The following is a 57,671-nucleotide window of genomic DNA, read 5'->3' on the forward strand; positions in this document are numbered from 1 at the left end:
CCGTCGATTCCAATCGCGAATTGCGGGCCTTTGGGCTTGCCAACATCGCCAGCGCCGCTGTGCAGGGCATGCCGGTCGGCGCCGGTTTTTCCGCCGGTGCGGCAAGCGAAGCGGTCGGGCCGCAGAGCCGGCTCGCCTCGGCCATCGCCGCAATCGGCCTTGCGATTTTCAGCCTGCTCGCTTCCGGCTGGTTTGCCTTCATCCCCCAGGCCGTGCTCGCCGCCATCATCGCAGTCGCCCTGCTGCACGCGCTTGATCCGACGCCGATCATCCGTTTGTGGCGGCTTGGCAACGATGCCTATCTGGCGCTTGCAGCCGCCGCCGGCGTGCTGGCATTCGGCGTTCTGAACGGCATGCTCGTTGCCGTCGCGCTGTCCTTCGCCGTTTTCGTCCGTCGGCTTTCGCTGCCGCATGTGATGCATCTCGGAAGGCTGGGCGACAGCCACGATTTCGTCGACATGGAACGCCATCCGGATGCGAAGGACATAGCGGGCATGATTATCCTGCGCCCGGCGCAGCCGCTGTTTTTCGGTAATGCCGAACCGATCCTTGCCGCCGTCACCAAACGCCTCGCCGCAAGGCCGGAACTGCATGTCGCGATCATCAGTCTTGAGGAAAGCTTCGAACTGGATTCCACCGCGCTCGATGCGCTGCTGGAATTCGATGCAGCGATGCAGCGCGGCGGCACCGCGATCTATTATGCCCGCGTGCACGACCATGTACGGGATCTGCTGCTCGCCGGCGGCGGGAACGATCTGGTGGCGCGCAGCAGTTTCAGCGTCGATGATGCCGTAACGACGGCCATGGGCCGGGAGAACAGCCATGCCACAACCTCTTGAACCGCACCTCAGCCCTGTTGAAATCACCGCGCTCAGACCGACACAAATGACGGTCGGCCTTCGCGAGGTGGAAAACAAGCGCAAACAATGGGCCGCGATACGCGAGGAAAAAGGGCCGGACTTTCTCGGCCATCACATGGTGCCTGTCGTCATTGGCTATAAACAGCGCCTCTATCTGGTCGACCATCATCACCTTGCTCTTGCGTTACACTACGAGGGCGTGAAACATGTGCTGACCAGCATCGTTGCCGATCTTTCTCATCTGGGCAGGCAGGAATTCTGGTCGGTGATGGATCATCGCAACCTGGTTTATCCTTTCGATGCCGAAGGTGCGCGCCGCCCTGTCGACGAACTGCCAAAGCGGATCATTGACCTTCAAGACGATCCGTTCCGCTCGCTGGCCGGCGCAGTTCGCGATGCGGGCGGTTTCGCCAAGATCGAAGCGCCCTTTACCGAATTTCTCTGGGCGGATTTTTTCCGCCGCCGGGTGAGCAGCAAAGACCTGCGGCATTCCTTCGATGAGACCATGGCAGGAGCAGTGGAACTGGCGCGCTCACGCGATGCACGACATCTTCCCGGCTGGTGCGGGAGAGCCGAATGAAACCCCTTCCCTCTCCTTTCAGATGGATTGCAGCGACCGTCATCGCACTTTTCTTGCTTGGAACAACCGGCCTTTCCGCGCAGGAGCCGCCGCCGGTAAAAGCGCCTTTCCCCACACAGACGACGGAGCAGAAGGTCGACCAGTTGCTGCAACTGCTCGGGCAGGACGACGTTCGTGCCCTGCTCGCACAGAAACTCGCGACAACTGGCGCGGGGCCGCCGCCGCAGATGGCATCACAAAGTCAGTTGAGCGATCTCGACCAATGGGCAAGCAAGCGCCGGGAGCATTTTGCCCGCATCATGGGTGACCTGCCCGTCATGTTCTCGCAAATCGCTTCCGCGTGGGAAAGGCTTGGCGATGCGATCCGTGCCTACGGTCCCTTCATTTTCTTGCTGCATGTGCTGGTCCTGTTCGGCGCAGGCCTTGCAGGCGGTATTGTCACGAACCGCATCATCGTCATGCACGCATCCCGCACAAACAGCGGGGAAATCGGCAAATATGCCTCGGCTGTCATGTCGCGAAGCCTCCTGCCGCTCTTCGGTTACGGCCTTGTCGCGACCGCCATGTTTCTAACCATCCAGTGGCCACGTCTGTTAAGCGCCGTTCTGCTGCCCTGGCTCGTGATGAGCATTCTCCTGCCGATGCTTTTTGCAGTTTCCGGCCTGTTGCGGCAGGTCGTCGGTCGCGAAACCAGCACCCGGCGCGATTTCTGGATCGTCCGCTGGACGTGGCTTGCAACGCTTGCCGGGCTTTTCTGGGCCGTGCTCAGGACGCTCGAAAATCTCGATCTCCCGCGCGATACGCTCGGGCTGCTGTCCACCGGTATGATCGGCATCCTGTTTCTGCTCGCCAGCCTCTGGATCTGGCGCCGACCCGGCGGCGATCCGGGATCTGAGCGGACACGGGCAATCGATGTGGCGCTGATCTTTGGCCTTATCATCCTCTTCGGGCTGCGGCTCGCCGGTGCAGGCGTCCTGTTCTGGATCGGGCTTTATGCGCTGGTCCTGCCCGGCCTCGCCTCGACGCTCGGCATTGCGACGAGAAAACTGGCAATCGATATTGGCGGCTACGGCGAGAGCGATCTCCGCCCGGTTCTGGCCGAGCGCGGCGTGCGTCTCGCCATCGTCGGAACCGCCATAGTGTGGCTGATCTTTCTCGTGCGCGCCCATCCGGATTCTCTGCCGGACGGCGCTTTGCTCACGTCGATCGTCGTCGGCATCCTGCACGGGGCACTCATCCTGCTGCTTGCCGATCTCATATGGATCGCCATCAAATCGATGATCGCCCGGCGGCTGGAGCTGAGCGCTCCCGTTGGTGACCCCGTGAGCGGCCACTCCGGCGGCCAGCCACAGGATGATCGGCTTTTGACCATCCTGCCGATCCTGCGCAACATGCTCGGCATCATCATCGCCGCCGTCGCCGTCATGACGGCGCTTTCGGAACTCGGCGTCAATATCGGGCCGCTGCTGGCGAGCGCCGGCATTTTCGGCATCGCCATCGGTTTCGGCTCGCAGACGCTGGTCAAGGACATCATCAGCGGCGTGTTTTACATGATCGACGACGCTTTCCGTGTCGGCGAATATATTCAGAGCGGTTCCTACCGCGGCACGGTGGAATCCTTCAGCATCCGCTCGGTCAAGCTGCGCCACCATCGCGGCCCGATCTTCACCGTGCCATTCGGATCGCTCGGCGCAGTCGAAAACATGAGCCGTGACTGGTCGATCGACAAGTTCATGGTCACTGTCGCCTTCGATACCGATATCGCCAAGGTCAAGGCCATCACCAAGGAAATTGGCAAGGCCCTGCAAGAAGATCCGGAGTTTGGGCCGTTCCTCATCGAGACCGTCAAGCTGAAAGGCGTCGAGCACTTCGGCGAATATGGCATGACGCTCGGCTTCGGCATGATGCTGCGCGCTGGCGGACAATCCTCAGTGGTGCGACGCAAGGCCTATTCGATGTTGAAGGATGCCTTTGCTGAAAACGACATTCAGTTCGCCAGCATGACAGGCGCCTATCCCGCTGCGCGGTCCGCGAAGCGCCCGGAGGAGCAGCAGGGCGGCGAAATGGAGCCGCCGCCCGAAGAGTAAAGCGCCCGCTCCCGCGTTCCGGTGCACTTATCCCATGCGTTCGGACACATATTCCCCCGGCGAAGCGGGAAACACCACGGTTCGGTTGCCGTTCAGGAAGACCCGGTGATGAATATGGGCGTGGATGGCGCGGGCCAGTACCTGGCTTTCCACGTCGCGGCCAAGCGAGACGTAATCCATGCCGCTTTGGGCATGGGTCACGCGGATCGTATCCTGCTCGATGATCGGCCCCTCATCGAGATCGGCGGTAACGTAATGGGCAGTCGCGCCGATCAGCCGCACACCGCGTTCATAAGCCTGCTTGTAGGGGTTGGCGCCCTTGAACGACGGCAGGAACGAATGATGGATGTTGATGATGCGGCCCGACATTTCCTGGCAAAGCCGGTCCGACAGAACCTGCATGTAGCGTGCCAGAACCACGAGTTCCGCCCCCGCATCATGCACGACCTGCAAGATTTCCGCCTCGGCTTCCGGCTTCGTCTGCGGCGTGACGCGGATATGGTGGAAAGGAATATCCTCGTTCACCACCTGCTTCTGGTAATCGAGATGATTGGAGACTACCGCAACGATCTTCACTGGCAGGGCACCGATCCGGGAGCGATACAGCAGATCGTTGAGGCAATGGCCAAAGCGTGACACCATGATCACCACCTTGGTTTTGCGAGAGAGATCATGGAAATCGTAATCCATGTCGAAATCGGCAGCGACAGGAGCGAAGCCGTCAAAGAGAGCGTCACGCCCCAGCCCCTGTTCCGAAACGAAGCTCAGCCGCATGAAAAAACGGCCGGTCTCCTGATCGGTGAATTGCGAACTGTCATTGATGTTGCAACCGGATCGCGCGAGATATCCGGAGACGGCGGCAACGATGCCGCTGCGTGCCGGGCACGAGACTTTCATGACATAGATGGTCAAAATCCTGCTCCCCCTTGATGGATCAGCACTCGGACAGTTTTGAAACCGTGGCGAGTTCAGGCGATTTCGGCGGCAAGTTCCCTGCAACCGGTTTCAAGCAAATGGCCAAGATGCGGTACGAAACTGTCCCAGATATCCATGCGGAAACGGTCTTCCCCATCGCGCCACAGCACCACGGTCACGCCGTCGAAGATCGTGCGGCGCGCTTCGCCCACCGGAACGGTGTCGATATCGCGGGCGCAGCCGAGTGTCAGCAGTTCAGCGGCTTGGCGTCCCTCGATCAGCAGCGTGACTTCCCGCCCGCAAATATCCACGAGGCTGTGCGGCTGGCTTGCGTAAACGCCAGCGCATGCCGCCTTCAGCCCGTCGATTTCAGCCTCGGGAGCAAGGATCGTCCATTCATCGGGGCCGAGGCGCACGGCCTGTTTTTCGCCGGCTGCGACGCGAGCGCCGATGCGGTCCGGCAAGGTCAGGCCAAGCGCTGCACCAAGCGGGGTCAGATCGCCGCGCGCCCGCAGCGACAGCCGCCCCTGCGCTGGCAGGATGCTGACCCGCGCCGCTTTGCTCTCGGCCAGCGTGCCGGAAATGGGGGAGGAAACGCGCATGTTCATTGTCATCTCCGGGTCAGATTTTCAGGCGGGTGTTTTCGGGATCGACAAACACCATCCCGGTTATTGTCGCGGCAATCGTGCGGTCCAGCATCGGAATGTAGACGGTCTCGCCCATCCGCTCGTGGCCACCCTCGACCAGAGCCAGCGCAATCGGCCGGCCGGCCGCATCCGAATGGTACGATGAGGTGACATGCCCCACCATCTTCATCGGGATTGGCTGTTTCGGATCGAAGACGATCTGCGCGCCCTCTTCCAGCTTCGACCGGTCTTCGGTCAAGAGGCCGACGAGGTGACGGCGATCCTTGGCGACAAGATCGGGGCGGGCAAGGCCGCGCTTGCCGACGAAATCCGGCTTCGCCTTGCCCACGGCCCAGCCCATCGCGGCGTCATAGGGCGTCACCGTGCCGTCGGTATCCTGACCGACGATGATGTAACCCTTTTCGGCGCGCAGCACATGCATGGTTTCCGTGCCATAAGCGGTGATGCCGAATTGCTGGCCGGCTTCCCACAATGTTTCCCAAAGCTTGCGGCCGAGAGGGGCCGGCACGTTGACCTCGAAGCCGATCTCGCCGGTGAAGGACACCCGGAACAGCCGCGCCGGTATTCCCGCCACGGTGCATTCCGCGCAAGACATATGCGGGAAAGCCTCTTCCGTCAGTTCGACGCCTTCAACGAGCGGAGCCAGCAGCTTTGCCGCATTCGGGCCGTTCAGCGCGATGGTGGACCATTGTTCGGTGGTCGACGTCAGCCAGACGTTGAGATCGGGCCATTCGGTCTGGAGGTAATCCTCCATCATGTTCAGCACCCGTGCCGCGCCGCCTGTCGTGGTGGTGACGTGGAAGCGGTCCTCGCCCATGCGGCCGATGACGCCGTCGTCGCGGATAAAGCCGTCATCGCCCAGCAGCAGGCCGTATCGGCAGCGGCCGGGGGCGAGCTTCGACCACGGATTGGTGTACATGCGGTTCATGAACTCGACCGCATCCGGCCCGACAACCTCGATCTTGCCAAGCGTCGAGGCGTCGAAAATGCCGAGGCTTTCCCGCACCGCCCGGCATTCACGGCCGACCGCTGCATCCATGTCTTCGCCGGCTTTCGGGAAATACCATGCGCGACGCCATTGGCCGACCGGCTCGTAGACAGCGCCATGCATTTCCGCCCAGCCGTCGATCTGTGTCTTGCGCGTCACTTCGAAATGCGTGCCGCGATGATAGCCCGCAAAGGCCCCGAAGGTCGTCGGCGTATAGGGCGGGCGGAAGGTGGTCAGCCCCACCTGCGGCTGGCGTTTTCCCAGCGCTTCTGCTGCGATATTCAAACCGTTGATGTTGGACATCTTGCCCTGATCGGTGGCCATGCCGTTGGTGGTGTAGCGCTTGACGTGCTCGATGGAGCGCATGCCCTCGCGCACGGCCAGCCGCAGATCCTTGGCGGTCACATCGTTCTGGTAATCGACGAAGGCCTTGGCCTTGCCGGCATCACGGTCGCTCGGCAGTTCGGTGTGCGAGACGCCGCTGCCGATACGGTCGTGCTCCACCATATAGTCGTGAGGTTCGCCCGTCTTGCCGAGCGCTGCGGCGATCTCGCGGCCCTGCTCCGCGCCATCTTTCAGCGCGACCTCGATGCCCCAAAGCCCGCGTCCGGCACCGGCAATGGCGCAATCCTCGTTGGTCATGGCCGGCAGGAAGGTGGTCAGCCCGTCATCCCAGGCAAGCTTGCCCTGGGTGTGGGAAAACAGATGCAGCGACGGCGTCCAGCCACCAGACATCAGCACCGCGTCGCAGGCGATTTCCTGTCCCGCGCCGACGGTGGTGCCATTCACCGGGTTGACGCGGACCGACTTGACGCGCAGCCGGCCGGAGGTCGCCGTCACCGTGTGCGACAACCGCACGGCAATGCCGAGCGCGCGGGCTTCGTTGACCAGTTCCTCGCGCACCGTGGCGCGGGTATCGATGATGGCCTGAACGCGGGCACCCGCAGCTTGAAGATCAAAGGCCGCATACCAGGCGCTGTCATGGCTCGTCACCACCACAGGGCTGTTGCCGACCTTGACGCCGTAACGGTTGAGATAGGTCTGGGCGGAACCCGCCAGCATCACGCCCGGACGGTCGTTGCCGTTGAAGACCAGCGGCTTTTCCAACGCGCCCTGGGCCAGCACCACGTGGCGCGCCCGGACACGCCACAGACGTTCGCGCGGCATGTCCTTCGGCAGGGCTTCGAGGTGGTCGGTCAGCTTTTCGCAGAGGCCGATCATGTTCTGGTGGTAATAGGCAATCGCCGTCGTGCGGGTCATGATCCTGACACCGCGCGCCTTCAACGCCTCAAGCTCTTCCGTCAGCCAGTTCCATGCCGGCTGGCCGTCGATCTTCGCCTGCGGTTCGGACAGAAGCGTACCACCGGCCTCGGCATTTTCATCGACCAGCACGACCTTAAGGCCATCCACCGCCGCCGCCCGCGCAGCGCCAAGACCCGCAGGGCCAGCGCCGACGATCAGCACGTCGCAATGCAGGTTGCGCGAGGCATAGGTATCGGGGTCTTCTTCCGTCGGGGATACGCCAAGACCGGCCGCCGCGCGGATGAAAGGCTCATAAACCTTGTTCCAGAAGCTCTTCGGCCACATGAAGGTCTTGTAATAGAAGCCGGCCGAAAACAGCATATAGGCCATATCGTTGACCGCGCCGATATCGAATTTCAGGCTCGGATATTTGTTCTGCGAATTGGTTTGCAGCCCGTTCCAGATTTCCTGCACCGTGGCGCGGGTATTCGGCTCGAAGCGGCCGATGCCGCGACGGGTGCCGATCAGCGCATTCGGCTCCTCGGAACCCGCCGCAACCGGGCCGCGCGGGCGGTGGTATTTGAACGAGCGGCCCATGAGATGTACGCCGTTGGCCAAAAGTGCCGAGGCGACCGTGTCACCCTTGACGCCGCGATAGGTCTTGCCATCGAAAGTGAAGCTGACCGACCGGCTGGCATCCACCCGGCCGCGGCCGGAAACGCGATAGGAATTCATTTCGACACCTCGGAAGAGACTGGTGCATCCGTCAGGGAAGCAAGATGAGGGCGCGGTTCGCCGGCGGCGTAGGTCGTGAGGAACCGGTCGCTCACCGTGTCGCGCACGGCGTTGAAGAACCGGCCGCAGCCATGCAGGTGCCGCCAGCGTTCGAAATGCGGGCCTTTGACGTTTTCACGGATGAACAGGAATTCCTCCCATTGCTCATCCGTCTGCGACGAGGGATTGGCGGCGCGGACAACATGGGCCTGTCCGGCATAGGTGAATTCGGCCTCGGGCAGCGTTTCATTGCAATAGGGGCAGCAGATCAAAAGCATCGTTGTATCCTCAGTGCGCCACGGCGGCGGCAGCGGCCTCGTCGATCAGGCGGCCGGAGCGGAAACGTTCCAGCGTGAACGGCGCGTTGATCGGGTGCGGTTCGTTTTTGGCGATGGTCCAGGCGAAGGTGTGGGCCGCCCCCGGAGTGGCCTTGAAACCGCCCGTTCCCCAACCGCAATTGACGTAAAGCCCGTCAACCGGCGTCTTGCCGAGAATGGCCGAGCGATCGGGCGTGACATCAACGATGCCGCCCCATTTGCGCAGCATCCGCATGCGGTTGAAAATCGGGAAAATCTCGACGATCGCCGCAATCGTATGCTCGATCAGCGGCAGGCCGCCGCGCTGCGAATAAGAGGTGTACTGGTCCGTACCAGAACCGATCACCAGCTCACCCTTGTCCGACTGGCTGATATAGGCATGGACCGCGTTCGACATGACGACGCAGGGGAAGATCGGCTTGATCGGCTCCGATACCAGCGCCTGCAACGGATAGCTTTCGAGCGGCAGGCGAACGCCGGCCGTATCCATGACGACGGATGTATGACCGGCGGCCGAAACCGCGACCTTTTTCGCCTTGATGAAACCCCTCGCCGTCTCGACACCGGCAACCGAGCCATCGGGATTGCGGCGAATGGCGGTGACCGGGCAGTTCTGGATGATATCGACGCCGCGGGCCGCAGCGCCGCGCGCGTAACCCCAGGCGACGGCATCATGGCGCGCCGTGCCGGCTCGTTCCTGCAGCGCACCGCCCATGACCGGATAACGCGCATTGGGGGAAATGCTGAGCGGTGGACAATATTCCTTGCACTCCTCAGTCGTGAGCCAGCGATTGTCGACACCGTTCAGACGGTTGGAATGGATATGGCGCTTGAAGCTCTGCACGTCGTGGACGTTATGGGCGAGCATCAGCACGCCGCGCCTTGAATACATGACGTTGTAGTTCAGTTCCTGGCTGAGGTTCTCCCACAGGTCGACGGAATGGTCGTAGAGACGGGCGCTTTCATCATAAAGGTAGTTGGAGCGGATGATCGTGGTGTTGCGGCCGGTATTGCCGCCGCCGAGCCAGCCCTTGTCGATGACAGCGACATTGGTGATGCCGTGCTGGCTGGCAAGATAATAGGCAGCACCCAGACCGTGCCCGCCGGCCCCGACGATGATCACGTCGTATTCAGCCTTCGGCTGGCTGTCGGGCCATTGCTCGTCCCAGTTTTTATGGCCGGTCACGGCGTTCTTCAAAAGATTGAAAGCATTAAAACGCGTCATGAGCGGGCCCAATGGTTGGAAAATCTCGTGTCGCAAAAGCTATGAGCATTTGCCGCGCCCCGGCTGGACAATCACGTCTCTTTGCGTGAATATTTGCGCCATGACCTCTCATCGCGCCAAAAAACGCCTCAGCGTCGCCTTCCTGCTTGCCGACCGGTTCACGCTGTCGGCCTTTGCGAATTTCGTCGACGTGTTGCGCCTTGCCGCCGATGAGGCCGATCGCTCAAGGCCAATTCTCTGCGAATGGTCGGTGCTGTCCGCGAGCCTTGCCAACGTGCAATCGAGTTGCGGCGTCAAGGTGCAGCCCGACACGCGGCTGATCGACGCCGCACAATACGACTATATCGTCGTTGTCGGCGGATTGATCAGCGATCACAGCGCGCTGCCGCAGGAAGCGCTGCGGTTCCTGAAAGACCGGGCGGCGGCAGGCGTTCCGATCGTGGGGCTGTGCACCGGTGTTTTCATCCTGCATGAGGCGGGTCTGCTCGATGGTTATCGCTGCTGCGTCAGCTGGTTCCACCATCAGGATTTTCTCGACCGTTTCGACACGGTGCAGATGGTCTCCGACCAGATCTTCGTCATCGACCGCGACCGGCTGACCTGTTCGGGCGGCCATGGTGCCGCACATCTGGCGGCCTTCCTCGTGGAGCGCCATGTTGGCCACTCCGCCGCCATAAAGAGCCTCAACATCATGATGATCGACAGCGCGCTGAGCGGTGAAAAACCGCAACCAGGCCAGCAGAGCGCGCGCAGGGCCACCGACCCGCTGGTCAAAAAGGCGATCCTGCGCATGCAGCAGAATATTGAAGTGCCGAGAACCGTGCTGGAACTTGCCCGCGATCTTGGCCTTGGTCGCCGCAGCCTCGAACGGCGTTTTCTTGGTGACCTGAAGGCGACGCCATCAAAGGTCTATCTAGAACTGCGGCTGGACCGCGCCTTGTCCCTGCTTCGCAAAACGGGAGACACAATCACCCAGATCGCGCTTGCCACCGGGTTTTGCGATGCCCCACATCTTTCGCGCACCTTGCGGGCCGAGCGCGGTTTCAGCCCCAGTGAATATCGCAAGACTCAGGTCGGCCACATAGCGACAGATGAGGAATTCGCCGTCGGCGTGCTCCTGCCGCAATCCTGAAAATCGGCCAAATCCTCATGCCGAAAGCTGCTCCGGCTGGCCGGTTTCGACCCGCACCGATATGGCGTCATGGCGCCAATATTCGAGATCACAATCGATGATGCGGCCATGCTGGTCCTGATTGACACGCGTGATTTTCAGACCGTAAGCCCCCTCGCTGCAACCGAGATGATGAGCCGGATATCCCCGCAACGCGACCGGATTGATTTCGAAATAGGCCGGACCATAGGTGATGGCATAACTGTCCTGATAGATCGTCGTGAGTGACCGGGTGAGGTCGTGCTGCACGATATCGGGGAAAATCTCCATCGAAAGATAATGCTCGACGAAAAGCACCAGCCGGCCGTCGATGCTGCGCTTTCTGCGGATGCGCCAGAACGGCGTTCCCGGCGCACAGCGCATGAGGGGCGCAAGCTCCTCGGGCAGCGCTGCGGCCTCCGCCTCCACCAGAAGGGTTCCGGCGGAGCGCCCCTGTTCGGCGGCCATGCGATGGAAGTGGGAGCGGTGCAGCGGGCTGTAGATCAGGCGCGGTCCGGAAACGAACCAGCCGCGCCGGCTTTCGCGAAAGATCAGCCCGTCAATCTCAAGATGGAAAAGCGCCTCGCGCAGGGTGATGCGCGTGGTGGTGTATCTTTCGATCAATTGTCTCTCGGAGAGAAGCCGGCCATCCTTCACCACCTCGCCTGCAGCAATGGCCTCACGCAATTGCTGCTCCAGCCCGCCGCGCCGGCCGGCGTCGATATCCCGGTCACTCATCGTCCTTTTGCCCAACATCGTCGCCCTTCGTTGCGCAGCCGAAAAAATAATGGGCGCATTTATGTCCGCGCCGAAAACGTCATTGGCCTGTCATAGCGAACCGATAATGAGCGTGCAACTGGTCTAGACCAAGGAGCAAGCGCCATGAAAAATTCCATCCTCTCCCTTTCCCTTCTCACCGTTTTTTCCCTTCCCCTCATCGCCCAGGCGCAGGACGTTCCTGCCCTTGAAGCGGCCGCCCGCAAAGAAGGCGCCATCTACAGCGTCGGCATGCCGGACGGCTGGGCGAACTGGAAGGACACCTGGAACCAGCTGACCGAAAAATACGGCCTGAAACATGCCGATACGGACATGAGCAGCGGCGAGGAAATCGCCAAATTCGCCAATGAAGGCGCCAATGCGACGGCTGACATCGGCGATGTCGGTCTCGAATTCGGCCCGATTGCTGTCGCCCGCGGCGTCACCCAGCCCTACAAGACCACGACCTGGGGCCAGATACCCGATTGGGCCAAGGACAAGGACGGCCATTGGGTCATCGGATACACCGGCACTATCGCCTTCCTGATCTCCGCCGATGTCAAGAACCCGCCCGCTTCCTGGGCCGATCTGCTGAAGGGCGACTACAAGGTCTCGCTCGGCAATGTCGGCTCCGGTGCGCAGGACAATGCCGCCGTACTGGCCGCCGCCATCGCCATGGGCGGCGGTGAGGAAAACCTCCAGCCGGGCGTCGACCTCTTCGCCAAGCTGGCGGAAAAAGGCCGCCTGCTGGCCAATGGCGCAAACCCAGCCACGATGGAAAAGGGCGAAATCCAGGTCGCACCGATGTGGGACTTCAATGCCCTCAACTACCGCGATGTGGTTGGCCGCGAGAAGTTCAAGGTCGTCATTCCTTCCGACGGTTCGGTGACCAGCGGTTACGCCACCATCATCAACAAATTCGCCAAGCAGCCCAATGCCGCCAAGCTGGCGCGCGAATATATCCTCAGCGATGCCGGCCAGATCAACCTGGCCAATGGTTACGCCCGTCCGATCCGTGTCGACCGCATCACCCTGCCGGCCGAGGCGAAGGAACGCCTGCTGCCTTCGGAACAATATGCCAAGGCCCGCCCGATCAATGCCGCCGTCTGGACCCAGGCCGCCGGCAAGCTGGTCAATCTCTGGCGCGCCAGCGTCGCCCCGAAGATGTAATCGGGCAACCGGCCAAAAAACCGAACGACTGTTCCGCGGGCACCAAGCCCGCGGAACATGCTAAAAAGTGCTCGGTGCAAACCGAACCACAACCAGACGAGACAAAAGCGATGCACAAGACGATCTTCATCCTGCTGGATGGCCTTAGATATGCGACGGCAAGGGATTGCCTCGGATATATGGAAGGGCTGGTAACGGTCGGAAAGGCCGGCATCCACACCGTGCGCAGCGAATTACCGTCGATTTCGCGGCCGCTTTACGAAACGTTGATGACCGGACTGCCGCCGGTGGTTCATGGTGTCACCAGCAACGGCGTTGTTCGCCGTTCCCGTTTTCCCAATGTCTTCTCGCTGGCAACTGCTGCCGGCCGCACCACCGCTGCCTCCGCCTATCACTGGTATTTCGAACTTTACAATCAGGCGCCCTTCTCCCCGGAGTTCCGCCATATCGAAAATTTCAACGGCGGCATCCATCACGGCTCGTTTTATTGGGCCGATCATTATCCGGATGACCATGTCTTTGCCGATGCGGATGTTCTGCTGCGCCGCCACAGCCCGGATTTCCTGCTGATCCACCCGATGAATATCGACAATGAAGGCCACAGGCACGGCGGCAGCTCGCGGGAATATCGCAATGCCGCCCGCAACGCCGGCGATCTCCTGGCGCGTTATCTGCCGGCTTGGGCGGCAGCGGGTTGCAGCATCATCGTCACCAGCGATCACGGCATGAGCGATGACGGCAATCACGGCGGGCCGCATGAGACCGAGGCGCTGGTGCCGTTTTATACCTTCGGCGAGGCCTTTACGCCGGCTGCTGATGCGAAGCTTGCGCAGACGGATATTGCCGGACTGCTCTGCACGCTTCTCGCCATTCCCGATCATGGCCTGCCCGTACCGCAAGGGCTGTTGTCCGCATGAGCGTGCAGAACCGCAAAATGCGGCTGCTGGCGGCGCCATTTCTGGGCGTGATCGCCATTCTCGTCATCTGGCCGCTGGTGAGCGTCGTCAAAGACAGTTTTTTTGCCGGCGGTGTGCTGTCGCTTGCCAATTACCGCACCATTCTCACCGATGCCTTTTACCTCCAGTCCTTTGCAACAACCACGATCATTTCGCTCATCAGCACGGGGACAGGTCTCCTGTTCGGCTTTCTGGTGGCAGTGGCGCTGCGGGCAAGATCGGGCGGTGCCCGCCGCACCGTCATGGCCTTCGCCAATATCGGCGCAAACTTCTCCGGTGTGCCGCTGGCCATGGCGCTCATCTTCCTCTTCGGGCTGAACGGCATGTTCACGCTTTTGCTGAAGGAACTGGGGTTGATAGACGATTTCAACGTCTATTCTTTTACCGGGCTCATCATCGCCTATTGTTATTTTCAGGTGGCGCTGGCCACGCTACTGATCACGCCGGCGCTCGCCGCCGTCGGGCAGGATATCGAAGAGGCGGCAGCGCTGATCGGCGTCGGCAAGCTGCGGTTCTGGCTCAGGGTCGGCCTTCCCACCATCGCGCGGCAACTGGTGGCGATCGCCATTCTGCTCTTCGCCAATGCCATGGGCACTTTCGCGACGACCTTCGCTCTGACAGGCACGAGCATCAATGTCGTCACCATCCGCATCAGCGAACTGGTATCGGGCGATATTTTCTCCGATCCCAATCTCGCCAATGCCATCGCCATATGCCTTCTGGTCGTGCTTCTCGTGCCCATCATAGCAAGCCAGATATTGGCGGGAGAAAAGCGCCGATGACGCAGCATGGCTTCAAAGGCACAAGCCTGTTTCTATGGCTGATGGCGCTCGTCATGATATCGCCGCTACTGGCAACGATGTTGAATGCGGTGGCGACCGACTGGTCCGGAACCCTGCTGCCGGCCGGGCTGACCGCGGATAATTTCGTCACCATCCTGTCGGACCCGCGTTTCCATGCGGCATTGCTGCGCTCCACGCTGGTTGCCGCAGCCGCCCTGACGATCGCGACCCTCATCATCGTACCTGCCGTCGTTTCCGCCCATATCTACTGGCCTTCACTTGACCGCTGGTTCGCACGGCTCGTGATCTTGCCCTATGCCGCACCCGGCATCATTCTCGTGGTCGGTTATCTCAGGATATTTTCCGCCCCGCCGCTGCAGATCGGCGGCTCACCGCTGGTACTGGTGCTGACCTATGTGCCGCTCTGCTTTTCGATGTTTTACATCGCCGTGAAGAACGGCCTGCGCAACCTCGACATCAACGAGCTTCTGGATGCCGGCCGGCTGATCGGCGCGAGCGATCTTGCCATTTTGCGGCGCGTCGTCCTGCCCAGCATCCTGCCATCCGTTGCGGTTGCCATCGTGCTGAATTTCGCGACGCTGTTCAGCGAATTCGTCTACGCCAAGATGCTGGTCGGCGGCAATTTCGAAACGCTGCAAATGTACATGTTCGCCCAGCGCAGCCTCAGCGGCCGCATCACCAGCGTCATCGTGATTCTCTATTTCCTGCTCATCCTTGCCTTTACCCTGATCGCCTTTCGGATGGTCCGGGAAACGGAGCGTGCATCATGACCCATCTCGCGATCCATAATATCAGCGCCATATACGGCAACGCCACCGTTCTCGACACCATAGAGCTTGGCATCGACAGGGGTGAGATGCATGTGCTGCTGGGGCCGTCCGGCTGCGGCAAGACGACATTGCTGCGCTCCATCGCCGGCCTCGTTTCGCCCTCGTCCGGATCGATCACGCTGGACGGCCGGCGCATCGACACCCTGCCGCCGAAGGATCGCGGCATCGGCATGGTGTTCCAGCATTATGCGCTTTTTCCCAATATGACTGTGCGGCAGAACCTCGCCTTCGGTCTGGAGCAGCGCCGGCTGGCAAAAAAGATCATCGACGACAAGGTCTCCGCCGCGCTCGAAACCGTCTCCCTCAGCGACCGCGCCGACCGGCGGCCGCATCAACTCTCCGGCGGCCAGAAACAGCGCGTGGCGCTTGCCCGCGCGCTTGTGCTCGAACCCAAGCTGCTTTTGCTGGACGAACCGCTTTCCGCACTCGATGCCCAGATCCGCAAGCGCCTGCGTGATGAGTTGAAACGCATCCAGCGCGAAAGCGGCCTCACCAGCATTCTCGTCACCCATGATCAGGACGAGGCCCTGTCGCTGGGTGACCGCATATCGGTGATGAATGCCGGCCGCATCGCCCAGACAGCGTCACCGCAGGAGCTTTATTATCGGCCCGCCGACCTGTTCGTCGCCGGTTTCATCGGTGACGCCAACATCATCACCGCCGAAGACATGTCACGCATCACCGGCAACCGCTTCGAGCGGACCTGCATCATCCCGCCACACGCCTTCACGATCGGCAACGCGCCGGACGGAACTGGCGTGGCCTTTACTGCCGAAGTGAAAGACATCAGCATCGTCGGCCCCACGGTCCGTTACCAGCTGGATGCGGCCGGCGTGGCGCTCAAGGTCGAACATGCAAGCGCCCAGGACGCGCTTTACCCGCCGCCCGGCCAGCACGTCACCCTCACCGTCGCCGAACGTCAGCTGCATTACATCTGACCAAAGCGACATTGCATGGCGACGCCCCCGCCGCCATGCGTCAATCTTGAGACGAGGTCAGTTGCCACTTTCCAGGGTGGCAAACCTCTCGAGGAGAGGACGCGGATGCGGGCCGTGGCGACACCTAGAGAAGCTGCCGCCGTAACAGAGCTTCCAGCCAGTCCGCAAAGACCTGCAATCGCCGCGACAGATGCCGGCGATGCGCATAAAGCAGCGTCATCGGCATCGGTTCAGCCCGATGGGCAGACATGATCTCGACCAGTTCACCGCTCTCGAGGTGCGGCCTGACATCATAAGCAGGTATCTGGATCAAGCCGAGACCGGCCAGACAGCAGGCGATGTAGGCCTCGGCATTGTTGACGGTGACGCGGCCGCGCATGGAAACCGAATGCAGCGCCTCGCCTTCGAGCCACTCCCAGTTTTCCACACGCCCGCTGGAGGGCGACGCGTAATTGACGGCCCAGTGGCGGGAAAGATCATGGGGAAGCTGCGGCGTGCCGTGACGCTCCAGATAGGCGGGGCTTGCGACATTGATCAGCGGCAGCTTGCCGATCAGCCTTGCGATGAGGCCGGAATCGCTGAGCGCACCGACGCGCAGCACGCAATCGATATTGTCCTCCACCAGATCGACGGCCCGGTCCGTCACGCCGAGACTGATGTCGATCTGCGGGTAAAGGTCGAGAAATTCCGGCAAAGCGGGTGCGATGACCAACCGACCGATCCGGCCCGGCACATCGATCCGCAGCCGCCCCGAGGGTTGCGCCGCGCTTTGCCGGAACAGGTTTTCCGCATCTTCGACATCGGCGATCAGCCGCTGGCACCGCTCGTAAAAAGCCGACCCATCCTCGGTTGGAGAGACCTTGCGCGTGGTGCGGTTGAGCAGGCGTGCACCAACGCGCGCCTCCAGCTCCTGCACCGCCGCCGAAACCGAGGAGCGCGGAATGCCAAGCGTATCGGCGGCCCGCGTGAAACTCGCGCAGTCTACGACGCGCGCGAAGATACGGAACAGGTCGATGCGATCCAATGGACACCCTTCACTGTGCGGATTTTCTGACAAGTCATGTCAGAATGGCGGCCTTTATCGCGCAATTCTAGACGATATCCTTGTGACATGAAAGCGTGGCAAACGTCGCTGCGCACCGGCAAAGGAGGCCAACCCCATGACCGACCATTCCATCAAAGGTAAAACAGTCATCATCGCCGGCGGCGCGAAAAACCTCGGCGGGCTGATCGCACGCGATTTCGCCAGCCAGGGCGCAGGCGCAATCGCCATCCACTATAACAGCCCCGCGACAAAGGCCGATGCCGACGCAACCGTGGCGGCCGTGAAGGCAGCCGGCGCGCAGGCCGTTGCCCTCCAGGCCGATCTCACCACGGCAGGCGCGGTCGAAAAATTGTTTGCCGATGCCGTCGCCGCCATCGGCCGGCCGGATATCGCCATCAACACGGTCGGTAAGGTCCTGAAGAAACCGATCCTCGAAACATCGGAAGCCGAATATGACGAGATGACCGCCGTCAACGCCAAGTCGGCCTTCTTTTTCCTCCAGCAGGCTGGCCGCCACGTCAATGACAATGGCAAGATCTGCACCCTCGTTACATCCCTGCTGGGCGCTTTCACGCCCTTTTACGCCAGCTATGCCGGCACCAAGGCGCCAGTGGAACACTTCACCCGTGCCGCCGCCAAGGAATTCGGCGAACGTGGCGTCTCGGTGACGGCGATCGGTCCCGGACCGATGGACACACCGTTTTTCTACGGTCAGGAGAAGCCGGATGCACAGGCCTATCACAAGAGCGCCGCGGCACTCTCCGGCTTCTCGAAGACCGGCCTTACCGATATCGAGGACATCGTTCCCTATATCCGCTTTCTCGTTACCGACGGCTGGTGGATGACGGGGCAGACCATTCTGGTCAATGGCGGTTACACCACCAAATAATCTCGATCGATCTTCTTCGATACTGTGGTGGCGAAACGCGCAGGCGTTTTCGCCACCTTTCTTTTGGCGAGTATGACCAATCTCGACAGCTGCGAGACGATAAAAAAGACGCCTGTCATATAGCCTGCATGAGTATACCGATATAAAACTCCCCCATCCTGTTGACGGAGCCATTTGGGGGTAGCGGATGAATTCAGGGCGTCGCGGTGTTCTCGCATTTTTGGGCGGTCTCGTTCTGGGGGCGCCATCCCTCGGCAAAGCAGCAAGCAAATCATCGGCCTTTGCCGAATCCCGGTCCGAATACAAACCCCGGCATGTTCTGTGTTTCCTCGGAGCGGAAAACGGTCTGGCAGCACTCCAGCAGAACGCCCGCACAGCAATCGGCACATTTGCCGCCGATTTCAGTCTCGATGAGGAATATTCGCAGGATGAACCGGACGACCGGATGGAGCGATCCTTCAATGTCTGCTGGGACCGTGTTGACCCGGACACCTATCAGGAGGCTGACGAAGAGGCTGTCGCTGGACATGGCTCGGTTCTTTATGTGCTCGGCCCGTCGATGGACGCAAAAAACGCGGTCATGACATCCGCCACGGCCTTGCAGTTCGTGCAACATATGCTTGACCACGGCGCTGTCGCCGTCAAAGGCGAAAGCGCAGGCGTTGCGCATGGAGCACGGCGCTGGAAAGAGCTTTTCGAACAGTCGCGCAGCGACGCCGCGTCAGGTGATCTGCTGGCGCTCGCCAGAACCTGCCGTCTCGCTTTCGCACGCCGACCGATCGGCGACGATGCCAACGGCATGGCAAGCGTCGGATTTCATCTGGTCGGGCTGCCTGATATTGAAGTGAGCTTTATCCGGAAAGACGAAAACCTGCCGTCAACCAATCCGGAGCAATTGAAGATCGCCGCGCTGATGGACGATATTGCCGATCAGATGGCGCGCGATGGTGTGGAAACGACCGTAACGGCTCATCATGCCGCCCTGTCCAATGACAGGCGGTATGAGGACGATAGTTACAAATTTAATCCGTTCGGCGTCGTGAGCATTCAAGACTACAAACTCTGACATTGAGGCGAGCCGCCGCTCCTGATGCTCGGGAGCTGGCGCCTAAGGTGCAAGGTCACTCTCTCCCGCCACAAGCAGCATCGGCCAGATGCAATGGCGGGCCTGATCGGGATAGAAGGGCGCAAAGGTCGGCATGGTCGATAAAAGCGTCTGGGCGACCGTTACGCCAAGCTCATGCAGGGACATGCGAAAACTGGTCAGGCGCGGTTCCAGAAACTGGCCGCGTGGACCATCACGAAAGCCGATGACGGCCAGATCGCGCCCCGGTTTGAGGCCGACTTCGGCAAGCCGCCGGTAAAGACCGACCGCCATCAACTCATAGATCAGCACGATGGCCGTCGGCCGTGGGCGCATCTGAAGCCACTCGCTGGCGGCGTGATATCCACCCTGCTCGCTCGATTTTGTGCGGATAACCAGAGACGGATCGTATGTTATGCCGTTTTCCTCGAGGGCGCGTTTATAGGCTTCCAGAAAGACATACCCGAGATTGATGTCGTTATCGGCTGCCGCCACCGCAATGGTGCGATGACCTGCCGCCACCAGCCGGTTGACGGCGCTTTTCGCCACGCCTTCGAAATCGAGATCGATCCAGGCATGGTCCGTGCTGGACGAGGTGCGGCCCAGGGCGACGAAGGGCAGACGCGTCTGTTTCAGGAAATCAACACGCTTGTCGATCCGACGGGTCGAGGAAATGATCATCGCGTCAACCATGCGGCGGGCCACCATGCGCTTCAGATATTCGTCGGGATCTTCCTCCCCCGGACAGGGAAGAACGATGAGATCGAGATTATGGCCGGAAAACACGCTTTGCAGGCCATCCGTAACGCCCATGAAGAAGTTGTCTGAATTCTCCACCGTCTGCGCGTCACTGCCGGTCATCAGGCCGATGACATTAGTGGTCCCTTGCCGCAGGCTGCGGCCCGATTGATTGGCGACATAACCAAGCTTTTCCGCCGCTTCCAGAACGCGGCGGCGCGTTTCCTCGTTCACATCGGGCTTACCGTTCAGGGCACGGGAAACGGTGCCTATCGATATCTCCAGATAATCGGCAAGCTGACGGATTCCTTTCATGCACTCCCCTCCCAAACCGGACGCGCCATCGGCACGCCCCTTAACGGTCTTGACATATCTAACATCATCGTCATAGTCTCGTAAACGTTTACGACGCTCTGCGCAAAGAGGAGTTTGCGAAAGAGTCCGGGGAGATGAGATGACATTCAACGCCGTTTTATGCGGGTGCGGAGCTATGGCCAAGGGCTGGCTGCGCGCCATTCAATCCACGCCGGAAATCGCCGGCGCGATCTGGATCGCCGGACTGGTTGATCTGAACGAGAGCACAGCCCGCGCGCTGGCAGAAGAATTCGGGCTGGCGGACGCGGTCATCGGCACCGATCTCCGTGCGGTGCTCGCGCAAACAAAAGCAGACATTCTATTTGACGTCGTCATCCCGCAGGCGCGCTTTGCGGTGGTCGCGGCAGGCCTTGAGGCCGGGTGCCATGTGCTCAGCGAAAAGCCGCTTGCGGCATCGATGGAAGAGGCTGCCACCCTTGTGGAATTGGCCAAAAAAGCGGGTAAAGTCCACGCGGTGGTGCAAAATCGGCGGTTCGTGGCTGGTATCCGGCGGCTACGACGCGCCGTGGAAGACGGCATCATTGGCGATTTGACGGCCATCCATTGTGATTTTTTCCTTGGCCCTCATTTCGGCGGCTTCCGTGAAGAGATGAAGAACGTCCTGCTTCTCGACATGGCGATCCATACCTTTGACGCAGCCCGTTTTGTCGCCAATGAAAAGCCGCTCTCCGTCTTTTGCGTGGAAAAGAACCCGGCCGGTTCCTGGTATGCTCATGGGGCAAGCGCCAATGCCATTTTCGAATTCTCCAACGATGTGGTCTTCACCTATCGCGGCTCCTGGTGCGCCGAGGGTGAAAGAACCAGCTGGGAAGCCCGATGGCGGCTGATCGGCTCGAAGGGAATGATCCTTTGGGATGGAGAAGACGGTTTTTCGGCCTCCGTGGCTGGCGACGAACAGGGCCTGTTGCGAGGATTTGCCACCGTAAACGTTTCCGACGCGGTTTCAGAACGGGATACACTCGGCCACGCCAGCGTCATTCTCTCGTTCCTCGAATCCATCCGCACCGGCCGGATGCCGGAGACAGCCTCCTTCGACAACATCAACAGCCTTGCCATGGTGATCGGCGCGATTGAAAGCGCCCGCCTCGGCCAGCGTGTTTCCATTGCAGCATAAGGACTGAAAGACGTGAGCAATCCGGCAAAATCCATCCGCATCGGCACCATGGTCAGCGCCAGCAAAGGACAGGCGGCTGAGCGCATCGGCCAGATAGCCGATCTTGGCTTTGAAAGCTTTGAGCCGTTCTTCTGGCAGACGACCAACGGTCAGGACCTTGCCGAACTCGGCAAGCGCTGCCGTGACGCCATCGGCGAACGCGACATCACCATCAGCACGCTCGGCATGTTCGGCAATCCGCTGGAAGAAACCGACATCGACCTTCAGACATTGCAGGGCTGGAAAGACTGCATCGACAATGCCCATCATTTCGGCGCCACATGCGTTGCCGGTTTCACCGGCCGGCTGCGTGGCAAGCCCCTACCTGAAAGCCTGCCAAGATATAAGGAAATCTGGAGCGAGCTTGCAAAACGCGCCGCCGACAAGGGCGTGAAGATCGCCTTTGAAAACTGCGCGATGGACGGCAACTGGCAGACCGGCGACTGGAACATTGCCCATAACCCTGATGCCTGGGAACTGATCTTCAACGAAACGCCGGATGACAATATCGGCATCGAATGGGAACCCTGCCACCAGATGGTTTACCTCATCGATCCGCTGCCGCAGATCCGCAAATGGGCGGATAAGATTTTCCACGTGCACGGCAAGGACGCCACCATCCGCTGGGATGTCATTCGCGAGCACGGCATTTTCGGCAAGGAGAAGTTCGTCTTCATGCGCACGCCGGGCTTCGGCGACAGCAACTGGACGGATATCATTTCCGAGCTGCGCCTTGCCGGCTGGTCTGGCTCGATCGACATCGAAGGCTGGCATGACCCCGTCTATCGCGATGCGCTGGAAATGACGGGCCAGGTGCACGGCCTGAACTATCTGAAACATTGCCGCGGCGGCGATTTTGTCGTCGACCCGACATAACGGAAACCTTTGGGGAGAAGATTTCCGAAAACTGCAGCGACGATAACCAAAAGGAGGAGATTATGGGTATCGCGAAATGCATGATGGCCGGCGTATTTGTGCTGGCGGGCGTATCCGCCGGCGCGATTGCCGCCCACGCGGAGGATGTGACATTGACCTTGTGGTCGCTGGATCGTGATATCCAGCCGGCACCGAACCTCATAAACGAGTTCAACAAGCTCAATAACGGCATCAAGATCGAATATCGGCAATTGCAGTTCGACGATGTGGTGAGTGAAGCGATGCGCGCCTATTCGACCGGCAATGCCCCCGACATCATCGCCATCGACAACCCCAACCACGCCATGTTCGCCGCCCGCGGCGCCTTTCTTGACGTGACGGACATGATCGCCAAGTCGGATGTCATCAAGACCGAAAACTATTTTCCCGGGCCGCTGAAATCGGTGATGTGGGACGGCAAATATTTCGGCGTGCCGAAGGCGACGAATACGATTGCGCTTTATTACAACAAGGACCTGTTCAAGGCCGCCGGGCTCGATGCGGCAAAACCGCCGCAGACCTGGGACGAGCTGGTTGAAGCGGCCCGCAAGCTGACCAACCCTTCAAAGAACGTCTATGGCATCAGCTTCAGCGCCAAGGCGAATGAGGAAGGCACCTTCCAGTTCCTGCCCTGGGCGCAGATGGCGGGCGCGACCTACAAAAACATCAATACCGAGGGTGCCGTGAAGGCGCTCGATACCTGGAAACTGATGCTGGATGAAAAGCTCGCATCACCGGATACGCTGACGCGCAGCCAGTGGGATTCCACCGCCACCTTCAATGCCGGCAATGCTGCCATGGTCATTTCCGGCCCCTGGGAAATCGACCGTATGCTGAAGGACGCCAAGTTCGACTGGGGTGTCGCGTTATTGCCGGTGCCCACACCTGACGCCCCCCGGTCTTCGGCCATGGGCGACTATAACTGGGCGATCTTCTCCAAGACTAAACATCCCGAAGAAGCCTTCAAGGCCATCGAATTCTTCGCATCGCAGGACAAGGACATGTTCAAGAACTTCGGCCAATTGCCGGCGCGCTCGGATGTTCCCGTACCGCCAACCGGCAATGCGTTGAAGGATGAGGCGCTGAAGACCTTTGTCGAGCAGCTGAAATATGCGCAGCCGCGCGGCCCCTCACCCGAATGGCCGAAAATTTCCAAGGCCATTCAGGACGCGATCCAGGGCGCCCTGTCGGGACAGATGACGCCGAAAGCCGCGCTCGATCAGGCCGCTGAAAAGATAAAGCTGGTCGAAGGCTGATTGGATGGACGGGCGAGCGGAATATCCGACGCCCATCCGCAGGGTTCCTCCCGGTGGGGTCGCCTGTCGCAAAATGCGGCGGCGGCCCCAAGCGGAGCTTGCGAGGATGTTTCATGAAAAAACTGTTTTCCAGCGTCAGTGACGGTCGCGGTTTCGACATCGTCCTTGTCGCCCTGCCTTTAAGTTTCCTGTTCGTCATGGCGGGTCTGCCGCTCATCTACAACATTGTCATGAGCTTTCAGGAAGTTGACATGTTCAGCCTGGGCACCTTCGTGCGCCCATTCGTTGGCTTCAAGAATTACGTCGATCTGTTACGGCAGCCGGAGACCCTGCCGATCCTGATGAACACCGTCACTTTCGTGGTCGCCTCGATTGCCGGACAATTCGCCATCGGCTTTGGGCTGGCGCTGTTCTTCTGGGTGAATTTTCCCGGCGCCACCTGGCTGCGCGGCCTGTTCCTCGTGTCCTGGGTCATGCCCGGCCTCGTCGTCGGCGCCATCTGGAACTGGATACTGTCTGGCGACTTCGGCGTGCTGAATTTCTTCCTGCGGGAGAGCGGTCTGATTTCAGGTAATATCTTCTGGCGTTCGGATGCGAATTTTTCGCTCTGGGCCGTCGTCATCGCCAATATCTGGCTCGGCACCTCCTTCAACATGATCCTGCTTTCCGTCGGCCTCGCCTCAATTCCCGGCGACCTTTACGAAGCGGCGGAGCTTGATGGCGCCAATGCCTGGCAGCGCTTCTACACCATCACCCTGCCGATGATGCGCTCCACCATCGGCGCGATCGTCTCGCTCGGGCTGATCTTTACACTGCAGCAATTCGATCTTTTCGCCGCCATTACCGATGGCGGGCCGAACAACAGTTCCAACGTGGCGCAATATTGGGCCTGGGACCTGTCGTTCCGACAATATGATTTCGGCAAGGGCGCGACGATCTCCGTCATCATGATCGTTTTCGTCATGCTGGCTTCCATCGTTTATGTGCGTTCCACACGACATGAGGTGCGCGGATGAGCACCACCAACCGCAACCGTCTGATGCTGGCAATCGCCATCGTGCTCGCCATCATCTATCTCTTCCCGCTTTACTGGATGTATCTGACCTCGCTTAAAAGCGGCTCGGAGATGTTCGCCAATCCACCCGGTTTCTGGCCTACAGACCCGCAATGGCAGACCTATTCCTATGTCTGGCAAAGCCGCAACATGGGCCGATATCTCTGGAATTCGGTGCTGATCGCCTCCGGCGCCGTGCTGTTGATCACCATTCTTGGTGTCGGTTGCGCCTATGTGCTGGCGCGCTATCGCAATGTCTGGGTGGATATCGGTCTGTTCCTCATCCTCATGCTGCAGGTTCTGCCAGCATCGCTGATGATCACACCGATCTTCGTCGGCTTCTCGCAATTCGGGCTTCTGGATTATCCGCGCCTGTCGGTCATCCTCGCCATTGCGGCGAAAAGCATGCCGTTCTTCGTGGTCCTCGTGCGCGCCACCTTCATGGCCGTGCCGCAGGAGCTGGAAGAGGCGGCGCTGGTGGACGGCAATTCGCGGGTCGGCGCATTTTTCAACATCGTGCTGCCGCTTGCCAGAAACGGCATCCTCGTCAGCGCAATCCTCATCTTCATGCAGGCCTTCGGCGAATTCGTCTATTCGAAATCGATGATCCAGGCAGCCGAATTGCAGCCCGCCAGCGTCGGCCTCAATTCCTTCATGGGCCCCAATACCAGCGAATGGAACAACATCATGGCCTATGCGACCATGTATGTGACGCCCATTCTCGCCCTCTTCATTCTCTTGCAGCGCCGCATCGTGTCCGGCCTGACCTCGGGAGCACTCAAATGACCCTTCAGATCGAACTTTCCGGCGTCAACAAATATTACGGCGCCTTCCATGCCCTGAAAAACATCGACCTTTCCATCAAGAAAGGCACTTTTGTCGCACTTGTCGGCCCCTCCGGCTGCGGTAAATCCACCCTTTTGCGTTCGCTCGCCGGGCTGGAGACCATATCGGCCGGCGACATGCGCATTGCCGGCACGCTCATGAATGGCGTGCCGCCGCGCAAGCGCGATGTGGCCATGGTGTTCCAGTCCTATGCGCTCTACCCGCATATGACGGTGGAGGAAAACCTCACCTATTCGCTGCGAATGCGCGGCGTCGCCAAGGCCGAGGCGCGCAAGGCGGCGGAAGAGGTTGCCACGACGACCGGACTTTCCAAGCTGATGAAGCGTTATCCTCGTGAACTTTCCGGCGGCCAGCGCCAGCGCGTGGCCATGAGCCGGGCGATCATCCGCAATCCGCAGGCCTTCCTGTTCGATGAGCCGCTTTCCAATCTCGATGCGGCGCTGCGCGTCCATATGCGCAAGGAAATCCGCGCGCTGCACGACCGCCTGCACGCAACCTCTGTCTATGTCACCCATGACCAGATCGAAGCGATGACCATGGCCGATCATGTCGTCGTCATGCGCGATGGCATCATCGAGCAACAGGGCACGCCGCTGGAACTATACGATCGCCCCGTCAACCGCTTCGTGGCCGGCTTCATCGGCTCGCCCGCCATGAATTTCATACCGGCCACCGTCAGCCAGGACGGCGCTTCACTTCTGCTGCAATTCGGCGAAGGTGAGCCGCAGCAGCCGATCAGCAATCCGGCCGCCCTGCCGCCGGGCAAACATGTGATCGTCGGCATCAGGCCGGAACATATAAAGCCCACAACGGCAAATGGAGCGGCATTGACACTGCCTGTTTCAGCCGTGGAAACCACCGGCTCAGCCACGTTCCTCACAACAGGAACATCCACAGAGCTGGTCATCGCGCTGCAGGGACGCAGCGAGGTCAAGGCCGGCGAGGTCATAGGCCTCGATATTAACCCGTCCGATATGCACCTTTTCGATGGAGAAACGGGTATCGGTCTCGGATCGGGGGCATTGAAGGTGTGAAACCGCTTCAGCGGTTCCTGAACAGATCGATGATGTTGCGGCGGGTGGTGGTCGCGGGTACCGCGGTGCCACGATCGACCTCCCGCGCAGCGATGGCCGGCGCACCCGAGCCATCAATATCCACCCAGCGACCGGCATGATCGGTCGATTGACGCTTGAGATAGCTATAGGGCGTTTCGTCCCAGCGAAGGATTGTCGGCTTCATATTGTCGAGGATGAAATCACCACGATCCGTCCTCACCGTGAGGACGGCATGGCCGTCCCCCCGCTCGTCGCGGACGACGGTGATCAGCAGGTTGGAGGCCGGCACATCAGCCGCTTGCGCTTTTCCAGCACGAGGTCGTCGCAATCGCCAGCGCCCTTATAGGGATATTCCCAATAGTCCTCGTAACCCCATACTTCCATATCGGAACGCTGGTCGATTTCGACATTGACGGCGCTGTTGACCGAAACCATGGTTTTCCAGTTGTCGGGCGTGAGATGAAGCGGGGGCATGGCCTTCACGGGCTGGCACTCGGCCGAATGCCGCTGGCAGAATTCGTAATGCCCCACCGGCTGCGAGGTGATTGCACCCGTCGCCATCGAAGGCGAAGCCTCTGCCGGTGAAAGCAGACCGGCAACGGTCAGAACAAAACATGCCTGCAGCAATTTGTTGAAATAGGTCATGTCCATCTCCTGAGAACATGACCTATCGCTGCCGGTTTGAGTTCAAATGAAACAAACCGCTCGACTTTTAACGATCCCGAAAATTGGCGCACCTGTTACCGCCGGATCGTGCGACACCTTTCACAATCGCCAACAACGGGAATGTGAGCGGCGGCAAACTTGCCATGCGTGGATGGCCTGCCTAAGAAAGGCCCACAACCACGATGAATCCCCGTTACAGAGAATGTTGCATGAGCCTGTTTGCGAAGATCACCCGCACAGCCACCCTCATCATGACGCTGGCCTGCCTTCCTTCTTACGCCGTCGCGCAGCAGATAACCGTCGTTCCTCCTGGAAATCGCTCCGCCGAGCAGCCGGAAATACCACGAGCCTCGGCGATCCGGACCAAGGCTTTCTACACGACCTACGAGGAAAAGTTCGGCAAGACGATCGATCTTCTAAACAGTGAACCCGCCCTTCTCAGCAAGATCAAGAAGGCCGCCGCGGCCTATGGCATCGATCCGATCCACATTGTCGGCGCCATCGTCGGAGAACATACCTTCAACGTCTCGGCCGTGGATCGCCTGCAGACCTACTACGTCAAGGCCATTTCCTACGCCGAACTCGATATCAAGTTCAGCTATAATGGCGTTTCCCTGAAGACCTTCCTCCAAAGGCCGGAATTCCAGTCCTGCGAGCCGCTTGCCACCACCTCCGAACAATGGAGCTGCCGCGACACCGTGTGGGACGAGGACTTCCGTGGCAAGGTCGTGGATGGTGCGAGCTATGAGGCCATCTCGTTCCAGCGTGCCTTCTTCCAGCCCTTTTATGCGGGGCAGACCTTCGGACTTGGCCAGATCAGCCCGCTGACGGCGCTGCAGGTCACCGATCTCGTGAACAGGACGAGCGGCCTGCCGAAACTCTCTGCGGACAGGCCGAAGGAAATCTACCGCGACGTCATGGATCCCGACCGCAGCATCATCTACATCGCCGCCATCCTCAGGGATTCCATCGACGCCTACCGGGAAAAGGGCTTCGACATCTCAGGCAATCCCGGCATCACCTCCACACTCTACAATGTCGGCCAGCCAAGGCGTCGCGCCGAACGCCTGCGGGCAGCCGTGGATGCGGGCGCAAAAAACCGCCTGCCGGTCGAAAACTACTATGGATGGCTGATCAACGACCGCTTGGACACCCTGAAAAGCATTCTTGACGGCAAGGCCATCGACCAGCGGACGACTTCGGACATAGGCGAAAAAACGCGATAACGCTTTTTTGTTTTCAAATAGTAGCCAATCGCCTAGATTGTACAGGGCCGGATGTTCTCGGGTAAAAACCCATAGATTTACACGCAAAGATTGCCAAACCGTACCTTCACAATGTAACCTTAAGCAAAAAGCGCTTTTCCATCCGCCGGAAATCTGCTAATTCGGCTGGCACAAGAATTCACGGATAGCGGGATAAATTCGCCCTATGCCTGACGAAGGCGACAGTACCGACAGTAGTCGACACCGAACGAGGCTGGCTCGCGTGAAGCGCAGCCAGCCTCGGATTTTCTTGTTTTCATCAACGCGACAGCTTTCAGCCTCGGATGTTCAGTCCGGGGCTTTGCGTGTTCGCATCCATTCCCATAAAGGCTCCTGAACATGGAATTCCTAGCAGATCCGAACATCTGGATCGGCCTCGTCACCCTTATCGTTCTCGAAGTCGTTCTCGGCATCGACAATCTCGTTTTCATCGCGATCCTTGCCGACAAGCTACCACCACACCAACGCCACAAGGCTCGGGTCATCGGCCTGTCGCTGGCGCTGATCATGCGCGTCCTGCTGCTGTTTTCGATCTCATGGATCGTCACGCTGACGCGGCCGCTGTTTACAATCGCGGATTTCTCCTTCTCCGGACGCGATATCATCCTCATCATCGGCGGTGCGTTTCTGCTCGCCAAGGGAACCATGGAACTGCATGAGCGGCTGGAGGGTGACCACAAGCCGAAGCAGGGCAAGGTGGTCCATGCTGTCTTCTGGCAGGTGATCGTGCAGATCGTCGTGCTCGATGCCGTGTTCTCACTCGACAGCGTCATCACCGCCGTCGGCATGGTCAACAATCTCTGGGTAATGATCACCGCCGTCTGCGTGGCCATGGCCGTGATGATGGCGGCCTCCAGGCCGCTGATGACATTCGTGTCGAAACACCCGACCGTCGTCATTCTCTGCCTTGGCTTCCTGTTGATGATCGGCTTCAGCCTCATCGTCGAAGGTTTCGGTTTCCATCTTCCGAAGGGTTATCTCTATGCGGCCATCGGCTTTTCCGTGCTCATTGAGGCGGCAAACCAGCTTGGCAGGCGCAACCGCGAAAGGCGCATCACCGCCGGTGATATGCGTGAGCGTACCTCCAACGCCATTTTGCGGCTTCTCGGCGGCCGGGTCGGTGAACAGCCGCTTGGCGAGACGGCCGATCTTATCGCCGAACAGGCCACCCTCAGCGACCTGTTCAAATCCGAAGAAAAGGACATGATCCGTGGCGTCCTGACACTTGCCGAACGCCCCGTCGTCTCGATCATGACGCCACGCACCGAGATCGACTGGCTGGATATCGACGCCGACCCGGAGACGCTGCGCCACCGTCTGCTCGAACTCGACCATTCCCGGTTGATGCTCGCGCAGGGCAAGCTGGACTCCTTCCTCGGCGTCGCAGCCACAAAGGACCTGCTGCGTGATCTTCTGCGTGATGGAAGCCTGAACCTCGAAAGCTCGCTGCGGCAGCCGCTTGTGGTGCATGAGAGCGCCACGGCCCTGCAGGTCATGGAACAGCTGCGCAAATCCCCGCTGCAGATGGCCGTCATCATCGACGAATACGGCACGCTGCAGGGAATCGCCACGCCAACGGATATTCTCGAGGCGATCGCCGGCGAATTCCCTGACGAAGGCGAAGAACTGCTGATTTCGGAAAAGGCGGAAGACGGCTCCTGGCTTATCGACGGCGCCGTCGATGTCAGAAGGGCGTCTTATCTTCTCGACATCGATCTGGTGGATGAAGCCGATCGTTATTCCACCGTCGCGGGCTACATTCTGTGGCGTCTAAATCGCCTTCCCGAGGTGGGTGAGCGTGTTTCCGGCGAAGGTTTTGCGTTCGAAATCGTTTCCTGCTCGGACAGGAACATCGAGAAGGTCCGGGCGTGGAACTATGCGGGGACCGAAGCTTAAACAAGAACGGCCGAGAGGATGCCATCTAGCAACCTCCCGGCATATAAATGGCGACGTCCTTTTGTGCCGAGGACGTCGCCATTACCGCACGAAAACAAATGGCACCGGGGTAATCTCTCCTCAATGCGCGGCGTCGATCATCGCGATCCAGCCGGCGGCACGGCGGGCGGCGTCCGCAAGCACGGGCTTCGGCGCCTTGAACCATTCGTTTTCCGGCAGTTCGCGCTTCACGCGAACGAAGCTGATGGCATCGTCAAGGGTCGGAAATTCCACCGGCAGCGTCAGGTGCAGAAAGAGCGCGACGACGGCGACGGAACGCGAACGGCCGCCGCGGCAATTGATGAGCACGCTGCCGCGTTCCCGCCGGGGATAGGACGGCTTGTCGGGCAATACCTGTTCCAGCGCCGCCCGCAGAATATAATGGGCAGCCACCATCTGGGTATCGGGATTTCCGGCACCATCGATCAGGCCGATCTTGTAATAGCGGATTTCGCCCGGCCCATAGATGCTGCCTTCATGATCGGAAACGACCTGCGGCTGCTCCACAAAGTTGAAGTCGAGATTGACGGCGCAATTGACGACGGTGGTGATGCCGTTCTGACGCAGGAGGTTGAGGTCGCTGGCACCCTCCTTACCCGAAATGAACAGATCGACGCCATAAAGTGGGTGCTGCTCATAGATGCGGCTGAGCTTCGGCAATTCGCCGCTTTCCTGCTCGTGGGACAGGTTTTTTTCCGGTTGTGGCATGTCATGTCTCCATCGGCGCCGATACGGCCACCGTCACGTCTCTTTTCTCAGGCATTCGCGGTCGTGAGGCTTTGTCCTATAGCTGCGATACGGCTTTCGGATATGGACCGCGCCACCCGCTCTAATGTCGGGTAATTCGCCCCTTCACCCGTGGCGATATAACCAGGGCAGAGGAAATCGGCAGAACCCTCCGCCACCTTTCCAAGGGTCAGCGGCTCATAGGTTCCGCCGGCATTTTTGAGAATGAGGATGGCTGCGGCCACATCCCAGGCATTAACGCCGAAACCGGCGGCCGCATCCGTCCAGCCCGCCGCAACATGGGCGATGCTGAGCGCGGCGCTGCCAGGCCGGCGCAATGTCGAGAAGGTCTCGACAAGAGCGCCGAAATTGGCGAGCGCCGCTTCCCGCCCATCCAGCCGGAAATCACGCGAGACGGGATAACCGGTGATCAAGGTCGCCCGGGTCTCGTCTGCAACACTGCGGGAGCGCAGCTTGTCTCCGTCCAGATAGGAAGCTTCAAGATTGGCGGAAAACATCTGGTCCGCCACGGGATCATAGACCACGCCGGCAACGGCCTCGCCGTCGATGACGGCGGCAATCGATACGCACCAGAAGGCAAGGCCACGGGCGAAATTTGCCGTACCGTCGATCGGATCGACATACCATTGCACCTCGCCGCTGCCGATCTGGCCGCCCTCTTCGCCCATGATCGCCGAATTGGGTTCGCTTGCGAGAATGACGGCACGAATGGTAGCTTCAGCCCGCTTGTCATGAATGGTGACGATGTCGTGGAGATCGACCTTATAATCCACCGTCATGTCCGAGCGGAATGCCGCAAGCAGCGGATCGCGCACGGCACGCGCCGCCGCCTCGGCGATTTTCATCAGCCGCATCGAGCGGGAAAGCCCCTCCTCATATCCAGATTTTGGTTCGGTCGAAGATGAGGTCTGCATCGGCATATCCAGTCTGTTCGTTCGCAAAGAAGGAGGCGACGCGGCATCAGCCGCGCCAGCCGGGATTATTTCTTGTAGTTGACGCGCCAGACGTCCTGCCATTCCTCGCGGCGGTCGAAATCATCAAGGCCGGTGGCGGAATCGTATCCCATCAGTCTGTCGGCAACCTTCATCAGCCCCGAGGGCTCGTCAGCCGGCATTTTGATGTCGATGTTGGTCGGCAGCTTGCCGTCCTTCATCTGCGGCGCGATGCCCTCTTCCGTCAGGATGTAATGAACAAAGAGCTTCGCCATGTTCGGGCTCTTGGTCTTGGACGCGATCAGCCCGAGCTTAATGTAGGTCCAGCCGACCCATGGATCGAGGCCCGTGCAGAGGCCGAGCTTGTAACCCTTGTCGGCATTGTCGCGGAACTTGGCGGAACTTAGCAGGCCGAAAAAGGGCTGTTTCTGGCCGGGGGCACCGACAGCTTCCGCCACCGGATCGTCACCTTCGGTGGCAAGCGGGCCGTTTGCAGCCATTGCCTTGATCCATGCGGCAGACGCGCCTTTTTCCTCTATCTCTTTGCCGAAATGGGCCTTGTAGGCCGCCGCCACCTTTTCGTTGCCATGCGCTTCAAGCTGGTTGAACCAGTCCGTATAGGTGCTCTTGCTCAAGGGATCGACCATGGCGACCTTGCCTTTCCATTTCGGCTCAGTCAGTTCCCAGATGTTGCCCACCGGGCATTTGTCATGGGCTTCGGTATTATAGGTCCAGACATTGGCGTTGGTGGAAATTGCCAACGGGTTCTGAAATTGCGCCGGGATTTTCGCCGCCATGTCGCCCGGTAGATAATTTTCGACAAACCCCGCCGGCAGAAGCTGCGCGAGCGCCGATGGCGCATCGGTGATCAGCACCACGTCGCCCTGCACATTGCCGGACTGGCTTTCACGGATGATCATCTCCAGCTGGCTGTTGGCCGAGACCTTCACCCCTGTCGCCTTCAGCCCATATTTGGCGCTGAACTTGTCGGCCATTTCGACGATCTTGCCGGTGCTGTCATAGATATTGATCGGTTTTTCCTGCTTTGCCGCCGCCAGGATCGTATCCAGATCGAAGGCTTCTTCGGCCGCAGCAGCCATGGCAGACAATCCGATCATTGCCGCAGCAATGGCTGACGCCGTTGTCAAATTTGTTCTTTTCATCGTCTCCCCTCCCAAGGAAAAGTAAGGCAGGCTCACGCCCGCCTTGCCGTTATTTTTTGTAGTTCACACGCCAGAAATCCTGCCAGCCTTCGCGCTTGTCGAGGTCATCGGCAGCCGTTGTCGCATCGAAAGCCATCAGCTCGTTGAGGTGAGCTGCCACCTTCGAAGGCTCATCCGCAGGCAGGGCGATTTTCGTATTGCCGGAAATTTTGCCATCGGCGGTCTGTGGCGCGATGCCCTCTTCCGTCATCAGATAATGCAGGAAGAGCTTTGCCGCATTCGGACTTTTCGTCTGCCCGGCAATCAGGCCGAAGCCGGGATAAAGGAAGCCGGAAAAGGGTTTGACGCCGCTGCAAAGCCCGAGCTTCAGCCCCTTGGTCTCATTGTCACGGTATTTGGCCACTGAGGTGATGACGAAGAAAGGATCGGTCTGCCCCGGCGCACCGGCCGCATCCGCAACCGTGCTTGAATCAGAAAGCAGGGGCGCGTTTTCGGCAAAGGCCTTTACCCAGGCTGCCGTCGCGCTTTTTTCGCCCGTTTCAAGCTTCTTGCCGTAGAGATCTTCGTAGGCCTTGGAGACATCGGCATCGTGATGGGTTTCGATCTGGTTGAACCAGTCGGCGTAAAGCGGCTTGTCGAAGAGATCGAGCATGGCCAGCTTGCCCTTCCACTTCGGCTCCGTCATCTGCCAGATATTGGTGACCGGGCATGTGTCGTATTTCTCGGTATTATAGGTAAACACATGCGGATCGGAGACGATCACGAGCGGATCGCGCAGCTTTTGCGGAATATCGCCTTCCATATCCGGCGGTGACCAGCTGGTGGCGATACCCTCGGGCAAAAGCTCCCCCATGGCGGAGGCGACGTCGGTTGCGACGCTGACATCGCCGACGACGTTGCCGGCCCGATGCTCGCGGATCATCAGCTCGACCTGCGTTGCCTCGTTCACCTTCTTGCCGCTGGCCTGCACGCCGTATTTGGCGGTGAAGGCCTGCGCAGTGTCGACGATCTTGCCGGTCACCGCGTAAACGGTGATCGGCTTTTCCTTCTTTGCGGCGTCGATCAGCGCATCGAGATTAAAGGCGTCCTGCGCATGTGCGGCGGTGCCAAGCGCCAGCGAGAAGATCAGGGAGAGTGCGGAGGCGGCCATTCGCCCCCCGCGCTGCCCACCATATCGGTTATGCTTCATTATAGTCACTGCGTCGGTCCCCCCGTTATTTTTTGTAGTTCACGCGCCAGAAGTCCTGCCACGTTTCGCGCGCATCCCAGTCGTCAAGGCTGGTGGCCATGCTGTAAGGCAGAATGTGGTCGAGAACCGCGCCGATACCCGAAGGCTCGTCGGCAGGCAGGCTCACCTCCTTGTTCGTCGACATCTTGCCGTCGATTGCCTGCGGCGCGATGCCTTCAGCGGTCATGATGTAATGAATGAAGAGCTTCGCCGCGTTCGGGCTGTCCGTGCCCTTGGTGATCAGGCCGACGCCCGGATAAAGCCAGCCGGCCCATGGCTTCAGCTCCTTGCAAAGACCAAGCTTCATGCCCTTGTCGGCATTGTCGCGGAACTTCGCCGAGCTGATGAGGCCCATGAACGCGTCCTTCTGGCCGGGCGTACCAACGGCTTCGGCGGCGGCCGCATCGGCATCGGTCAGAAGCGGAGCGTTGGCGGCAAGCGCCTTCACCCAGGCGGCGGTCGCAGTCGTCTCTGCGGTTTCGAGGTCTTTGCCGTAGAGCGCCTTATAGGCCGCCTTCACCTCGCCATCGCCATGTTTGGCCATCTGATTGAACCAATCGACATAGGAGGCTTTGCCGAGCGGATCCTGCATTGCCACCTTGCCCTTCCACTTCGGGTCGGTCAGTTCCCAGATGTTGGAAACGGGGCATTTGTCGAAAAGCTCACTATTATAGGCCCAGACATTGGCGCTGGTGACGACGGTGAGCGGATCCTGATATTCCGGCGGAATATTGCCGGCCAGATCCGGCGGCAACCAGCTTTCGACAAAACCCATCGGAATAAGCTGCGCCATCGCTGCCGGCGCATCGCTGATGATCGAGACGTCGCCCTGAATATTGTTGGCGCGCGCCTCGCGGATGATCATTTCCAGCTGGGCTGTGGCCTTGACCTTCGCGCCCTCGGCGCCCACGCCATATTTCGCCGCGAAGTTCTTCGTCATTTCGACGATCTTGCCGGTGCTGTCATAGACGGTGATCGGCTTTTCCTTTTTGGCCGCCTCGATCAGGGCATTGAGGTCGAAAGGCTCTTCCGCCTTCGCCGCGCCGCCAAACGTCGCAGCGATAGCCGTTGCGCATAACAGCCGGCTCAAACCCGTCATTGTCCGCTTCATACTGCTTCTCCTTCAGCCGTCTTTGCCGGCGTTTTCAGTTGTAGGTGCTGTTGCGTAGAACGGCGTCCGCCTCGGTGACCCGCTGCCCCCTTGCGTCAAAAGCATGCAGGGCCTCCGGCGACACGTGGAAAAACACGCGGTCGCCGCTGTCGATACGCGGCAGGGAATGGGTGGTGAGAAACAGCGTGTGGTTTTCGCTTCTCAGCTCAAGAATCCAGCTGCCGCCGGTCGGCAGCACGCCCGTCACCGTCATTTCACCGGAGAAACTGCCCTGCGGCACATCTTCCGGCTTCATCACGTAACCCATCGCCTCCGGCCGCATGCCGACCGACGCGATGCCGCGCAGTTGCGGATAACGCGCTGCAAAATAGGCTTCGCCCTTATCGGCAACATCGGAGACGCCGGGCTGGCCAAAGGTCAGGATATTGATCGGCGGGCTGCCGACAAATTCGGCGACGAAGCGGTTGGCCGGACGATCATAGATATCGTTCGGCGTGCCCATCTGCTGCAACGTGCCCTCGTTCATGACGGCGATGGTGGTGGCAAGCGTCATGGCTTCCCACTGGTCATGCGTCACGAAGACGATGGTGGTCTTGAACTCCTTGTGCAGCCGCTTCAGCTCAGCGCGCATTTCCAGCCGCAGCCGGGCATCCAGATTGGACAGCGGCTCGTCCAAAAGCAGAACGCCGGGATTGACGGCAAGCATGCGGGCAAGCGCCACGCGCTGCTGCTGCCCACCGGAAAGCTGTGACGGGTAACGATCGCGATATTTGGCAATGTCGAGCGCCTGCATGACGCGCTCGACACGGGCTTCACGTTCGGCCTTCGGCAGCTTGCGCAAGCGCAGGCCGAAATCCGTGTTGCGCTCGATCGTCAAATGCGGCCAAAGCGCATAGCTCTGGAAGACCAGGCCCATTTCACGCTTTTCCGGCGGCACGAAGATGCCGTCATTGACAGAGTCTATCACCCGGTCGCCGACGCGGATTTCCCCGCCGGAGAGGTTTTCGAGGCCGGCGATCATGCGCAGCGTCGTGGTCTTGCCGCAGCCGGAAGGGCCGAGCAGGCACATGAATTCGCCGTCACGGATTTCGAGATCGAGATCGGAAACCGCATTTGGGGAATTCACACCGTAGTTTTTCTGCGCACCGCGCAAGTTGATGGTAGGCATCAGCTTCCAAGTCCTTCTGCAAGATTTGTGCGGGTCAGTTTCTGGGCCAGCAGCGTGCCGAAATAGGCGATGCCGGCGATGATCAGCACCACGGCGTTGGCGGCCTGTGTGTAGTGGTAATCGACCAGTCGCAGCGAATAGGTGGTCAGCACGTCCGTGCTCGGCACCGCGAGGATGACGAAAAGGCTCAAGCCCTTGATGCCCGAAATGAAGGGCAGGAGAACCCCCGTCACCAGCGATCCCTTCTGGATCGGGATGACGATCGAGATCATGCGGCGGAACCAGCCTGCGCCGGCGATCTGCGCCGCCTCTTCCGGGTCCTTTCCAAGCTGCGTCATGGCCGAAATGCCGGCGCGTGAGGCATAGGGCATCTGGTCGGCAATCAGTGCCAGGATAAGGATCGTCACCGTGCCATAGAGCGCCGGCATCGGCCCGCGCGGAACGGCAAACAGCGACAGATAGGCGGCGGCAAAGGCGATGCCCGGCACGAGATAGGGCAGGAACGTTACCTGTCGCAGATAGACCGACAGCGCGCGCACCGGCGTGCGGATGACGACATAGCCGACCAAGAGACCGAGAACGCCTGATGTCAGCGAGGCAAGGCCAACGATCATCATCGTGTTTTTGGCGGCCGCCCATAGATCGGGGCTCAAGAGAACACCGGTCTGCAAGGCCACCGTGTTGAGGTTGGTGCCGATCCAGTAATCGAGTGTGAAGTTATCGAGCGAGAATCTGGCCGGCATCTTCATGACGGTCGAGAGCGCCAGGGTCAGAAGCGGCAGGCCGACGCTGAGAATAAAGACGGCAGCGGCAAAGCCGGTTGCCGGAAGCCGCATCTTGCCGAGACGGCTTAGACGGTTCATCGAACCCTTCGACCCGATCGTCACGAAACGGCGGGCTTCGCGAACGAGGCGGGCGTCAATCATCAGCGTGACGATGCCGATGAGCATGATCGCAGCCGCAACGACACCGGCAACGCCGGTCTGGCGCGAGGCGATGCTGCGGAACAGCGAAGTCGACAGGACTTCGAATTTCACGGGAAGCCCCAGAACATAAGGCACACCGAACTCACCAAGGCACTTCGCAAAGATCAGCACCATGGAAGACAGCAGCGCCGGCCGCATCAGCGGCATGATGATCTGCAAGGCCACCTGATAACGGTGTGCGCCGAGAATGCGGGCGGAATCCTCAAGCTGCGAGTCGAAGCGGCGAAGCGCCGAGCCGAACAGCAGGATGACGAAAGGCGTGTAATGCAGCGCAAGGATGATGGTGATCGGGAAGCGCCCATAGGCCACCCAGTCCGGCGGTGTCAGGCCTATTGCCTCGAACCAGCCGGGCTGGCCGCCAACGGTGCGGTTTTTGAACAGGGTCGTCCATGCCAGCGCGAAAGTCCAGGCCGGCAGCATATAAGGCACGATCAGCGCGGTGGCGAACCAACGACGGCCGAACATATCCGTGCGGCTGATAAGCCAGGCAAGCACGGTGCCGATGACCAACGAAAGCGCAATCGCCCCGAAAGCTACCGTCAGGGTGTTGAAGAGCGGTCGCCAGAAAAGGTCTGTCGCGACAGGCGAGAAAAACGCTCTGTCGAGATAATAAAGCGTGAGGTCGCCAACATCCTTGCCAAGACGCCGTTCGTGGCCGAATTGCACGCGCACCGCATCGAAAACGATCGAAATGATCGGAATGACGATCAGATAGGTGAAAAGCAGGGCCGTCAGAACGCCGATCAGCGTCGTCGGCTCCCGGAGCGCGACCTTGAGGCGATATCGCCAGGCCTGCCATGCCGAAGGCGCGGTCGCCGGGGGACGCCCCAATGCCTCCGCCTTCGTTGATTCGCTTAAAAGAGCCATTATCTCTCCCCGTATGGCCACACCACTGCCCTGACACGCCGGCAAAAAACTGCCGTCGCACAGCCTGCAAAACAGGCGGCGCGTGCGTGACCTTCAGCAATGCATCAATGCTTCAGAAGCGGGTGTCCAAAACCCGCCAACAACGATGATCCCAGCTCCTCCCGAAAACATCGTCGGCAAAGCGAATATGGAATAAAAATTCCATATATCACTCGACCTTGGAATGCATGATCCGTCTTTAAAGGCGGTTTGTCAACGAAAAAATGCACACGTGATCACTAAGTTATTTATTTGTTTTAAAAGGTCTTTTTGTCACAAAACTGTAATTTTTTGAGCATGATGAACGGAGGAATGTTTTTCCCGGCGGGACAGCAATGGAACGAATGGGACGTTTTCCCGAAGTGTACCTCATCTCCCTGCCCTCGCGCAGCGGCGGGCGGCTGAAAAATTTCGATTGGAATAGCCGACGCCACATCGCCTGTGGTATCAGGCATAGGATTTCGCAACCGGGGGAATTGAATGGCGAGAGGGTTCGTGACAGCCGAAGAGGTGGCGAAAAAGGCCGGGGTCTCGCGCTCCGCCGTCTCGCGTACCTTCACTCCCGGCGGCAGCGTTTCGAAGGTGGTGCGGCGCAAGGTGCTGAAAGCCGCGCAGGAACTTGGCTACCGCGTCAACCGTCTGGCGCAGGGCCTCAATAATGACCGCTCCAACCTCATCGGGGTTGTCGGCGCCAATCTGAGTTCCCCCTTCATTTCAAAGCAGCTCGATCTGCTCAGCATCGGCCTTCTGCGCCGCGGGCTGCAATGCCTGCTGCTGAATGCGGCGGATGCGCGCAAGGACATCGCGCCGCTGATCGAGCTTCTCTTCGAGTTCCGCGCCCAGGCAATCGTCGTTCTTTCCGGCGAACCGCCGGCTTCGATCGTCGATGAATGCATCGCCAATGGCGTGCGCCTCATCCTCATCAACCAGCGTCTCGACCGCACCGACACCAATATGGTGCTGAGCGACGATTCCCACGGTGCCGACCTTGCCGCCATGCGGCTCGTGGCGGCCAAATGCCGCAAGGTCGCGGTGATTTCCAGCGGCAGCCAGACCCCGGCGCAGCTGCGCCGCGCCGGCGCCTTCACCCAGCGCATGAGCATCGAAGGCATCGAGGTCGTTCCCTGGTCCGGCGGACCGACGAGCTATGACAGCGGTTATCAGGCCGGCTGCGAATTGCTGGCCGACAAGGCGATCGATGGCGCTTTCTGCGTGACCGATCTGCTGGCACTCGGTTTCATGGACGCCGCACGTCTGGAAATGGGTCGCCGGGTACCGGAAGATCTCTCGATCGTCGGTTTCGACGATATTCCACAGGCTGGCTGGAAAAGCTATCAACTGACCACCGTTGCCCAATCCTTCGACGCGCTGACCGAAAAAGTCCTGACCGCGCTCGACAGCGACCTGCCGGAAACCCGGCTTCAGGTCGTGCCCGTTTCCATGGTCGAGCGCATCACCGCGCGCTAACCCACCTGCTTGATGCGGCTTTCAATCAGGAGGCCGCTTTCATCGAGGATCGGATGAGCGACGGCGGCGATATGGGCGTTGATGCGTTTGAGATCGCGCAGCATGTCCAGATGCACGGAACTGGTCTGGATGCTGTCGGCCCGGCCATCACGCAGGCGCTGCAGATGGCGCTCCGAAGACTGCTTTTCGAGACGCCGCACATCTTCCTTCACTTCCACCAGCCGGCGGGCAAGATCGGCATTGCGGGTTGCGAAAACCGATTGGGCCATGCGGATATTGTCGAGTGTGACGGCGAAAAGACGCTCCAGCTCACTCTTGCCGTCAGCGGAAAACTGGAGACCAAGATCGATCTTCTTGGCGATTTCCGGACGGATGCCTTTCTCGATGATATCGCCGATATGTTCGAGATTGATGGCATATTCGACGATATCCATCGCGCGGCGCTGGTCTTTCCGGCAAAGCCCATCCTGTCCGACCTTCGAGACATAGACCTTGATGTCATGCTGTATGCGGTCGACCCGGCCTTCCAGCCTGCTGATGTCGTTGAGTTTCGCGACGTCGCTATCGCGCATCGCCTCGCTTGCCTGCAGCAGCATGCGCTCGATCAGGTCACCGACCAGCAGCACCTCGCGGCTGGCACCGGCAAGTGCTGCAACCGGCTGATCGAGATCGTGACTGTCGAGATAGCTGCGGCTGCTTTCGCTTCCCTCTTTTTCCGGCAGCATTGCCTTCGTTACCCGCAAAAGCAGCGGCGAGAGCGGCCACGCGATGGCGGCAACAGCCAGATTGAAGAAAAGATGCGCATCAACCGCGAGATTGGCGTGCGAAAAGGGCGACATATCCAGAAGCACCGCGCCATATCCGGCAAGAGGCAGGGCCAGAAGACAGCCGATGGCCCTGACGATGAGGTTGCCGACAGTCACCCGGCGCGCCGCAATCGGCGCTTTCAGCGTTGCCAGCACCGGTGGCACCGCACCGCCGAGATTGGCGCCGAGCACCAGCACGATGACGAGGCTCGTTTCGATGCCGCCGCTTGCCGCGAGCGACAGGATGAGAACGACAATCGCAAGGCTGGAAGATGCCAGCACCGCCAGGACGGCGGAGAAAATCAGCGCCACCGGCCAGGCATTGCCAAGCAATGAAATGAAGAGACCAAGCGCCGGAGATTGTCTTATAGGATCGGTCGCGGCGGAAAGAAGATGCAGGGAAAGCAGCATCAGGCCGACACCGGCAAGGGCCGCACCCGCTCCCTGCCGCTGCGCCGATTTTCCCCGTAGCAGGATGACGCCCGCGAGGATGAGCATTGGCGACAGCCAGCCAAGCCCGAGCGCGACAATCCACGCAGTCATCGCAGTGCCAACATTGGCTCCCAGCAACACGATCTGCGCCATGGCCGGCGCGATAAGGTCTTTTTCAACGAAAGAAGCGACCATCAACGCGGTCGCAGTCGAACTCTGCAAGGCGATCGTCGCTACGAGACCGGCAATGAAGGAGCGAAACCCGCCCCGCGTGCCGGCGGCGAGACCGGTGCGAAGCCTGGCGCCAAATGCGCGCGACATGCCGTCCTTGATCTGCGCAAGGCCGAAAAGTAGCAGCGCCACCGCGCCGAACAGATTGATGCTGACAACGACCGATTCCATCGGATCACCTCGCCTGTCGTCCCCGCCGCCGGTCTGCACTCGGGGCTGCGATGCAGCAGCCCGTTGCAAAACCTTCAGATCAAACCGCTACGCGCTCATATTGTGGAGCGAACTGAAGCGTGAGATCACGCGAACTGCCTTCAGCACGCTCCAGAAACAGGCCGAGCGCACCGAAGAAGATTTCGATAAAGCTTTGAACGGAACCGTCGTGGCGATCCGCCTCGCGGCCGAAGCGTTCCGCAAGTACCCGATAGAGGGAAAGCCGCTCTGGCCGGATATGCGGCAGGGCAAGACCCGCGCCCTGACGCAGGCAATACCAATCGGCAATCAGCTCGAACATCGGTAATTCAGAAGCCAGCACGAGGCCGTCCGATATGGATGCGCCCTTCTTCCCAATCAGGCCAATAACATCCTGCACGGTTTTATCCGCAATGGCCGCCACAACCTCGGCCGGCCATTCCTTGATGAAATAACGGTGCCTAATCAGCGCCCGTTTATGGCCAAGCAGAAAATCACCGTAGTTGCCCGCCGCAAACGCCCGGTCCTCGTCCTCGCCAGCCAGCGCCGTTTCCTGCGCATAGCCTCGGCAAATACGGCTATTGATCGGCAGAGCGTCCATCTCCACCGTCTCCACAATGATTTCCTGCCGCGACGGGTGGACAACCTTGAAGGCGGGCGGGAAGGCCACCAGCGACGGCACGGCGATATTGGTGAGCGAATTCTCCCCTTCCCCGCGCCTTGTCACACCTTCCACATGCAGGTGCCCGCTGAAATGGACGGCAAGCCCGGCGTGACGCAGCGCATCCTCCACCGCCTTGCGCGGCGTGCGGCGCACGACATTGGTTTCGCCGAACAGCGCGCCCTCGGCACCGCTTGCGCCATCAAAAGGATCGAGCGCCGGATAGTGAGAAAAGCCAAGCAACGTTTTGCCGAGCGCCTCCGCCCTATGACGCACATCGGCAATCCAGTCGATAATGAAGGGTTTGCAACGCAAAAGCGCATTCCAGCCGCCGGAGGTGCTGTCGGTGAAGGCCGCTTCCTCGCCTTTTTCGAACGCACCGTCGAGTGGTTCGAAAATATTGGCGTCGATCAACAGTAACCAGAGACCCGGCTCCGGCTCGACGAGATAGGAGGCGTCCATCAGCTGGTAGACATTGTGTCCATCGGGCGAGCGCACCTCGTAAAGGCGGTCCTCCGCCAAGTCGGAGAGACCGAACGGTGTTTCCCAGTGAATGTAGTCCGGCTGACGGAAATATCCGAAGGCCGCCATGGGGCCGAGGCCCACTGGATAGCCTTCGCAATACATCCGGTCGCTGATAACAACCCGCTCCCCGGCCCGCCGTGCATCGCTCGAAACGGAAAGGCATCGGCCATTTTCCGTCAGGAATTCCTTGGTATGGTGCCGGCCGCGCGGGCCAAAAATATCGTGGTTTCCGGGCAATGCATAAAAAGCGGTGCCATGGGCATCGCGATGACGCTCCAGAATGCCCTTCAGCGTTTCGGTGGTCGCCCGCTGGCCGTCATCGGTATAATCCCCAAGCAGCACCACATGGCGAATGCCCCGTTGCCGTACCTCCTCGAGCGCGGCATACAGCGCATCCGCGCTTTCATTGAAAACCCGGGTGGATTCGCGTGTATCCGACCAGCTGCGCATGGTGATGCGCTCGCCATCGATCTCAATGCCCGGAAATCCGAAATCAGCGGCCGTGTCATGAAAATGCGCGTCAGCAATGACGGCAACGGAGGGAAGAGCACGTGTCAGCATGATTGGGTGGTCTTTCTGCCCTCAACCATGTCGATCCAGTCGGAGGCACGGCGGGCGGCGGCATAAAGCATCGGTTTCGGCGTCTCGAACCATTCGTCGGGCCGCAATTCCCGCCTGGTGCGGATCACGGAAACCGCGTCGTCAAGGGTGGGGTAAAGATGCGGCTGCTGCTTATGGAGGAAAAGCGCTACCAGCGAGACGGAGCGGCTGCGGCCGCTGCGGCAGTTGACCAGCACATTGCCGCCATCTGGAAACGGATAGGTTTCGCGTTTCGGCATCGTCTGGCGAAGCGCACCGTCAAGAATGTAATAGGCCCCCAGCATCATCGTGTCGGGGCTGCCCTCCCCGTCGATCAGGCCAAGCTTGTAATAGCGGATATCGCCATAACCCACGGCGCGCCTGTCGCCCTCTTCCGCCGCCGCCTGCACGAGATTGATATCGAGGTTGACGGCGCAATTGACGACAGTGGTAATGCCGTGCCGGCGCAGGAGCCCGAGATCGCTCGCACCATCGCTGCCGCCGATGTAAAGCGCAGCATTATGCGGACCGAGCCCTTCCGCAATCAGGCTGATTGCAGGCCGGGCATAAACGGGTCCATCCATGTCATTCCTCCACATGCACGAAGCAACCCTTCATCACGGGCTGCGCTTCGTCTAAAATCAGGCCGATGCGGCCCGCTGCCCACCGGACGGCTGCCGCTCGGCCAAAGGTATGTTCGATGCCTCACTGACACCTTTGGCAACACCGCCGGCTGCCGCCAGCACCGGCCCGCCATCCTCAAGACTACCGATTTCCAGGAAAGGGCAGACATCCCCGCCAGCTTCGCTGACGAGTAGCAGTCCCGCAAGACAATCCCATGAATTCATATGCAATTCGATATAGGCATCGGAGCGGCCATCAGCCACATAGGCAAGCGCCATGGCCCCTGAGCCGGCGCGGCGGACATTGGTGCCCATATCGAGCAGGTTCTTGACGACGTCGAGATAGACGTCATTCGCCACGCGGGTCGACCAGCCCATTTCAATCGACGCCGCATCGAAACGCTCCGTCTCCGACACCCGGATCGGCAAGCCGTTGCGCGTCGCCCCCTCCCCGCGACGGGCGAAATAAAGCTCGTCAAGCGCGGGATTATAGATCGCGCCAAGCTCGGTTCGCCCGTTTTCGACATAAGCGATGGAGATACAGAAATGCGGAATGCCACGGGCAAAATTCGCAGTCCCGTCGATGGGGTCCACGACCCAGACGCGCTCGCCAATCTTCCCGCCGCCTTCTTCTCCGAAAAAACTGTCATCGGGAAAACAAGCCGCGATGGCGCCGCGAATATGCGCTTCGGAGGCAGCATCCGTCACGGTCAGAAAGTCCTGCGGCCCCTTCATCGAAAAGCTACGTGTCGCTTCGCCCTGAAAACCTTTCAGCACCAGTTCCCCGGCAGAAAGAATAACGCTGCGGCAGAGTTCGGCGCGAGCCGTCAATGTATCCGGATAAGGCATCGAGTCCATGCGCAACAACCATTTCCCTTAGAGTGAACGCGTGTTCATATTGCACACGTGTTCAGTGTTTTCAAGCACGATTTTTGGAGGAATTGATTGTGGCGGATCGGACATGGCCAAACGCTTGTTTTGGATCACTCAAGACGTAGCAGCGCACTTTGATCAATGCAAATGATGTGTTGCGACAGACAATTGTACACATCTCGAGGTTGATATGGTTCTCCATCGATTAACCCTGTGTATTTTCAATGATGTAACTGTATTTATGTTATGAACGCCGTTCTCTACTTGATGAGCGGCCAATGAAAATACTAACTGCCAAACAAAAATTTCAAAACTTCATGTCTGTTCGATCTGACAATCCGGACTTGCTGAAAGCACAATATCGCGCCTTCACACGGCAGATGCCGATGATGTATTTCATACTGCTTTCAAGTACATGGGCGCTTGCCATTACGCACATGCAACTGGCGCCGTTTTGGCTCACCATTGGAGTTCCCACTCTTTTCACCCTTGGCTGCACCCTCAGGGTCGCATTCTGGTGGAAGACGCGCGGCATCGATCCGAAGCCGAAAATGGCCCATGCGGCACTCCAGCGCACAAACCGCCTGGCGGTCGGCATCGCCATGGCATTCACGCTCTGGTCTTTTTTGCTGGTGCCTTACGGTGACGCTTATATGCAGTCTCACGTTGCCTTCTACATGGCAATCACGGTGATTTCCTGCATCTTCTGTCTGATGTATGTGCGCTCTGCCGCCTTCATTGTCACCCTCATCGTCAACGGTGCATTCATCGTCTTCTTTCTGGCATCACGGCAACCGACATTCATCGCCATCGCCATCAATGTTCTGCTGGTCTGCGCCGGCATGATGTCCATCCTGTTGACCAACTACCGCAATTTCGAGCGTATGGTCGTCTCGCAACAGCGTACGGAAGCGCTGAGCAACGAGAACCTGCTGCTCGCCAATATGGACAGCCTGACCGAGCTGCCCAATCGCCGCGCTTTTTTTTCCCATCTGGAAGTCGAGCTGGAAAAGGCCAGCGCCGCAGGAACACGGCTGGCGTTAGGCGTCATCGATCTCGACGGCTTCAAGCCGGTCAACGACCTCTATGGACACTCCGTGGGCGACAGACTGCTGGTCAATGTCAGCAAACGCCTTACCGCCAGTCTGAAAGCCAGCAAGGCGTTCCGGCTGGGCGGCGACGAATTTGCCATCGTTGCTCCGATCATACCTGATGATGCGCAGCTCGTTGCCAATGCCAACGCAATTTCAGAGCAGTTGAGAGCGCCCTACCATATGCCGGAGGGAACGGTGCATGTTTCCGCCTCGATGGGGATAGCCGTCTTTCCAAATCTCGCCTCCACGCTGGAACAGCTTTTCGACAGGGCGGACTATGCCCTTTATCATGCCAAGAAGACCCGGCGCGGCGATGCCGTCCTGTTCGACGCGGAACATGAAAAGCAGATTAATATCGAAGCCCGCATCGAACATCTGCTCAAGCAGCGCGATATGGAAAACGAACTTTCAGTCGTGTTCCAGCCAATCGTGGATATACGCGATGGAGGAACCGACGGTTTTGAGGCGCTGGCGCGCTGGCATAGCCCGATCCTCGGGCATGTGCCACCCGCCCAATTCTTCTCCATCGCCGAGCGGGCCGGAATCGTCAGTTCACTGACGCGGCCGCTTCTCAGGATGGCCCTGGCTTCCGCCTCGAAGTGGGAGCCTTCTCTCAGGCTGTCCTTCAACCTCTCGGCCCATGATCTCAATTCCTGCGAAGGCGTGTTATCCCTGATCGGCATCATCGAAAACAGCGGCTTCGACGCATGCCGTCTTGACCTTGAAATTACCGAGACGGCCTTTGCGCATGATTTCGAACAGGTCAGGCAGTCGATCGAAATGCTGCAACGTCTCGGCTGCGGCATTTCGCTGGATGATTTTGGCACGGGTTATTCCAGCCTGACGCGGCTGCATGCCCTGCCTCTTACCAAAATCAAGATCGACCGCAGTTTCGTGACCGACCTGCACGAAAAGCCGGCGAGCTACAAGATCGTGAAATCCCTTCTCACCCTCAGCCGGGATATGGGACTGGAATGTGTGGTGGAAGGGGTCGAAACATCAGAAGAGCTTGCAGCCCTTGAAGGCCTCGGTGCGACTCTGGTGCAGGGCTATGTTTATGCGCCGCCGCTGCGAGAAGAGGATGTCGATGAATTTCTTTCTGGACGCCGCGCGGCGACCCGCAACAATGCAGGAAAGTCACGACCTGCCACCGCAAGTTGACCGGACGGGGTAGAGGCAAATAGCCGCCCTTTTTCGGTCGACCGGGGGAGGAGAACCAAGCGCCTCCCACAGAAGGGCTGCCTGTTCCTCCAGTTCTTCTGACGAGCATCCGCCCGGGACCCAACAATGCACCGATGAGAAATAACCCGTCTCCACCAGCCGCAAAATTGGATGGAACAGTTTTGCGATGCGGGAGTTTGTTTTCTGCAAACCAAGACAGGAGGAAGAACAATGGATCACACCAATCACGTACGTCTGGTTGAAACGGAACTCACGCCTTCGGTGCTCGAAGGAGCGACCGTTTATGGTGCGGATGACCATAAGGTCGGCAAGGTTGACCACGTGCACGGCGTTGGAGCCGGCAGCACCGCGATCATCGATGTCGGTGGTTTTCTCGGCATCGGCGCAAAGCCTGTCGCCGTGCCGCTCAGCGATCTCGATTTCATGCGAGATGAGGACGGCGATGTCCACGCGGTTACTTCATGGACGAAGGACCAGTTGAAGGACATGCCTGAGCATCGTCATTAATCTAGATGCGCCCGGCGGTTTGCCGGGCGTTCTCTTAACCTTCGGGCGCGCTTGCGCATCCGCTCATTATTCTCCGAGCCTGTTTGCCAAACGTCAAACAGCGAGGAAACCGCCATCCACAGGCAACACGGCCCCGGAAATCATCTTGCTGTCATCAGAGAGCAGCAGCGCGATGCTCTGCGCCACCTCTTCGGCTTCGGCAAAACGGTTAAGCGGATGGCGAACCATCATCGGCTGGCTCTTGACGGGATCGTTCCAGGCTTCCGCCGCCAGTTCGGTGAGCGTGATCGTCGGGGCAACGGCGTTAACGCGGATACCGTGCGCGCCAAGCTCCTTGGCGAGAACACGGGTTGCGCCTTCAAGCCCGGCCTTCGACGCCGCATAGCAAAGATGATCCTGAAAACCGCGATGGCCGGCGATGGACGTGATGTTGACGATGGCGCCACCGCCACCCTGCGCGACACGAGCGCGGGCAAATTCCTGGCAGGTGACGAGAGCGGCGCGCAGGTTGATGCCCAGCACGGCCTCATAGCCGGCATCGCTCATGTCTAGCACGCTTTCCAGCACGTTGATGCCGGCGCTGTTGATCAGGAAATCGCACGGACCAGCTTCGGCCATGGCAGCACGGGTGGCAGCGACGTCGGCAAGATCGACACGGATCGAACGGCCGCCAATTTCGCTTTTCAGGCTATCGAGATCGGACTGCGTGCGGCTGATCGCCACCACTTCCGCACCGCGTGCGGCCATCAGCTGCGCACAGGCGCGGCCGATGCCTTTGCCTGCGCCGGTGATGATGACGGACTTTCCGGAAAACTGCATGGAACCCTCGTTATTTTGCGGCCAATAGGGCCAGATGATCTAAGCTTTTGACGCGCTTCAGGAATGGCTGGCTGAGCGAATGGCGCGCGCCGCATTCTGGAGCGCCAGAAACGCGCCGTAACGCCGCTGATGAACCTTTTGAAAAGCAGGATCAGGCGAAGCACAGCTGGCGATCCGCGACATGGCGGGCATCGCCGCCATAAGATCCGGATAGGTTTCCGCAGCAACGGCACCCAGCATGGCCGACCCCAGAAGCACCGGCTCTTCGCATTCGGTCAGTTCGACAGGAAGCCCCGTTGCGTCGGCCAGCAATTGCCGGGCAAGCGGATGAGCGCCTGCCCCGCCGCTGACGCTGATGGTTTCCACCGGCGCGCCGTTGCGAGCCTGCGTTTCGATGATCTGGCGAAGCCCGTAACCGAGGCCGAGAAGCCCCGCGACATAAAGTGCTACGAGCGAATCCACGCCGGTCTCCATGCCATAACCGGCAATGACGGCGCGTGCATGCGGATCGGCAAAGGGAGCGCGGTTACCCAGAAACTCCGGCACCACATGAAAATCTTCGGCAATCTCAGCTGCGGCGGAAGCGGATGCGGCAAGGCCGAGGGCGCGGTCGGCAAGCCAAACCGGCAAGGCTTTGCCTTCCTTCTCGGCAAGCGCCTTCGCCTCGGCAAAGGCCGGGTGCAATTGCACCAGATAGTCGATGGCCGCACCGGCGGCAGACTGGCCGCCTTCGTTGAGCCATGCGCCGGGAACCATGGCGGAATAATAGGGACCCCATACACCCGGCACGAAGGCGGGTTCGGCAGTAGTGGTCATGGTGCAGGAGGACGTGCCAAAGACATAACCAAGGCATCGCGATGCATCACCGCCGGCAGCCACTGTGCCAACACCGCCGGCATGGGCATCGATAAGGCCTGCAGCAACGGCGGTGCCTGCAACCAGCCCCATGGCCTTTGCCGCATCTTCGGTCAGGCCCGCGCCCAACGCCGTACCGGGATGGACGACGCTTTCACCGATGCGACGGAAGCCCTGCTCGGCTAGATCACCAAGCCCGATGTGGTTGAAATACTCCGCATCCCAGCGGTTTTCATGGGCCAGATAAGTCCATTTGCAGGTGACCGTGCAGGCGGAACGATCGAGCGCGCCGGAAGCCTTCCATGTCAGAAAATCCGTCAGGTCGAAGAAATGCTCGGCGCGCGCATAGATATCCGGCCTGTTTTCGCTGAGCCACAGCAGCTTGGGCGTCTGCATTTCCGGGGAAATGCGGCCGCCGACATATTTCAGAACGGCATGTTCGCCGGTATTGATGCGCTCCGCCTGTTCGACGGCGCGGTGGTCCATCCAGACGATGATATCACGTTCGGGATGATCGGCAGCGCCGACTGGCAGGGTCTCATCATCAGGCCCGCGAACAACGAGCGAGCAGGTGGCGTCAAAACCGATGCCGGCGACCTCGGCCGGATCGATACCGGCGCGCGAAACGCTTTCGCGAACGCTATCACAAACCGCCTGCCACACCTCACCGCTCGATTGTTCGGCAATGCCGCCATCCTCGCGGTGCATGCTGATCGGGCGCTTGGCGGTAGCGAGAAGCTTGCCTGCGACATCGAAGACACCGGCCCGCGCCGAGCCTGTCCCGACATCGACGCCAACAAGGTAGGAAGCCATTTGCGATACTCCTCGGAGCGGATCATCCGGTGCTTGAACGATATGGAGCGGCTGGACCGGTTCCGATTTCCCCAACCGCCCCAGACATTTTTAAACGCGGTCGAAGTTGGTCGGGAGAACCAGCATGTCGCGGATGGTGACGGTGCGCTTGCGCGTCAGCATGTAGATAACCGCATCGGCCACTTCGCTCGCGTCGATAAGGCTACCCGATTCCTTGGCCTTGCGGAGGTTTTCCTCCGGCCAGTCCGCCAGAAGTGCGGAGACGACCGGGCCGGGAGAGACCTGCGCGACGCGCACGCCATGCGGGATCATCTGGCGGCGCATGCCCTGCACGAAGCTGGTGATCGCCCATTTCGAACCCGAATAGACCGGCTCCCAATAGGTCGGAAAATGGCCGGCGATCGAGCAGGTGACGATGATATCACCCGTCTTGCGCGCCGACATATGCGGCACGACGGCCTGAACATTCTTCATGACCGCGTTGACGTTGAGGTTCAGCATCTTGTCGATGGCTTCAGGCGTCGTTTCGGTCAGCTCACCGCCGATATAGGTGCCGGCATTGCAATAGAGAATGTCGATATGATCGACCTTCTCCAGGATTTCGGGAACCATGGCGTTGCAGCTGTCGGCATCCAAGAGGTTGGTAACCTGCGGAATGGCGCGCTCGCCGAGCTTGGCGGCCAGATCTTTCAAGGCTTTCTCGTTCCAGTCGACCATGACCACGGTTGCGCCCTGTTCCAGCAGCGCTTCTGTGGTTGCAAGCCCGATGCCGGATGCGGCACCGGTGATGACTGCGATCTTGCCTTGCAGCGATTCAGACATTTAATTCTCCTGCGTTTATGAAGATGTTTTCGGGCCGGCTCAGCGCCATTCGCGTCCGATATAGATGGCCAGCAGGATGATGCCGCCCTTGATGACATCCTGCAGATAGGGGTTGATGCCCATGAGGTTGAGGCCGTTATTGAGGATGCCCAGCAGCACCGCACCGATGAGCGTACCGAGAATAAGCCCCCTGCCCCCGGCAATCGCCGTGCCGCCGAGAACGACAGCCGCGATGGCATCAAGCTCAAAACCGACACCGGCGTTGGGCTGACCGCTCATCAGGCGGCCGGTGAGGATAAGCGCGGCAAAAGCTGCCGTGACACCTGAAATGCCATAGACGGCAAGTTTGACGCGCCGGGTCTTCACGCCCGAAAGACGGGCCGCCAACTCGTTGCCACCAAGCGCATAGACGTGGCGGCCGAAGGCGGTGCGCTGCAACAGCACCCAGGCCACGGCATAAATCACCACCATGATGATGACAGGCACAGGAACGATGCCGATGCGGCCCACGCCGAACCAGGAAATCCAGCTCGGAATGCCGCTGACCGGATAACCGCCGGAATAGATCAGACCAAGGCCACGCGCCATGCCCATGGTGGCGAGCGTGACGATGATGGCGGGCATCCTACCCCAGGCGACAAGCGCCCCGTTGAAGATACCGATGCCCAGACCGATAAAGAGGCCAGCCGGCAGGGCAACCGCGGGCGACAGGCCGGTATTCACCATCAGGCCGGCCGACAATGTGCCGACAAGCGCCATGACCGCACCGACCGACAGATCGATGCCGCCGGTGAGGATGACGAAGGTCATGCCGACAGCGAGAATGCCGACGACGGAGACCTGCCGCAGCACGTTCATGATGTTGTTGACGCTGAAGAAATTGTCGCTCGCAAGCCCCATCAGGATGGAGACGACAATCAGGCCCGCCAGAGGCAGGGCGAGCGGCGAACGCAGCATGGAGCTGAGACTGAAACCGCCCGTTTTCGCGGCAACGCCGGTGTTTGCATCAAGCGACATGTTCAACTCTCCCGGTGGTGGCGTTTGTCATTATTGTTTCTGAATTGATGTCGTCGCCTTCGACCGTGGCGACGATGCCGCCGGAACGGAAGACGCAGACCCTGTCGGACATGCCGATCACTTCCGGCAGCTCCGAGGAGATCATGATGATCGAATAGCCCTTGGCCGCGAATTCGCGCATCAGCGAGTAGATTTCCGCCTTCGCGCCGACATCGATGCCACGTGTCGGCTCGTCGAAGATCAGCACGCGCATGTCATGGTTCAGCCAGCGGGCGATAACGATCTTCTGCTGATTGCCGCCCGATAGCGTGTCGACGCGGGCATAAGGCCCCTGCGCCTTGACCTGCACCTGCGCCATGGCCTTTGTCGTGTACTCCAGTTCCTTTTTGAGATCGAGGAACCAGTGGGCCTTGCGGTATTTGCGATAATTGTTGAGCGAAATATTCTGCAGGATGGAGAAACTGGTGATCAGCCCCTCCTCCTTGCGGCTTTCCGGAAGCAAGCCGATGCCACGCATCAGCGCTTCATCAGGCCCGGAAAAACGCGTGTCCACACCGTCGACCTTGATCTTGCGGCGCGAGGCGGAATGCGCCCCCAGCATGGCGAGAACCGTTTCCGTGCGGCCCGAGCCGACAAGCCCGGCAAAGCCGAGAATTTCGCCCTTTCGCAGCGCAAAGCGCGAAACGGGGCCGCCCTTCTTCAATTGCAGCTCTTCCACTTCGATCACCTTTGCGGCGGAAGGATCGAGCTGCGGCTTTGGCGGGAAGCTGGATTCGATGCGCCTGCCGACCATCATCTCCACCAGACGGTCATTATCGACCTCCGAAGTCAGGCAGGAACCGATCAGTTCACCATCACGCAGAACAGTGATGCGGTCGCAGATCTCGAATATTTCCTCAAGATGATGCGAAATGAAGATGATCGCCACGCCCTGACGCCGCAACTCCCGCATGACCTTGAACAGGTGTTCGGTCTCGGACGGGGTGAGCGTTGCGGTCGGCTCGTCGAGAACGAGGATGCGGGCATCCAGCGACAATGCCTTGGCGATTTCGACAAATTGCTGCTGCGCGACGGACAGGCGATGCACCGGCACGTCGAGCGGAACATCTACGGCCAGACGGCTCATGATCTCAGCCGCGCGCTTGCGCATGGCGCCCTTGTTCAAAAGGCGCAGCGGCCCACGAATTTCGCGGGCAAGAAACATGTTTTCAACGGCATTGAGATAGGGGATCAGGCTGAACTCCTGAAACACGATGCCGACGCCAGCGGCAATCGCCTCGTCATAATTGGCGAAGCGGCGATCCTTGCCGTCAATGCGGATCGTTCCTTCCGAGGGCTGCAAAATGCCGCACAGGATCTTCATCAAAGTCGACTTGCCGGCACCGTTTTCGCCCAGAAGCGCATGCACCTCGCCGGCGCGCGCTTGCAGGTCGACGCCGCGCAGGACTTCGATCTTGCCAAAGCTTTTTCTTATTCCATTCAGTTCCAGCATTTCACCCTCCTCAATGGTCGGGATTTAACCCCGCCCCCATACTAGATGGGGACGGGGCCTGGGAGGAGTTCTTACCAGCTGAAATCGCCGGCGTTTTTGCTGTCGACGACCATGACGTCGATCGGGACTTCCTTCGGCACGACGCGAGCGCCCCACTTCTGGGCAAGCGCCATGGCAAGGCCGACACGCACCTGGTCACGCGGGAACTGCGCGGTGGTTTCGATGAAAGGACCACCCTCGGCAATCGCCTTCACAGCTTCCGGAGCACCGTCGACCGAGGTCAGCTTGATGTCCTTGCCGGAACCCTGAATAGCAGCGAGTGCACCCATCGCACCGCCGTCATTCACCGAGAAGATACCGGCGAGGTTCGGACGCGACTGGATCATGTTTTCAACGACGCCGAGAGCGACCGAGCGGTCCTGACGGCCGTTCTGCGTATCGACCAGCTTGATGTCGGCGAATTCGGCGAGAGCCGCCTTGCAACCTTCAACGCGCTGCAGGATCGGCACGACCGGGATACCGTCGAGGATCGCGACTTCACCCTTGCCGCCGAGTGCGTCACCGAGATGCTTGCACGACTTGTAGCCCGCGTCACGGTTCTTCGAGCCGACAAAGGTGTCGACCGGGCCGTTTGCGTTGGCGTCGACAGCAACGACAATCACGCCGGCAGCCTTGGCAGCATGCACGGCGGCTTCGATACCGGCGCTGTCCGTCGGGTTGAGGAGCAGGATGTCGATCTTCTGCTGAAGCATATCTTCAACGTCAGAAATCTGCTTTGCCACATCGTGGCCGGCATCGGTCACGACAACGTCTGCGCCGATGCTTGCTGCGGCTTCCTTCAGCGCTTCCTGCATCGACACGAAATAGGGGTTGTTAAGCTCCTGGAAGGTCATGCCGATTTTCAGCTTTTCCTGCGCCAGCGCCGGAGCGGCCATCATTGCAATTGCGGCTGTCGCCATCAGAAGCCTGGATTTCATTTTCATCTTACTATTCCTCCCGTTTGGAAAGTTGGGGCAACAAGTGCCCGTTTCCGGACAGCCCTCTGCCCGAATTGGTAAAAATCGGCGATGTGTCGCTGGTTTAATCCGCCATGACCGCTGCCTTCTGGGCTGCGAATATGGTTCGGAACCTTGACGGCGACATTCCCTTCAATTTCAGGAAATGCCGGTTGAAATTCGAAAGGTTGGAAAAGCCCACATCGTAGCAGACCTCCGCCACCTTCACATCCTGATCGGCCAGCAGCATCTGGCAGGCGAGATCGATGCGTAACTGATTGCGATACCGCACCAGCGTCGTGCCGGTATGGCGCTTGAAGGCACGGGAAAAGGCGCTCGGGCTCTGGCCCACCATGTCGGCCAGATCGATCTCCTCGACCTGTTCAGTCAGATGCTGGCGCAGATGTGACAAAGCGCGGTTGATGCCGCTATCGCCAATGCCGGTCAGATCAAGCTCGTAGCTCAGGCTCGCCAGCACCTCTGAAGAGGGTGCGTTGACCAGCAGATCGAGAATTTCCCAGAAAAGCGCCAGACGTGTCAGCCCCTGCGCTTCGATCAGCCGAAGCACCAGCGGGCGAACCCGGTCGCTCGTCTCGTCATCGAACAGAATGCCGCGGCGGCTGCGATCCAGCAGGGCGCGTACCACATCCATCTCAGACATGGAGGTGCAGGCATCTTCGATAAAGCTCTCCGGAAACTGGATCACGAGAGAGCGTGTCGGCACGATTTCGTCCGGCTCGATCTCGCTGATCCAGTTCTGGGGGAGATTGGGACCGGTCATGATGAGCTGACCGGGGCTGAAGCGACCGACGAAATCACCGATATAGAACGTGCCAGAGGTGGCGACGACCAGGTGGATTTCATATTCGGGATGATAATGCCAACGCACGGTGCGGAACGGATAGCCATGCCGCCAGGCAGCGAAAGATTCGCCCTTGCGGATGTGTACCAGTTCCAGATCGGGCTGCATCAATATTCCTCCCATCAGTCACGTCCGCCGTATTTGCGGAGCAAGGCCATTCCTCTTTATGGCTCGTCCCAGGCGTTAACGGGGAGCATATGGCCTGCCGTGCATTTACTTCCACATCATACCGGGGAAATTACCGATACTTTTTTGACTCTTTTTTGTCGGAAATTGAATAGCTGCATACAGACGCTGACAATTAAGCTGGCAGTTGCGCTGATTTTTTCGCGCAATTTTGCGTGATACGCCGATATAATATGCAAGACGGGGAGAGATTTGATGAATTTTTGGAGCGCGAACGACCGATCACCGGCAGTTCGCGCTTATACTTTTCCGCAGGGCATCTGCCGCTCAGTCATCAGCGGGCAATTGGCCTGATCATTTATTGCGGCATCAGAATTTGCAGCTTCACATCCGTATCCCGTGCTTCCACCGCACGATCAAAACCGGCGATGCTGTCTTCGAAGGGAATGGTTGCGGAAATCAGCGGCTTCAGGTCGACCTTGCCGGATGCGATGAGGGCAACCGCGCGGTCATAAACGTTAGCATAACGGAAAACCGTCTCCACCCGAAGCTCCTTGGCCTGCAGGCCAACAATATCGACCGGCACCGGATCGACCGGCATGCCGACAAGCACGATCGCACCGCCGGGCCGCGCCAGTTTCGCCATGCCGAGCACGGCGGGTGCAGCGCCTGAGCATTCAAAGACGATGTCGCAGCCCCAGCCATCCGTCGCAGCGGCCACGGCTTCGGCAAGATTACGCTCGCGGATGTTGACGGTCTCGATACCGTCATAAGCACCGATGATATCAAGCTTCGGCTGGGCGAGATCGGCAACGATGACCTTGGCGCAACCGCCGGCAAGTGCTGCCAGCGCCACCATCATGCCGATCGGGCCGGCACCGGTGACGACGGCGACATCGCCCGGCTGGATGCGCGCTCTTAGCGCCGCCTGCATGCCGATGGCGAAGGGTTCAACCATGGCTCCTTCGGCAAAGGACACATTGTCCGGCAGCTTGTAGGTGAAAGCGGCGGGGTGGATGACCTCAGGTGTCAGGCACCCATGGATCGGCGGTGTCGCCCAGAAGCGGACGGCGGGATCGACGTTATAGATGCCGAGCTTGGATGCGCGCGACGTCGGGTCGGGAATGCCCGGCTCCATGCAGACACGGTCACCGGCCTTCAGATGCGTCACCTCGGCACCGGTTTCGATGACCGTTCCCGACGCCTCATGGCCGAGCACCATGGGAGCATTGACGACGAAATGGCCGATCTTGCCGTGAGTATAATAATGGACATCCGAGCCGCAGATACCGACCGTATGGGTGCGGATGCGCACATCCTTCGGTCCGAGTTCACCCGAAATGTCAAAATCCCTGAGCGAGAGCTTGCCTTTTTCTTCCAGCACCAGTGCCTTCATCTCATCCTCCGTGGTTTGCGATACGCCTGGCAGCGAGTTCAATCAGCGTGATGGCGTGCAACTTCGGCAAAAGTAAACAGAAATCCGCCGGATCGGCCGGTTTTTCTTCACGAGGGAAAAACTGTATCGAGGCGCCCGCGATTTCTCATCACCGGCCGGGCGTCATGGCTTTTCCAGAGCGGAAAACAGGACGTGATTCGTCTGCCCCTGCCGGGGAGTTGCCTTCCCTGCAAGGCTGACGAACCGCCCCTCCCTAAAGTTTCTCACCCGGCAATTGGCTCGCCTGTTTCACCCACTCAGCAAACTGCGCCTCATCGAAAACGCCCTCGTGAATATCGAGGTAACGAACCTTCGGCTGCTTCGACGTACCGGTCGGCAGCGGCTGAAGGGATGCCCCGTTGAAGAAGCTGACTTTGATATATCTGGCGAAACAGTGAAGGCCGAGGAACCAGACGCCATCCTCCATGCCGTAGAGGGGCGAGTTCCACTTCACGGCCTTGCGCACGCCTGGCACCAGGTTGTCAATCAGCGCGTCGATCCGCGCTCCAAC

Annotated in this window: 50 protein-coding genes and 1 pseudogene (2 of these 51 cut by a window edge); 22 read left to right on the forward strand and 29 right to left on the reverse strand. The window is 59.7% G+C overall.

All coding sequences use genetic code 11. From position 1 onward, the window contains the following. The 3 genes in view from JZX89_RS13180 to JZX89_RS13190 are tightly spaced (each overlapping or abutting the next) and all read left to right on the forward strand, a layout consistent with a single transcriptional unit that may run on beyond the window. On the forward strand, positions 1–839 hold the 3' portion of the coding sequence (locus tag JZX89_RS13180) for a SulP family inorganic anion transporter (protein WP_207134298.1). The gene continues 793 nt to the left of window position 1, outside the view; the window shows 839 of its 1,632 coding nt (coding positions 794–1,632); the start codon falls outside the window, past its left edge; the stop codon is at positions 837–839. Then, positions 823–1,440 carry a ParB-like protein gene (locus JZX89_RS13185; protein WP_207134299.1) on the forward strand — a complete coding sequence of 206 codons (618 nt, stop codon included), beginning with the start codon at positions 823–825 and terminating at the stop codon, positions 1,438–1,440. Before JZX89_RS13180 ends, JZX89_RS13185 begins: the two co-directional genes overlap by 17 nt. Next, entirely contained in the window at positions 1,437–3,527 is a 2,091-nt protein-coding gene (locus JZX89_RS13190; protein WP_207134300.1) for a mechanosensitive ion channel domain-containing protein, read from the forward strand. The genes JZX89_RS13185 and JZX89_RS13190 overlap by 4 nt, the downstream gene beginning before the upstream one ends. 27 nt (positions 3,528–3,554) lie before the next feature. On the opposite strand, the gene purU is transcribed toward JZX89_RS13190, so the two are convergent. From purU to JZX89_RS13215, 5 genes are read right to left on the reverse strand one after another with little or no spacing between them, the layout of a single operon-like run. After that, the gene (purU, locus tag JZX89_RS13195) at positions 3,555–4,439 is read right to left on the reverse strand and encodes a formyltetrahydrofolate deformylase (protein WP_207134301.1); all 885 of its coding nucleotides are present in this window, start codon (positions 4,437–4,439) and stop codon (positions 3,555–3,557) included. Between the two features lie 56 nt (positions 4,440–4,495). Beyond that, on the reverse strand, positions 4,496–5,050 hold the full coding sequence (soxG, locus tag JZX89_RS13200; RefSeq protein ID WP_207134302.1) for a sarcosine oxidase subunit gamma family protein: 555 nt from the start codon (positions 5,048–5,050) through the stop codon (positions 4,496–4,498). A gap of 13 nt (positions 5,051–5,063) precedes the next feature. Beyond that, a complete protein-coding gene (locus JZX89_RS13205) occupies positions 5,064–8,054 on the reverse strand; it encodes a sarcosine oxidase subunit alpha (protein ID WP_207134303.1) in 2,991 nt (996 codons plus the stop codon). After that, positions 8,051–8,371, reverse strand: a complete 321-nt coding sequence (locus JZX89_RS13210) for a sarcosine oxidase subunit delta (RefSeq protein ID WP_207134304.1) — start codon at positions 8,369–8,371, stop codon at positions 8,051–8,053. The genes JZX89_RS13205 and JZX89_RS13210 overlap by 4 nt, the downstream gene beginning before the upstream one ends. Before the next feature lie 10 nt (positions 8,372–8,381). Then, positions 8,382–9,635 (reverse strand): sarcosine oxidase subunit beta family protein, encoded by a 1,254-nt coding sequence (locus JZX89_RS13215; RefSeq protein ID WP_149900798.1) that lies wholly within the window; start codon positions 9,633–9,635, stop codon positions 8,382–8,384. A 100-nt stretch (positions 9,636–9,735) separates the two neighbouring features. On the opposite strand from JZX89_RS13215, the gene JZX89_RS13220 reads away from it, so the two are divergent. Continuing rightward, entirely contained in the window at positions 9,736–10,767 is a 1,032-nt protein-coding gene (locus JZX89_RS13220; RefSeq protein WP_153515894.1) for a GlxA family transcriptional regulator, read from the forward strand. Between the two features lie 15 nt (positions 10,768–10,782). On the opposite strand, the gene JZX89_RS13225 is transcribed toward JZX89_RS13220, so the two are convergent. Then, positions 10,783–11,523, reverse strand: a complete 741-nt coding sequence (locus JZX89_RS13225; RefSeq protein ID WP_153515993.1) for a UTRA domain-containing protein — start codon at positions 11,521–11,523, stop codon at positions 10,783–10,785. Between the two features lie 144 nt (positions 11,524–11,667). On the opposite strand from JZX89_RS13225, the gene JZX89_RS13230 reads away from it, so the two are divergent. The 5 genes from JZX89_RS13230 to JZX89_RS13250 all read left to right on the forward strand — a co-directional run bounded on the left by JZX89_RS13230 (position 11,668) and on the right by JZX89_RS13250 (position 16,238). Next, positions 11,668–12,711, forward strand: a complete 1,044-nt coding sequence (locus JZX89_RS13230) for an ABC transporter substrate-binding protein (protein WP_207134305.1) — start codon at positions 11,668–11,670, stop codon at positions 12,709–12,711. A 110-nt stretch (positions 12,712–12,821) separates the two neighbouring features. Beyond that, a complete protein-coding gene (locus tag JZX89_RS13235; RefSeq protein WP_207134306.1) occupies positions 12,822–13,628 on the forward strand; it encodes an alkaline phosphatase family protein in 807 nt (268 codons plus the stop codon). Further along, positions 13,625–14,449 carry an ABC transporter permease gene (locus JZX89_RS13240; RefSeq protein WP_207134307.1) on the forward strand — a complete coding sequence of 275 codons (825 nt, stop codon included), beginning with the start codon at positions 13,625–13,627 and terminating at the stop codon, positions 14,447–14,449. Before JZX89_RS13235 ends, JZX89_RS13240 begins: the two co-directional genes overlap by 4 nt. Further along, positions 14,446–15,240, forward strand: a complete 795-nt coding sequence (locus JZX89_RS13245; RefSeq protein WP_207134308.1) for an ABC transporter permease — start codon at positions 14,446–14,448, stop codon at positions 15,238–15,240. Before JZX89_RS13240 ends, JZX89_RS13245 begins: the two co-directional genes overlap by 4 nt. Next, positions 15,237–16,238 (forward strand): ABC transporter ATP-binding protein, encoded by a 1,002-nt coding sequence (locus tag JZX89_RS13250; RefSeq protein WP_153515898.1) that lies wholly within the window; start codon positions 15,237–15,239, stop codon positions 16,236–16,238. The genes JZX89_RS13245 and JZX89_RS13250 overlap by 4 nt, the downstream gene beginning before the upstream one ends. Before the next feature lie 124 nt (positions 16,239–16,362). Here JZX89_RS13250 and JZX89_RS13255 read toward each other — a convergent pair whose 3' ends face one another. Then, complete coding sequence (locus tag JZX89_RS13255; protein WP_207134309.1) at positions 16,363–17,262, reverse strand: LysR family transcriptional regulator; 900 nt, start codon at positions 17,260–17,262, stop codon at positions 16,363–16,365. 136 nt (positions 17,263–17,398) lie between these two features. On the opposite strand from JZX89_RS13255, the gene JZX89_RS13260 reads away from it, so the two are divergent. After that, complete coding sequence (locus JZX89_RS13260) at positions 17,399–18,172, forward strand: SDR family oxidoreductase (RefSeq protein WP_149900790.1); 774 nt, start codon at positions 17,399–17,401, stop codon at positions 18,170–18,172. 187 nt (positions 18,173–18,359) lie between these two features. Beyond that, positions 18,360–19,238, forward strand: a complete 879-nt coding sequence (locus tag JZX89_RS13265) for a hypothetical protein (protein WP_207134310.1) — start codon at positions 18,360–18,362, stop codon at positions 19,236–19,238. A gap of 42 nt (positions 19,239–19,280) precedes the next feature. Here the strand turns inward: JZX89_RS13265 and JZX89_RS13270 are convergent, their stop codons facing one another. Continuing rightward, positions 19,281–20,309 carry a LacI family DNA-binding transcriptional regulator gene (locus JZX89_RS13270; RefSeq protein WP_207134311.1) on the reverse strand — a complete coding sequence of 343 codons (1,029 nt, stop codon included), beginning with the start codon at positions 20,307–20,309 and terminating at the stop codon, positions 19,281–19,283. 139 nt (positions 20,310–20,448) lie between these two features. Here JZX89_RS13270 and JZX89_RS13275 point away from each other — a divergent pair, with 139 nt between their 5' ends. The 6 genes from JZX89_RS13275 (at position 20,449) to JZX89_RS13300 (ending at position 26,627) form a co-directional block, all read left to right on the forward strand. Further along, entirely contained in the window at positions 20,449–21,483 is a 1,035-nt protein-coding gene (locus JZX89_RS13275) for a Gfo/Idh/MocA family protein (protein ID WP_207134312.1), read from the forward strand. Positions 21,484–21,495: 12 nt separating this feature from the next. After that, positions 21,496–22,398 (forward strand): sugar phosphate isomerase/epimerase family protein, encoded by a 903-nt coding sequence (locus JZX89_RS13280; RefSeq protein ID WP_207134313.1) that lies wholly within the window; start codon positions 21,496–21,498, stop codon positions 22,396–22,398. A 62-nt stretch (positions 22,399–22,460) separates the two neighbouring features. Then, a complete protein-coding gene (locus JZX89_RS13285) occupies positions 22,461–23,693 on the forward strand; it encodes an ABC transporter substrate-binding protein (RefSeq protein WP_149900785.1) in 1,233 nt (410 codons plus the stop codon). A 113-nt stretch (positions 23,694–23,806) separates the two neighbouring features. Further along, on the forward strand, positions 23,807–24,709 hold the full coding sequence (locus JZX89_RS13290) for a carbohydrate ABC transporter permease (protein WP_207134314.1): 903 nt from the start codon (positions 23,807–23,809) through the stop codon (positions 24,707–24,709). Further along, positions 24,706–25,533, forward strand: a complete 828-nt coding sequence (locus tag JZX89_RS13295; protein WP_174374497.1) for a carbohydrate ABC transporter permease — start codon at positions 24,706–24,708, stop codon at positions 25,531–25,533. Before JZX89_RS13290 ends, JZX89_RS13295 begins: the two co-directional genes overlap by 4 nt. Further along, positions 25,530–26,627, forward strand: coding sequence for an ABC transporter ATP-binding protein (locus JZX89_RS13300; RefSeq protein WP_207134315.1), 1,098 nt, complete (start codon positions 25,530–25,532; stop codon positions 26,625–26,627). Before JZX89_RS13295 ends, JZX89_RS13300 begins: the two co-directional genes overlap by 4 nt. Before the next feature lie 7 nt (positions 26,628–26,634). Here the strand turns inward: JZX89_RS13300 and JZX89_RS13305 are convergent. Continuing rightward, positions 26,635–27,293, reverse strand: a pseudogene (locus JZX89_RS13305) (transglutaminase-like cysteine peptidase). A 230-nt stretch (positions 27,294–27,523) separates the two neighbouring features. Here JZX89_RS13305 and JZX89_RS13310 point away from each other — a divergent pair. Beyond that, the gene (locus JZX89_RS13310) at positions 27,524–28,540 is read left to right on the forward strand and encodes a DUF1402 family protein (RefSeq protein ID WP_207134316.1); all 1,017 of its coding nucleotides are present in this window, start codon (positions 27,524–27,526) and stop codon (positions 28,538–28,540) included. Between the two features lie 378 nt (positions 28,541–28,918). Continuing rightward, the gene (locus JZX89_RS13315) at positions 28,919–30,475 is read left to right on the forward strand and encodes a TerC family protein (protein WP_207134317.1); all 1,557 of its coding nucleotides are present in this window, start codon (positions 28,919–28,921) and stop codon (positions 30,473–30,475) included. A gap of 120 nt (positions 30,476–30,595) precedes the next feature. On the opposite strand, the gene JZX89_RS13320 is transcribed toward JZX89_RS13315, so the two are convergent. The 7 genes from JZX89_RS13320 to JZX89_RS13350 all read right to left on the reverse strand — a co-directional run bounded on the left by JZX89_RS13320 (position 30,596) and on the right by JZX89_RS13350 (position 38,716). Then, positions 30,596–31,222 carry a dual specificity protein phosphatase family protein gene (locus JZX89_RS13320; RefSeq protein WP_153515910.1) on the reverse strand — a complete coding sequence of 209 codons (627 nt, stop codon included), beginning with the start codon at positions 31,220–31,222 and terminating at the stop codon, positions 30,596–30,598. Between the two features lie 47 nt (positions 31,223–31,269). Next, positions 31,270–32,181: an inositol monophosphatase family protein gene (locus tag JZX89_RS13325; RefSeq protein WP_207134318.1), complete on the reverse strand. Its 912-nt coding sequence runs from the start codon at positions 32,179–32,181 to the stop codon at positions 31,270–31,272. A 59-nt stretch (positions 32,182–32,240) separates the two neighbouring features. After that, entirely contained in the window at positions 32,241–33,311 is a 1,071-nt protein-coding gene (locus tag JZX89_RS13330; RefSeq protein WP_246746703.1) for an ABC transporter substrate-binding protein, read from the reverse strand. 94 nt (positions 33,312–33,405) lie between these two features. Next, a complete protein-coding gene (locus JZX89_RS13335; protein WP_246746695.1) occupies positions 33,406–34,506 on the reverse strand; it encodes an ABC transporter substrate-binding protein in 1,101 nt (366 codons plus the stop codon). A 64-nt stretch (positions 34,507–34,570) separates the two neighbouring features. Then, complete coding sequence (locus JZX89_RS13340; RefSeq protein WP_207134321.1) at positions 34,571–35,695, reverse strand: ABC transporter substrate-binding protein; 1,125 nt, start codon at positions 35,693–35,695, stop codon at positions 34,571–34,573. Between the two features lie 34 nt (positions 35,696–35,729). Then, positions 35,730–36,863 (reverse strand): ABC transporter ATP-binding protein, encoded by a 1,134-nt coding sequence (locus JZX89_RS13345; protein WP_207134322.1) that lies wholly within the window; start codon positions 36,861–36,863, stop codon positions 35,730–35,732. Next, positions 36,863–38,716 (reverse strand): ABC transporter permease, encoded by a 1,854-nt coding sequence (locus JZX89_RS13350; protein ID WP_149900773.1) that lies wholly within the window; start codon positions 38,714–38,716, stop codon positions 36,863–36,865. Before JZX89_RS13350 ends, JZX89_RS13345 begins: the two co-directional genes overlap by 1 nt. Positions 38,717–39,235: 519 nt before the next feature. Here JZX89_RS13350 and JZX89_RS13355 point away from each other — a divergent pair. Continuing rightward, positions 39,236–40,222: a LacI family DNA-binding transcriptional regulator gene (locus JZX89_RS13355; protein ID WP_149900772.1), complete on the forward strand. Its 987-nt coding sequence runs from the start codon at positions 39,236–39,238 to the stop codon at positions 40,220–40,222. Here JZX89_RS13355 and JZX89_RS13360 read toward each other — a convergent pair. The 4 genes from JZX89_RS13360 to JZX89_RS13375 form a co-directional block, all read right to left on the reverse strand. Beyond that, positions 40,219–41,862 carry a Na/Pi cotransporter family protein gene (locus JZX89_RS13360; RefSeq protein ID WP_207134323.1) on the reverse strand — a complete coding sequence of 548 codons (1,644 nt, stop codon included), beginning with the start codon at positions 41,860–41,862 and terminating at the stop codon, positions 40,219–40,221. The genes JZX89_RS13355 and JZX89_RS13360 overlap by 4 nt on opposite strands. Positions 41,863–41,941: 79 nt before the next feature. Continuing rightward, positions 41,942–43,627, reverse strand: a complete 1,686-nt coding sequence (locus tag JZX89_RS13365) for a metallophosphoesterase family protein (RefSeq protein WP_207134324.1) — start codon at positions 43,625–43,627, stop codon at positions 41,942–41,944. Then, positions 43,621–44,229, reverse strand: coding sequence for a dual specificity protein phosphatase family protein (locus JZX89_RS13370; RefSeq protein ID WP_207134325.1), 609 nt, complete (start codon positions 44,227–44,229; stop codon positions 43,621–43,623). The genes JZX89_RS13365 and JZX89_RS13370 overlap by 7 nt, the downstream gene beginning before the upstream one ends. Positions 44,230–44,286: 57 nt before the next feature. Further along, positions 44,287–45,126: an inositol monophosphatase family protein gene (locus JZX89_RS13375; RefSeq protein WP_207134326.1), complete on the reverse strand. Its 840-nt coding sequence runs from the start codon at positions 45,124–45,126 to the stop codon at positions 44,287–44,289. A 293-nt stretch (positions 45,127–45,419) separates the two neighbouring features. Between JZX89_RS13375 and JZX89_RS13380 the strand changes: the two genes are divergently transcribed. Then, entirely contained in the window at positions 45,420–47,396 is a 1,977-nt protein-coding gene (locus JZX89_RS13380; protein WP_207134327.1) for a putative bifunctional diguanylate cyclase/phosphodiesterase, read from the forward strand. Between the two features lie 231 nt (positions 47,397–47,627). Then, positions 47,628–47,924, forward strand: coding sequence for a PRC-barrel domain-containing protein (locus JZX89_RS13385; RefSeq protein ID WP_003522015.1), 297 nt, complete (start codon positions 47,628–47,630; stop codon positions 47,922–47,924). A 93-nt stretch (positions 47,925–48,017) separates the two neighbouring features. On the opposite strand, the gene JZX89_RS13390 is transcribed toward JZX89_RS13385, so the two are convergent. From JZX89_RS13390 to JZX89_RS13430, 9 genes are all read right to left on the reverse strand, one after another. Further along, positions 48,018–48,743 (reverse strand): SDR family oxidoreductase, encoded by a 726-nt coding sequence (locus JZX89_RS13390; RefSeq protein ID WP_149900767.1) that lies wholly within the window; start codon positions 48,741–48,743, stop codon positions 48,018–48,020. 57 nt (positions 48,744–48,800) lie between these two features. Beyond that, positions 48,801–50,411, reverse strand: coding sequence for an FGGY-family carbohydrate kinase (locus JZX89_RS13395; RefSeq protein WP_207134328.1), 1,611 nt, complete (start codon positions 50,409–50,411; stop codon positions 48,801–48,803). A gap of 90 nt (positions 50,412–50,501) precedes the next feature. After that, a complete protein-coding gene (locus tag JZX89_RS13400) occupies positions 50,502–51,233 on the reverse strand; it encodes an SDR family oxidoreductase (protein WP_149900765.1) in 732 nt (243 codons plus the stop codon). A gap of 39 nt (positions 51,234–51,272) precedes the next feature. After that, positions 51,273–52,250 carry an ABC transporter permease gene (locus JZX89_RS13405; RefSeq protein ID WP_153515922.1) on the reverse strand — a complete coding sequence of 326 codons (978 nt, stop codon included), beginning with the start codon at positions 52,248–52,250 and terminating at the stop codon, positions 51,273–51,275. Then, positions 52,240–53,742 carry a sugar ABC transporter ATP-binding protein gene (locus JZX89_RS13410; RefSeq protein ID WP_207134329.1) on the reverse strand — a complete coding sequence of 501 codons (1,503 nt, stop codon included), beginning with the start codon at positions 53,740–53,742 and terminating at the stop codon, positions 52,240–52,242. Before JZX89_RS13410 ends, JZX89_RS13405 begins: the two co-directional genes overlap by 11 nt. Positions 53,743–53,813: 71 nt before the next feature. Beyond that, entirely contained in the window at positions 53,814–54,725 is a 912-nt protein-coding gene (locus tag JZX89_RS13415) for an ABC transporter substrate-binding protein (RefSeq protein ID WP_207134330.1), read from the reverse strand. A 97-nt stretch (positions 54,726–54,822) separates the two neighbouring features. Next, the gene (locus JZX89_RS13420) at positions 54,823–55,707 is read right to left on the reverse strand and encodes a helix-turn-helix domain-containing protein (protein WP_149900761.1); all 885 of its coding nucleotides are present in this window, start codon (positions 55,705–55,707) and stop codon (positions 54,823–54,825) included. A gap of 376 nt (positions 55,708–56,083) precedes the next feature. After that, the gene (locus JZX89_RS13425; protein ID WP_207134331.1) at positions 56,084–57,121 is read right to left on the reverse strand and encodes an NAD(P)-dependent alcohol dehydrogenase; all 1,038 of its coding nucleotides are present in this window, start codon (positions 57,119–57,121) and stop codon (positions 56,084–56,086) included. Between the two features lie 253 nt (positions 57,122–57,374). Next, a protein-coding gene (locus JZX89_RS13430) for a DUF1801 domain-containing protein (protein ID WP_207134332.1) crosses the window boundary here: on the reverse strand, positions 57,375–57,671 show its 3' portion. It continues 162 nt past the right edge of the window; the window shows 297 of its 459 coding nt (coding positions 163–459); its start codon lies off the right edge, out of view; its stop codon occupies positions 57,375–57,377.

Origin of the sequence: Agrobacterium burrii, assembly GCF_017313405.1 — a bacterium.
Classification (GTDB): Bacteria; Pseudomonadota; Alphaproteobacteria; order Rhizobiales; family Rhizobiaceae; genus Agrobacterium; species Agrobacterium burrii.

Bases quoted from the DNA above. Each gene is read 5' to 3' on its own strand.
- JZX89_RS13185 (WP_207134299.1), top strand. From the start codon at position 823: ATGCCACAACCTCTTGAACCGCACCTCAGCCCTGTTGAAATCACCGCG.
- JZX89_RS13190 (WP_207134300.1), top strand. From the start codon at position 1,437: ATGAAACCCCTTCCCTCTCCTTTCAGATGGATTGCAGCGACCGTCATC.
- soxG (WP_207134302.1), bottom strand. From the start codon at position 5,050: ATGAACATGCGCGTTTCCTCCCCCATTTCCGGCACGCTGGCCGAGAGC.
- JZX89_RS13205 (WP_207134303.1), bottom strand. From the start codon at position 8,054: ATGAATTCCTATCGCGTTTCCGGCCGCGGCCGGGTGGATGCCAGCCGG.
- JZX89_RS13210 (WP_207134304.1), bottom strand. From the start codon at position 8,371: ATGCTTTTGATCTGCTGCCCCTATTGCAATGAAACGCTGCCCGAGGCC.
- JZX89_RS13215 (WP_149900798.1), bottom strand. From the start codon at position 9,635: ATGACGCGTTTTAATGCTTTCAATCTTTTGAAGAACGCCGTGACCGGC.
- JZX89_RS13220 (WP_153515894.1), top strand. From the start codon at position 9,736: ATGACCTCTCATCGCGCCAAAAAACGCCTCAGCGTCGCCTTCCTGCTT.
- JZX89_RS13225 (WP_153515993.1), bottom strand. From the start codon at position 11,523: ATGAGTGACCGGGATATCGACGCCGGCCGGCGCGGCGGGCTGGAGCAG.
- JZX89_RS13230 (WP_207134305.1), top strand. From the start codon at position 11,668: ATGAAAAATTCCATCCTCTCCCTTTCCCTTCTCACCGTTTTTTCCCTT.
- JZX89_RS13235 (WP_207134306.1), top strand. From the start codon at position 12,822: ATGCACAAGACGATCTTCATCCTGCTGGATGGCCTTAGATATGCGACG.
- JZX89_RS13240 (WP_207134307.1), top strand. From the start codon at position 13,625: ATGAGCGTGCAGAACCGCAAAATGCGGCTGCTGGCGGCGCCATTTCTG.
- JZX89_RS13245 (WP_207134308.1), top strand. From the start codon at position 14,446: ATGACGCAGCATGGCTTCAAAGGCACAAGCCTGTTTCTATGGCTGATG.
- JZX89_RS13250 (WP_153515898.1), top strand. From the start codon at position 15,237: ATGACCCATCTCGCGATCCATAATATCAGCGCCATATACGGCAACGCC.
- JZX89_RS13260 (WP_149900790.1), top strand. From the start codon at position 17,399: ATGACCGACCATTCCATCAAAGGTAAAACAGTCATCATCGCCGGCGGC.
- JZX89_RS13265 (WP_207134310.1), top strand. From the start codon at position 18,360: ATGAATTCAGGGCGTCGCGGTGTTCTCGCATTTTTGGGCGGTCTCGTT.
- JZX89_RS13270 (WP_207134311.1), bottom strand. From the start codon at position 20,309: ATGAAAGGAATCCGTCAGCTTGCCGATTATCTGGAGATATCGATAGGC.
- JZX89_RS13275 (WP_207134312.1), top strand. From the start codon at position 20,449: ATGACATTCAACGCCGTTTTATGCGGGTGCGGAGCTATGGCCAAGGGC.
- JZX89_RS13285 (WP_149900785.1), top strand. From the start codon at position 22,461: ATGGGTATCGCGAAATGCATGATGGCCGGCGTATTTGTGCTGGCGGGC.
- JZX89_RS13290 (WP_207134314.1), top strand. From the start codon at position 23,807: ATGAAAAAACTGTTTTCCAGCGTCAGTGACGGTCGCGGTTTCGACATC.
- JZX89_RS13295 (WP_174374497.1), top strand. From the start codon at position 24,706: ATGAGCACCACCAACCGCAACCGTCTGATGCTGGCAATCGCCATCGTG.
- JZX89_RS13300 (WP_207134315.1), top strand. From the start codon at position 25,530: ATGACCCTTCAGATCGAACTTTCCGGCGTCAACAAATATTACGGCGCC.
- JZX89_RS13310 (WP_207134316.1), top strand. From the start codon at position 27,524: ATGAGCCTGTTTGCGAAGATCACCCGCACAGCCACCCTCATCATGACG.
- JZX89_RS13315 (WP_207134317.1), top strand. From the start codon at position 28,919: ATGGAATTCCTAGCAGATCCGAACATCTGGATCGGCCTCGTCACCCTT.
- JZX89_RS13320 (WP_153515910.1), bottom strand. From the start codon at position 31,222: ATGCCACAACCGGAAAAAAACCTGTCCCACGAGCAGGAAAGCGGCGAA.
- JZX89_RS13325 (WP_207134318.1), bottom strand. From the start codon at position 32,181: ATGCCGATGCAGACCTCATCTTCGACCGAACCAAAATCTGGATATGAG.
- JZX89_RS13330 (WP_246746703.1), bottom strand. From the start codon at position 33,311: ATGATCGGATTGTCTGCCATGGCTGCTGCGGCCGAAGAAGCCTTCGAT.
- JZX89_RS13335 (WP_246746695.1), bottom strand. From the start codon at position 34,506: ATGGCCGCCTCCGCACTCTCCCTGATCTTCTCGCTGGCGCTTGGCACC.
- JZX89_RS13340 (WP_207134321.1), bottom strand. From the start codon at position 35,695: ATGAAGCGGACAATGACGGGTTTGAGCCGGCTGTTATGCGCAACGGCT.
- JZX89_RS13345 (WP_207134322.1), bottom strand. From the start codon at position 36,863: ATGCCTACCATCAACTTGCGCGGTGCGCAGAAAAACTACGGTGTGAAT.
- JZX89_RS13350 (WP_149900773.1), bottom strand. From the start codon at position 38,716: ATGGCTCTTTTAAGCGAATCAACGAAGGCGGAGGCATTGGGGCGTCCC.
- JZX89_RS13355 (WP_149900772.1), top strand. From the start codon at position 39,236: ATGGCGAGAGGGTTCGTGACAGCCGAAGAGGTGGCGAAAAAGGCCGGG.
- JZX89_RS13360 (WP_207134323.1), bottom strand. From the start codon at position 41,862: ATGGAATCGGTCGTTGTCAGCATCAATCTGTTCGGCGCGGTGGCGCTG.
- JZX89_RS13365 (WP_207134324.1), bottom strand. From the start codon at position 43,627: ATGCTGACACGTGCTCTTCCCTCCGTTGCCGTCATTGCTGACGCGCAT.
- JZX89_RS13370 (WP_207134325.1), bottom strand. From the start codon at position 44,229: ATGGATGGACCCGTTTATGCCCGGCCTGCAATCAGCCTGATTGCGGAA.
- JZX89_RS13375 (WP_207134326.1), bottom strand. From the start codon at position 45,126: ATGGACTCGATGCCTTATCCGGATACATTGACGGCTCGCGCCGAACTC.
- JZX89_RS13380 (WP_207134327.1), top strand. From the start codon at position 45,420: ATGAAAATACTAACTGCCAAACAAAAATTTCAAAACTTCATGTCTGTT.
- JZX89_RS13385 (WP_003522015.1), top strand. From the start codon at position 47,628: ATGGATCACACCAATCACGTACGTCTGGTTGAAACGGAACTCACGCCT.
- JZX89_RS13390 (WP_149900767.1), bottom strand. From the start codon at position 48,743: ATGCAGTTTTCCGGAAAGTCCGTCATCATCACCGGCGCAGGCAAAGGC.
- JZX89_RS13395 (WP_207134328.1), bottom strand. From the start codon at position 50,411: ATGGCTTCCTACCTTGTTGGCGTCGATGTCGGGACAGGCTCGGCGCGG.
- JZX89_RS13400 (WP_149900765.1), bottom strand. From the start codon at position 51,233: ATGTCTGAATCGCTGCAAGGCAAGATCGCAGTCATCACCGGTGCCGCA.
- JZX89_RS13405 (WP_153515922.1), bottom strand. From the start codon at position 52,250: ATGTCGCTTGATGCAAACACCGGCGTTGCCGCGAAAACGGGCGGTTTC.
- JZX89_RS13410 (WP_207134329.1), bottom strand. From the start codon at position 53,742: ATGCTGGAACTGAATGGAATAAGAAAAAGCTTTGGCAAGATCGAAGTC.
- JZX89_RS13415 (WP_207134330.1), bottom strand. From the start codon at position 54,725: ATGAAAATGAAATCCAGGCTTCTGATGGCGACAGCCGCAATTGCAATG.
- JZX89_RS13420 (WP_149900761.1), bottom strand. From the start codon at position 55,707: ATGCAGCCCGATCTGGAACTGGTACACATCCGCAAGGGCGAATCTTTC.
- JZX89_RS13425 (WP_207134331.1), bottom strand. From the start codon at position 57,121: ATGAAGGCACTGGTGCTGGAAGAAAAAGGCAAGCTCTCGCTCAGGGAT.